The organism is Nonomuraea sp. NPDC050328, from assembly GCF_044459405.1.
Taxonomy (GTDB): Bacteria; Actinomycetota; Actinomycetes; order Streptosporangiales; family Streptosporangiaceae; genus Nonomuraea.
In genome coordinates, this window is record NZ_JBITIW010000010.1 from 225,184 (window position 1) to 282,854 (window position 57,671).

Annotated in this window: 45 protein-coding genes and 1 tRNA gene (1 of these 46 running past the window's edge); 21 read left to right on the plus strand and 25 right to left on the minus strand. The window is 71.5% G+C overall.

Translation table 11 applies throughout. The features are described from left to right. The first annotated feature begins 44 nt into the window (after window positions 1-44). Window positions 45-118 (plus strand) — tRNA-Ala (locus tag ACIBG7_RS32990). A gap of 76 nt (window positions 119-194) precedes the next feature. Here the strand turns inward: ACIBG7_RS32990 and ACIBG7_RS32995 are convergent. The 8 genes from ACIBG7_RS32995 to ACIBG7_RS33030 all read right to left on the minus strand — a co-directional run bounded on the left by ACIBG7_RS32995 (window position 195) and on the right by ACIBG7_RS33030 (window position 8,352). Further along, window positions 195-797, minus strand: a complete 603-nt coding sequence (locus ACIBG7_RS32995; RefSeq protein ID WP_397338719.1) for a ribonuclease E inhibitor RraB — start codon at window positions 795-797, stop codon at window positions 195-197. A gap of 429 nt (window positions 798-1,226) precedes the next feature. After that, complete coding sequence (locus ACIBG7_RS33000) at window positions 1,227-1,970, minus strand: D-alanyl-D-alanine carboxypeptidase family protein (protein WP_397338720.1); 744 nt, start codon at window positions 1,968-1,970, stop codon at window positions 1,227-1,229. A gap of 196 nt (window positions 1,971-2,166) precedes the next feature. Then, the gene (locus tag ACIBG7_RS33005; RefSeq protein WP_357923062.1) at window positions 2,167-3,366 is read right to left on the minus strand and encodes a HAMP domain-containing sensor histidine kinase; all 1,200 of its coding nucleotides are present in this window, start codon (window positions 3,364-3,366) and stop codon (window positions 2,167-2,169) included. Next, window positions 3,363-4,052: a two-component system response regulator CseB gene (gene cseB / locus ACIBG7_RS33010; protein WP_357923065.1), complete on the minus strand. Its 690-nt coding sequence runs from the start codon at window positions 4,050-4,052 to the stop codon at window positions 3,363-3,365. The genes ACIBG7_RS33005 and cseB overlap by 4 nt, the downstream gene beginning before the upstream one ends. Before the next feature lie 14 nt (window positions 4,053-4,066). Beyond that, the gene (locus ACIBG7_RS33015) at window positions 4,067-5,242 is read right to left on the minus strand and encodes an ABC transporter permease (protein WP_397338721.1); all 1,176 of its coding nucleotides are present in this window, start codon (window positions 5,240-5,242) and stop codon (window positions 4,067-4,069) included. Window positions 5,243-5,244: 2 nt separating this feature from the next. Beyond that, window positions 5,245-5,919, minus strand: a complete 675-nt coding sequence (locus tag ACIBG7_RS33020) for an ABC transporter ATP-binding protein (RefSeq protein ID WP_357923070.1) — start codon at window positions 5,917-5,919, stop codon at window positions 5,245-5,247. Next, window positions 5,912-7,573, minus strand: a complete 1,662-nt coding sequence (locus ACIBG7_RS33025) for a peptidoglycan-binding domain-containing protein (protein WP_357923073.1) — start codon at window positions 7,571-7,573, stop codon at window positions 5,912-5,914. The genes ACIBG7_RS33020 and ACIBG7_RS33025 overlap by 8 nt, the downstream gene beginning before the upstream one ends. Beyond that, entirely contained in the window at window positions 7,570-8,352 is a 783-nt protein-coding gene (locus ACIBG7_RS33030) for a hypothetical protein (protein ID WP_397338722.1), read from the minus strand. The genes ACIBG7_RS33025 and ACIBG7_RS33030 overlap by 4 nt, the downstream gene beginning before the upstream one ends. Before the next feature lie 629 nt (window positions 8,353-8,981). On the opposite strand from ACIBG7_RS33030, the gene ACIBG7_RS33035 reads away from it, so the two are divergent. The 3 genes from ACIBG7_RS33035 to ACIBG7_RS33045 all read left to right on the plus strand — a co-directional run bounded on the left by ACIBG7_RS33035 (window position 8,982) and on the right by ACIBG7_RS33045 (window position 11,031). After that, complete coding sequence (locus tag ACIBG7_RS33035; protein ID WP_357923082.1) at window positions 8,982-9,746, plus strand: GyrI-like domain-containing protein; 765 nt, start codon at window positions 8,982-8,984, stop codon at window positions 9,744-9,746. A 112-nt stretch (window positions 9,747-9,858) separates the two neighbouring features. Next, window positions 9,859-10,497, plus strand: coding sequence for a DUF6461 domain-containing protein (locus tag ACIBG7_RS33040; RefSeq protein ID WP_397338723.1), 639 nt, complete (start codon window positions 9,859-9,861; stop codon window positions 10,495-10,497). A gap of 27 nt (window positions 10,498-10,524) precedes the next feature. Continuing rightward, window positions 10,525-11,031, plus strand: coding sequence for an NUDIX hydrolase (locus tag ACIBG7_RS33045; protein ID WP_397338724.1), 507 nt, complete (start codon window positions 10,525-10,527; stop codon window positions 11,029-11,031). A gap of 52 nt (window positions 11,032-11,083) precedes the next feature. On the opposite strand, the gene ACIBG7_RS33050 is transcribed toward ACIBG7_RS33045, so the two are convergent. The 3 genes from ACIBG7_RS33050 to ACIBG7_RS33060 all read right to left on the minus strand — a co-directional run bounded on the left by ACIBG7_RS33050 (window position 11,084) and on the right by ACIBG7_RS33060 (window position 18,245). Next, window positions 11,084-11,785 carry a hypothetical protein gene (locus ACIBG7_RS33050; protein ID WP_397338726.1) on the minus strand — a complete coding sequence of 234 codons (702 nt, stop codon included), beginning with the start codon at window positions 11,783-11,785 and terminating at the stop codon, window positions 11,084-11,086. Between the two features lie 95 nt (window positions 11,786-11,880). Continuing rightward, window positions 11,881-14,985 (minus strand): hypothetical protein, encoded by a 3,105-nt coding sequence (locus ACIBG7_RS33055; RefSeq protein WP_397338727.1) that lies wholly within the window; start codon window positions 14,983-14,985, stop codon window positions 11,881-11,883. Between the two features lie 161 nt (window positions 14,986-15,146). Beyond that, window positions 15,147-18,245 carry a BTAD domain-containing putative transcriptional regulator gene (locus tag ACIBG7_RS33060; RefSeq protein ID WP_397338728.1) on the minus strand — a complete coding sequence of 1,033 codons (3,099 nt, stop codon included), beginning with the start codon at window positions 18,243-18,245 and terminating at the stop codon, window positions 15,147-15,149. A 130-nt stretch (window positions 18,246-18,375) separates the two neighbouring features. Between ACIBG7_RS33060 and ACIBG7_RS33065 the strand changes: the two genes are divergently transcribed. Continuing rightward, complete coding sequence (locus ACIBG7_RS33065; RefSeq protein ID WP_397338730.1) at window positions 18,376-19,521, plus strand: serine hydrolase domain-containing protein; 1,146 nt, start codon at window positions 18,376-18,378, stop codon at window positions 19,519-19,521. 50 nt (window positions 19,522-19,571) lie between these two features. Here ACIBG7_RS33065 and ACIBG7_RS33070 read toward each other — a convergent pair whose 3' ends face one another. Next, window positions 19,572-20,405 (minus strand): NAD(P)H-binding protein, encoded by an 834-nt coding sequence (locus ACIBG7_RS33070; protein ID WP_357923099.1) that lies wholly within the window; start codon window positions 20,403-20,405, stop codon window positions 19,572-19,574. A 79-nt stretch (window positions 20,406-20,484) separates the two neighbouring features. Between ACIBG7_RS33070 and ACIBG7_RS33075 the strand changes: the two genes are divergently transcribed. Beyond that, window positions 20,485-21,072: a TetR/AcrR family transcriptional regulator gene (locus tag ACIBG7_RS33075; protein ID WP_357923101.1), complete on the plus strand. Its 588-nt coding sequence runs from the start codon at window positions 20,485-20,487 to the stop codon at window positions 21,070-21,072. A 12-nt stretch (window positions 21,073-21,084) separates the two neighbouring features. Continuing rightward, the gene (locus ACIBG7_RS33080) at window positions 21,085-21,570 is read left to right on the plus strand and encodes an NUDIX hydrolase (protein ID WP_397338731.1); all 486 of its coding nucleotides are present in this window, start codon (window positions 21,085-21,087) and stop codon (window positions 21,568-21,570) included. A gap of 24 nt (window positions 21,571-21,594) precedes the next feature. Here ACIBG7_RS33080 and ACIBG7_RS33085 read toward each other — a convergent pair whose 3' ends face one another. Together ACIBG7_RS33085 and ACIBG7_RS33090 are read right to left on the minus strand one after the other, a co-directional pair. Further along, entirely contained in the window at window positions 21,595-22,296 is a 702-nt protein-coding gene (locus ACIBG7_RS33085) for a YitT family protein (protein WP_397338732.1), read from the minus strand. 40 nt (window positions 22,297-22,336) lie between these two features. Beyond that, window positions 22,337-24,067, minus strand: coding sequence for an amidohydrolase family protein (locus tag ACIBG7_RS33090; protein ID WP_397338733.1), 1,731 nt, complete (start codon window positions 24,065-24,067; stop codon window positions 22,337-22,339). A 173-nt stretch (window positions 24,068-24,240) separates the two neighbouring features. Here ACIBG7_RS33090 and ACIBG7_RS33095 point away from each other — a divergent pair, with 173 nt between their 5' ends. The 3 genes from ACIBG7_RS33095 (at window position 24,241) to ACIBG7_RS33105 (ending at window position 28,353) form a co-directional block, all read left to right on the plus strand. Continuing rightward, entirely contained in the window at window positions 24,241-25,143 is a 903-nt protein-coding gene (locus ACIBG7_RS33095) for a LysR substrate-binding domain-containing protein (RefSeq protein WP_357923112.1), read from the plus strand. A gap of 326 nt (window positions 25,144-25,469) precedes the next feature. Beyond that, window positions 25,470-26,717: an MFS transporter gene (locus ACIBG7_RS33100; protein ID WP_397338734.1), complete on the plus strand. Its 1,248-nt coding sequence runs from the start codon at window positions 25,470-25,472 to the stop codon at window positions 26,715-26,717. 61 nt (window positions 26,718-26,778) lie between these two features. After that, window positions 26,779-28,353, plus strand: coding sequence for a methyltransferase (locus tag ACIBG7_RS33105; RefSeq protein WP_397338735.1), 1,575 nt, complete (start codon window positions 26,779-26,781; stop codon window positions 28,351-28,353). On the opposite strand, the gene ACIBG7_RS33110 is transcribed toward ACIBG7_RS33105, so the two are convergent. Genes ACIBG7_RS33110 through ACIBG7_RS33130 form a run of 5 tightly spaced genes read right to left on the minus strand, consistent with a single transcriptional unit; the run spans window position 28,326 to window position 31,900 of the window. Further along, on the minus strand, window positions 28,326-29,177 hold the full coding sequence (locus ACIBG7_RS33110) for a MerR family transcriptional regulator (RefSeq protein WP_397338736.1): 852 nt from the start codon (window positions 29,175-29,177) through the stop codon (window positions 28,326-28,328). The two genes, ACIBG7_RS33105 and ACIBG7_RS33110, sit on opposite strands and share 28 nt — an antisense overlap. 5 nt (window positions 29,178-29,182) lie before the next feature. Next, the gene (locus ACIBG7_RS33115; protein ID WP_357923124.1) at window positions 29,183-29,542 is read right to left on the minus strand and encodes a cupin domain-containing protein; all 360 of its coding nucleotides are present in this window, start codon (window positions 29,540-29,542) and stop codon (window positions 29,183-29,185) included. Window positions 29,543-29,587: 45 nt separating this feature from the next. After that, window positions 29,588-30,232 carry a response regulator gene (locus ACIBG7_RS33120; RefSeq protein WP_397338737.1) on the minus strand — a complete coding sequence of 215 codons (645 nt, stop codon included), beginning with the start codon at window positions 30,230-30,232 and terminating at the stop codon, window positions 29,588-29,590. Next, entirely contained in the window at window positions 30,223-31,308 is a 1,086-nt protein-coding gene (locus tag ACIBG7_RS33125; RefSeq protein WP_357923128.1) for a histidine kinase, read from the minus strand. Before ACIBG7_RS33125 ends, ACIBG7_RS33120 begins: the two co-directional genes overlap by 10 nt. Further along, window positions 31,289-31,900 carry a DedA family protein gene (locus ACIBG7_RS33130; RefSeq protein WP_357923130.1) on the minus strand — a complete coding sequence of 204 codons (612 nt, stop codon included), beginning with the start codon at window positions 31,898-31,900 and terminating at the stop codon, window positions 31,289-31,291. The genes ACIBG7_RS33125 and ACIBG7_RS33130 overlap by 20 nt, the downstream gene beginning before the upstream one ends. Window positions 31,901-32,014: 114 nt before the next feature. Here ACIBG7_RS33130 and ACIBG7_RS33135 point away from each other — a divergent pair, with 114 nt between their 5' ends. Beyond that, the gene (locus tag ACIBG7_RS33135) at window positions 32,015-32,902 is read left to right on the plus strand and encodes a hypothetical protein (RefSeq protein ID WP_397338738.1); all 888 of its coding nucleotides are present in this window, start codon (window positions 32,015-32,017) and stop codon (window positions 32,900-32,902) included. Here the strand turns inward: ACIBG7_RS33135 and ACIBG7_RS33140 are convergent. Beyond that, a complete protein-coding gene (locus tag ACIBG7_RS33140; protein ID WP_397338739.1) occupies window positions 32,899-33,819 on the minus strand; it encodes a hypothetical protein in 921 nt (306 codons plus the stop codon). The two genes, ACIBG7_RS33135 and ACIBG7_RS33140, sit on opposite strands and share 4 nt — an antisense overlap. A 113-nt stretch (window positions 33,820-33,932) precedes the next feature. Next, window positions 33,933-35,519, minus strand: coding sequence for a phospholipid carrier-dependent glycosyltransferase (locus ACIBG7_RS33145; protein WP_357923137.1), 1,587 nt, complete (start codon window positions 35,517-35,519; stop codon window positions 33,933-33,935). 59 nt (window positions 35,520-35,578) lie between these two features. Between ACIBG7_RS33145 and rsmI the strand changes: the two genes are divergently transcribed. Together rsmI and ACIBG7_RS33155 are read left to right on the plus strand one after the other, a co-directional pair. Next, a complete protein-coding gene (gene rsmI, locus ACIBG7_RS33150) occupies window positions 35,579-36,421 on the plus strand; it encodes a 16S rRNA (cytidine(1402)-2'-O)-methyltransferase (protein WP_397338740.1) in 843 nt (280 codons plus the stop codon). Between the two features lie 9 nt (window positions 36,422-36,430). Next, window positions 36,431-37,981: a dolichyl-phosphate-mannose--protein mannosyltransferase gene (locus ACIBG7_RS33155; protein WP_397338741.1), complete on the plus strand. Its 1,551-nt coding sequence runs from the start codon at window positions 36,431-36,433 to the stop codon at window positions 37,979-37,981. Here the strand turns inward: ACIBG7_RS33155 and ACIBG7_RS33160 are convergent. After that, entirely contained in the window at window positions 37,917-39,428 is a 1,512-nt protein-coding gene (locus ACIBG7_RS33160) for a hypothetical protein (protein ID WP_397338742.1), read from the minus strand. The genes ACIBG7_RS33155 and ACIBG7_RS33160 overlap by 65 nt on opposite strands. Window positions 39,429-39,530: 102 nt before the next feature. Here ACIBG7_RS33160 and ACIBG7_RS33165 point away from each other — a divergent pair, with 102 nt between their 5' ends. Further along, complete coding sequence (locus tag ACIBG7_RS33165) at window positions 39,531-40,754, plus strand: glycosyltransferase (RefSeq protein WP_357923145.1); 1,224 nt, start codon at window positions 39,531-39,533, stop codon at window positions 40,752-40,754. Between the two features lie 4 nt (window positions 40,755-40,758). On the opposite strand, the gene ACIBG7_RS33170 is transcribed toward ACIBG7_RS33165, so the two are convergent. After that, a complete protein-coding gene (locus ACIBG7_RS33170) occupies window positions 40,759-44,337 on the minus strand; it encodes a protein kinase (RefSeq protein WP_397338743.1) in 3,579 nt (1,192 codons plus the stop codon). 209 nt (window positions 44,338-44,546) lie between these two features. Between ACIBG7_RS33170 and ACIBG7_RS33175 the strand changes: the two genes are divergently transcribed. The 4 genes from ACIBG7_RS33175 to ACIBG7_RS33190 all read left to right on the plus strand — a co-directional run bounded on the left by ACIBG7_RS33175 (window position 44,547) and on the right by ACIBG7_RS33190 (window position 49,713). Next, on the plus strand, window positions 44,547-46,310 hold the full coding sequence (locus tag ACIBG7_RS33175; protein ID WP_397338744.1) for a hypothetical protein: 1,764 nt from the start codon (window positions 44,547-44,549) through the stop codon (window positions 46,308-46,310). A gap of 94 nt (window positions 46,311-46,404) precedes the next feature. Beyond that, entirely contained in the window at window positions 46,405-47,949 is a 1,545-nt protein-coding gene (metG, locus tag ACIBG7_RS33180; protein ID WP_397338745.1) for a methionine--tRNA ligase, read from the plus strand. A 2-nt stretch (window positions 47,950-47,951) separates the two neighbouring features. Next, window positions 47,952-48,764 (plus strand): TatD family hydrolase, encoded by an 813-nt coding sequence (locus tag ACIBG7_RS33185; RefSeq protein ID WP_397338746.1) that lies wholly within the window; start codon window positions 47,952-47,954, stop codon window positions 48,762-48,764. 58 nt (window positions 48,765-48,822) lie between these two features. Next, the gene (locus ACIBG7_RS33190; protein WP_357923155.1) at window positions 48,823-49,713 is read left to right on the plus strand and encodes a ubiquitin-like domain-containing protein; all 891 of its coding nucleotides are present in this window, start codon (window positions 48,823-48,825) and stop codon (window positions 49,711-49,713) included. A gap of 79 nt (window positions 49,714-49,792) precedes the next feature. On the opposite strand, the gene ACIBG7_RS33195 is transcribed toward ACIBG7_RS33190, so the two are convergent. Together ACIBG7_RS33195 and ACIBG7_RS33200 are read right to left on the minus strand one after the other, a co-directional pair. Then, window positions 49,793-50,986: a hypothetical protein gene (locus ACIBG7_RS33195; RefSeq protein ID WP_397338747.1), complete on the minus strand. Its 1,194-nt coding sequence runs from the start codon at window positions 50,984-50,986 to the stop codon at window positions 49,793-49,795. Window positions 50,987-51,080: 94 nt separating this feature from the next. Continuing rightward, the gene (locus ACIBG7_RS33200; protein ID WP_397338748.1) at window positions 51,081-53,132 is read right to left on the minus strand and encodes a protein kinase; all 2,052 of its coding nucleotides are present in this window, start codon (window positions 53,130-53,132) and stop codon (window positions 51,081-51,083) included. A 66-nt stretch (window positions 53,133-53,198) separates the two neighbouring features. Between ACIBG7_RS33200 and rsmA the strand changes: the two genes are divergently transcribed. The 3 genes from rsmA to ACIBG7_RS33215 all read left to right on the plus strand — a co-directional run. Further along, window positions 53,199-54,041, plus strand: coding sequence for a 16S rRNA (adenine(1518)-N(6)/adenine(1519)-N(6))-dimethyltransferase RsmA (rsmA, locus tag ACIBG7_RS33205; RefSeq protein ID WP_357923157.1), 843 nt, complete (start codon window positions 53,199-53,201; stop codon window positions 54,039-54,041). Window positions 54,042-55,040: 999 nt separating this feature from the next. Further along, the gene (locus ACIBG7_RS33210) at window positions 55,041-56,540 is read left to right on the plus strand and encodes an NlpC/P60 family protein (protein ID WP_397338819.1); all 1,500 of its coding nucleotides are present in this window, start codon (window positions 55,041-55,043) and stop codon (window positions 56,538-56,540) included. Window positions 56,541-56,964: 424 nt separating this feature from the next. Continuing rightward, window positions 56,965-57,671, plus strand: partial view of a 4-(cytidine 5'-diphospho)-2-C-methyl-D-erythritol kinase gene (locus tag ACIBG7_RS33215; RefSeq protein WP_397338749.1) — the 5' portion only. The gene runs 202 nt beyond the window's last position; the window shows 707 of its 909 coding nt (coding positions 1-707); the start codon lies at window positions 56,965-56,967; its stop codon lies off the right edge, out of view.

Here is a 57,671-nt window from a genome sequence, read left to right on the forward strand (position 1 = left end):
TGGCGCGAGGACCCTTGGAAGTTTGCTAATCTGGTCGAGTCCTTGGGGATGTAGCGCAGTCCGGTAGCGCACTTCGTTCGCATCGAAGGGGTCAGGGGTTCAAATCCCCTCATCTCCACCCAAGCCAGAGGCCGCTTCCGAGAGATCGGAAGCGGCCTTCTGCGTTGCTGGGTGACCCACCGAGTGACTACGCCTCACGGGGTGGCAGCGGCTCCCCAGCCGTCGTACTCGGCGTGATACCGAGCCGCCAGGTCATCGAACAGGTTGCCCGTCTCCCGCACGAAGTCGGGCGAGATCACCGCGGTCGTTTCACAGGTCACCGGCCAGCTGTCCGGATGCTCCGGGGAGGGCTTCCCGATCTCGGGACGCAAGCCATAGCCGGCGCCGTGGGCCTCCTTCGCGATGCTCTGAGCGGCATCGAGGGTCGGAGCGTGCAAGTAGAAGTCCACATGACGAGGCTGCTCAAGATCAGCTCCTGCTTTGGTGAGCTGATGCATCACCATCAGGTCCTTGTACTTGATTCCAAGCTCTGGTGACCGCTCTTCCGGATCGACTTGCTCACGCTTCTTTCTCCGGAACGGCCACATGCGACATCCTTCGTATTTTTGTTCGGATTGGCGATCATAATCAGTCCGGAAAAGCTGGTCCAGAGCCTCAGCTCCTTCCAAGAGCATCGGGCGGAGCTGCTTCCGGCAGACGGTCTCGGCAACCGAGGTGCTGCGGTGGCCGACCAGGCGGGAGATGCTCTCCAGCAGGACGCCGAAATTCGACAGCAGCGGGACGAAGCTGTGCCGCATCTCCCGGGGCGTCCACTCCATGGCGTTCTGTCAGGCTTAGGCCGGTTCCCCGCACCGCTTCGGCATGGCCAGCGTGCGCCGGGACTTACGGGTCTTGGTCACTGCCTTCCCGGACCGAGCGCCAGCGGCTTCTGCCTGGGCGAGAGTGAGTGACTTGGACGGGGCGCCCCTTCTTCCCCTAGGGAGATCTCGCAGAGCAGCACCACGTTCCGCATCACCTTTGTCACGAGCCTGGGCGCGGGAGACGGCCCGGCCGACGGTCCCGAGCCTGCCCGGGAAGCCGATCTGGTCGGCCAAACGGGTCAGGCGAGCGGTGTCAGGAGCGGCACCCGGACCGCCTGCCGTTGTCGCCGCATCATCCCCGGAGCCTCCCGATCACGTCCGCTGGACGCTGCCGTCGGGCGGCATGCCGTGGCTGACCGCACGTCTCTACGGGAGGGGTGCGGCGGAGACGGTGAGCCACCGTTCCACGGCGGCGCTCATCTTCGCGCCCGCCTCCAGCGCCGCGGCCTTGGCGGCGGTCGGGTTGGTGTTCGCGACCTGTCCGAGGATCACCCCGAGCACCAGGTGGCCGCGTACGCGGGAGGCCCACATGAGGTTGCCGCCCGCGGCGGTGCCCGAGCCGGTCTTGATGCCGATGACGCCGTGCTTGTGCAGCAGGGTGTTGGTGTTGGGCAGCCGTCGCCCGGAGCCGGGCACGGCCGTGTCGGCCTGGGACACGACCTCGCGGAAGACCGGGTCGCGCATGGCCTCCTTGGCCAGCTTGAGCTGATCGGCCGCGGTGCTGACGGTGCTGTCCTCGTTGCCGCTGGCACCGGTGTACGTGGTGGCGGCCATGCCCAGGCGGCGGGCGGCGGCGTTCATCCGCTCGACGAAGCGCTCCTCAGAACCGGAGTCCCAGCGGGCCAGGAGTCGGGCCACGTTGTTGCCCGAGGGCACCATCATCAGCTCAAGCAGCCGGCGAAGCCGTACGCGCTCCCCTGCTCTGACCGGGGCGGTGGACTCCTGCGGCACGTAGGACTCGTCCTCGGCCGTACGGTCCACGGTGATGAGCGGGCCGCCGTCGCCGGGCCGGAGCGGATGGCGGCGCAGGATCACGTAGGCGGTCATGACCTTGGTCACGCTGGCGATGGGCAGCGGGTCGGTGCCGCCACTGGCGCCCAGGCTGCCCACACCTTCCACTTCGACGGCGGCCTGGCCCTCGGCCGGCTACGGCAAGGGGACGGCGCCGGAGACGGGCGGCACGGTTCCACAGCTCGTCAGCAGCAGGAGCAGAAGGGACACGAAGGAACGTCGCATGCCGACCACGGTGGGCCACCCGCGTGTCCGTACGGCCGTGGGCGGATCTCCGCAGGGGCTTGGCCGTGTATCAGTCGGGCATCAGGCTGACGGTGACGCGCGCGCCGCCGTCGGCAGGGTTGTCGAACCGCAGGTTCGCCCCGATGACGCGGGCGTGGCCGAGCACGATGGTCAGGCCGAGCCCGTGCCCGCGGCCCCGCTCGCTGCGTCCGGTGTGGAAGCGCTGCGCCTGCCCCTTGTTCAGGGTGGTGAGCAGGTCGGGCGGGAAACCCGGGCCGTGATCGCGGATGACGATCTGGCGGGATCGCACGGCGACCGTCACCGGGGCCGCGCCGTGTGCGCGAGCGTTGAGGAGCAGGTTGGCGACGATGCGCTCCAGGCGGCGCGGGTCGGTGACGGCTGTGGTGTCGCGCTGGTCGCCGACGAGGTCCAGGTCAGCGGGTACGTCGACCCGGCGCAGCGACTCGCGCACCAGGTCGGCCAGCGGCACCGGCTGCCGGTCCGGTTGTTCGCCGGTGGCGTCCAGGCGGGAGATCTCGAGCAGATCGTCGACCAGGCCGCGCAGCACGCCGATCCGCTCGCGGACCATGTCGGTGGCCTGCCCGTCGGGCAGCAGCTGGCCGGCGGTCAGCAGCCCCATCAGCGGAGTGCGCAGATCGTGCGCGACGTCGGCCGTGAAGCGCTGCTCGGCCAGCAGCCGCTGCTGGAGGCTGGCGGCCATGGAGTTGAGCCCGGCGCCGATCTCGGCGATCTCGTCCCTGCCGCCCGCGTCGGTGCGCGCGGACAGGTCGCCGTCGGCGATCTCCCGGGCGGTACGGGCCATGCGCCGGAGCCGCCGGTTGGGGAGCTCGGCCGCCAGCACCGACAGCGGGATCACTCCCGCCAGGGCGAGCAGGCCGGCTTTGACCATGTTGCGGTCGAGTGCGTACAGGCCGCGCAGCTCCCCTCCCATCGAGATCTGGGCGATCACCGCCTGGCGTCCGTCGCTCCCGTACGGCTGAGCCGCCCACATCCACGGCTCGTCCCGGTAGTCGACCCCGTACCAGGTCACCGGACGGCCGGGATGCAGCCGGGCAGCCAGTTCGTCGGGAAGCTGCTCGACGGCGACCGGGTCAGCGAGAGTCAGCGCCTCCAGAGCCCGGGCTTCGCCGATGCCCAGCTCACGCTCCCAGGTCGCCCGGTGGACCAGGAGCCCCACCACGGCCGCGACGACGGTGGCGGCGAGCGTGACGAGGGCGGCGATCTTCCAGCGTAGAGAGGCCGGATTCATGTGGTGTTCAGCCGGTAGCCGAAGCCGCGGACCGTCTCGATGCGCTCGGCTCCGACCTTCTTGCGCAGTCGCTGCACGCACAGGTCGACCACGCGGCTGTCGCCGTCCCATCCGTAGTCCCACACCGTGCGCAGCAGCGTCGCCCGTTCCAGGACGATGCCCGGGTGGGCGGCGAACTCCAGCAGCAGCCGCAACTCGGTCGGGCTCAGGTCAAGGCGCTGCCCGGCTCGGCGTACCTCCAGCGAACCGGTGTCGACGCTCAGCTCGCCGAAGGTGAGCGTGGCGTCGGCCTGCCCGGTCGCGGGCGAAGGTTGCGGCTGGGCGATGGTGGCCCGGCGCAGCAGCGAGCGGATCCTGGCCACCAGCACCGGTAGGTCGACCGGTTTGACCACGTAGTCGTCGGCGCCGCCCTCCAGCCCGGCGACGATGTCCAGGCCGTCGCCTCGGGCGGACATCATGAGGATCGGCACCTGGCTGGTTTCCCTGATCTTGCGGCACAGGCTGATGCCGTCCAGGCTGGGCAGCATCACATCCAGCAGCAGGAGGTCGTGGCCGCCTGCCTGGGCGGCTTCCAGGCCGCTCAGCCCGTCGTCGGCGGTGGTCACGCGGTAGCCGTAGCGCTCCAGGGCCATGCTGACCGACGTGCGGATCACCGCGTCGTCCTCGACGAGCAGGAGTGATGTCATGAAATGCACGATATCTACCTCAATGCCGTGACTGGTTCCATACGAGCGGCACGCAGGGCCGGGTACAGCCCCGCGAGCAGCCCGACGAGGGCGCCGGCGACAGGGGCCATGGCGGCCAGCTGTACGTCCAGGACCGGAGTCCACTGCTTGGCGGCGCACACCGCGACGATCACGAGGATGCCTCCTGAAGCCCCGATGACGCCGCCGGTCATTCCGGTGAGGGTGGACTCCAGCAGGAACTGCGCCGCGATATGACGGCGGGCCGCGCCGAGGGCGCGGCGCAGGCCGATCTCGGCGATACGCTCCATGACGGTCACTAGCGTGACGTTGGCGATGCCCACCGCGCCGACGACCAGGGAGACCAGCCCGAGAATGAGGAAGAGCGCGTTGACGTCGCCTTCCACCGCGTCACGTGCCCGCGTGGGGCTGGGCGGCGAGATGACCTGGAGCAGGGCCTCGTTGCCCGGGCTGAGCGCGACCGGCGCCTGCTCGGCGATCAGTTCCGCGGCGCCGAGGCCGGTGTTGACCAGAACCCGGGTCACGGTGCTCAGGCCGTAGCGCTTGCCGACGGCCGGCGGCAGCAGCACCGCGCCCGCGAGGCTCTTCTCACGTTTCAGGTCGCCGAGCACCCCGATGACGGTGTACGCCTGGGTGCCGATGAAGACGGCCGGGGCCCGGTCCAGCCGGGTGATGCCCAGCAGCCTGGCCGCGTGCTGGCCCAGCACGACGACCTTGTCCCCTCGGGCGACGTGCCCGGCGTCGAAGTAGCGACCCTCGATCATCCGGCCTTTGACCGCGGCGGGCAGGCCGGGGTCGCTGGCCAGTACGGTCAGCGTCTGGTCGACGACCCTGGTCGGGTCCACGATGTCGTTGGAGCGGACGCTGAGATTGGCGCTCTGTTCCGCCTCGGCGAGCGCGGCGGCGGAGGCCACCCCGCGCAGCCGGGTCACCCTGCCGACGTCGGCCCAGTCGACCAGAGGGAATGCGTGCTTCGGGACTTCGATCGTGACGAAGGTGGCAACCAGTTCGTCGAAGCGGCCGACGATCTGGTTGCCCGCCGTCGCGGCGACGCCGAGCGTGACCACGAGCGTGGTGATGCCCAGCACGGTGCCCAGAGTGGTCAACGCCGAGCGCACCGGGCGGGCGAGCAGGCCCGCCACGGCCTCGTTCAGCAGATCGCGAGGGTGCACCTCTACTCCTCCGTCAGGACGCCGTCGGTGATGCGCACCCGGCGCATGGCCCGGTCGCTCACCTCGTTCTCGTGAGTGATGACCACGATGGTCATCCCCTGGGCACGCAGCTCGTCGAACAGGTCGAGCACGGCGTCGGTGTTCTTGCTGTCGAGGTTGCCGGTGGGCTCGTCGCACAGCAGCAGGGACGGCTCGCCCATGAGGGCGCGGGCGATGGCGGCGCGTTGCCGCTCACCGCCCGACAGCCGGCCGGGCAGGAAGTCCACCCGATGCGACAGCCGTACCCGCTCCAGAGCACGCATCGCGCGCTCCCGCCGCCCCCCGCGCCGGGCCGCGCCGTAGACCTCGGCGAGCATGACGTTCTCCAGGACGCTGCGGTGCGGCAGCAGATGGAAGGACTGGAAGACGAAGCCGATACGGCTGCCGCGGATCGTGGTCCGCGCGTTGTCCTTCATGGAGACGGTCTCGAGGCCGTCGAGCCGGTAGCTGCCGCTGGTCGGCCGGTCGAGCAGGCCGAGGGTGTTGAGCAGGGTGGATTTCCCGGATCCGGAAGGACCGACGATGGCCATGTAGTCGGCTTTCTCCACGCGCAGGTTGACCGCCGAGAGCGCCTGAACGGGAGGATCGGCGGGAAACTCCTTGGTCAGGTCGTGGAGCAGGATGACCGGCTCAGACACTGTTGATCACCACCTTGTCGCCCGGCTCGAGGTCGCCGGTCACCTCCACGGCTCCGTCGGCGGACAGACCGGTGCGGATCTCGACCTCCCTGGTCTGATCGGGCGCGATCTCCACCAGCACCCTGGCCTTGCCGTCCGCGGCGGTGACGACCGCCGCGGCGGGAACCACGAGCACCTCCTGGCCGGTGGCTCCGATGGTGACCCGGACCGTGACCGGCGCGCCGGCGAGCTTCTTGAGGCCCTTCATCGAAGCAGGAGTGATCATCACCGGCGTGGCGCCCTGCTTGTCGCGTCCGCCGAAGGAGGTCACCGTGCCGGGGATGGTCGTGCCCGCCTCCGTCTCGATGCTCGCCTTCAGGCCGGTCTTCAGCCGCTCGGCCTCGGCCACGTCCACCGAACCGGCGACCACGAAGGTGGAGGCGGTCACCGTGGCGACCGACCGGTCCACCACTTCGCCCGCCTTGACGGTCGGCTTGTGCAGGCGGGCGGGCAACTTGGGCAGGAAGACGATCTCTCCCGCCGGGACGGTGGTGCCATAGGTCCTGGAGAACTCGGCCAGCAGCGCTCGGGCCGCGGCCAGATCACTCTGGGCGTTGGCCACCTTCAGCTTGGCAGGAGAGAGCTGCAGCGCCTGCTTGAGCGCCTGCTCGGCGGTGACGACGGCCTCGCGTGCCACCCGTACGTTCTTGGACAGCTCGGCCAGCCGCGTGGCCCGCGCGGTCGCCGCTTCCTCCCGCACGCGCTCCAGCGCCGACCTGGCGGCGGCCAGATCCGCTTCCGCGTTGGCGACCCGGAGTTCGAGCAGGCGGGTGTCGGGAGACGGGCCGGCGGACGGACTAGCGCTGGGAGTCGGCGTGGCGATGGCCTTGTCGAGGTCCTGCTGGGCCGACAGCAGCTTCTCCTCGGCTGCCCGGATGGCGGCTTCCGCCGCCTCGACCTTGGCTTCCTCGTCGATGGTGTGCGCGTTGCTCAGCGCTCGCTCGGCCTCCCGCAGATCCTGCCTGGCGTTGGCGAGCCTGACCTTCAGCGGGAGCACGTCCCGGCCATGCTCCAGGAGCTTGCTCTCGGTCGCGAGCACTTCCTGCGCGGTCCGTACGGCCCGGCGCAGGTCATCACGCTTCTGCCGCAGTTCCAGGGTGGGCTGCTGCGCCTCGTAGCCCCGCTTGGCGTAGAAGCGCGACACCGCCGCGATGGTCGCCTGGTCGAACACGCCGGTGGCGGGCGCGCGCAGCGCCTTCTGCAACTGCTTGACATCGTCCCCCTTGACGCCGGGGACCAGACTGCGGTGCATCGGCACCGTGCCGGAGAAGACGAACACCGGACGCCCGTTCACCTCCATCAGCAAGGAGCCCTCCGTGAGGGTGCCCTGCCGGGGAGCGCGCGTGGCGCGCTGAGCAGTCTCGCTGCCGCCGACCACGCCGGCCAGCGACACCGGGTACGGCGAGCCGTACTCCAGAGCGCCGCTGACCACCACGGTGGCCACCAGCTTGCGCCGCTCGACCGCGGCGGTGACCAGCGACGGCTTGGGCGGCTTGCGGGCGGCCGCCTCGTCGGCGGGGGAACGCAGCATCGTGCCCACTCCCCAGCCGGTCCCCGCGATCACCAGGACCGCGGCCAGGACGAGCAGCAGCTTGCCGCGAGGGGTGCGGATCACTGTGCTTCGAACCCGTACTTCACCCTGGCCGCGTTGTTGAGCCGCTTCGCCAGGGGAACGAGGGCGGCGTAGAAGTCCTTGCCGCACTCCAGGTCGACCAGCGCCGACTTGATCTCCTTGACGAGGTACGGCCTGGCCGCCTCCGCCGTGACCTCGCCCGCCTCCCGTAGCTTCTCGAGCTGCTTGCTCCACACCTCCACGCCGCGACCGCCCAGCGCCAGCGGCCTCGCGGACGCCACCCGCTCGCCCTTGGACTTCAGGCACTCGGCGAAGGGCGCGGCGAGCTCCAGGAGCTTGGGATCGCCGTCGAGCGCCTTGTCGATGTTCTCGATCTCCTTGCTCATCTGGTCCTGGTAGTCGGCCAGCGAGGTGACCTTCAGGCCGTTCACCCGGCGGAGGGCGTCGACCCTGCACTCGTTCATGGTCTTGAGATAGGCGTCCCGCTTGGCGCCCTGGAGAGCGTCGATCGTCGCCTTGTTCGGGTCCTGCGCCCCCTTCTCCGGCGGCTTGGGATAGACGATGGCGGAGAAGACGCCGAAGCCCTCCTTGCCGCGGATGGCCTTCATTGCCTCGTAGTCAGCGGGGTCGGCATCGGACTGCTTGGGGCGGCTGACCGAGGGGGTGTAGAGGAAGCCCTTCTGCTTCATGCAGGTGGCGATGACGGCCTCCCGCTCGCGTACCTTGTCCACCGTGGCGTCGCCGTCCGCCGTGGGGGCAGGCGATGCCCCGCAGCCGGTCAGCACCGCCAGGCCGAGCAGACCGCACATCAACACACGCATGAAGGATTCCTTTCCGTGGGGATCACGCCGTGGCTACTTTGGAGCCCCATTCCGTCCGGCCCACGTCGAGCGGGTATCCGCGCGTGCTCGGCCGTGCATCCGCCGTGCATCAACGCCTCGCTCAGCGCTGGCGCTCGCCATCGCCTGGTCCTGGATGTCGGGTCGGCGGGGGTGGGCGCCGTGGATTTTGGTCCCGCTCGTCCTGGTGCTGGGCATCCTGCTGCTTGTCAAGGCCGATGCGCCCCTTCGCGTGCGCTTCGCCCTGTCGGAGCCGAGCCTGGAACGCCACGCCCGGTCGGTGCACGATGACTATGACGCGAGCAATGGTGGGGTCTGCCCTTCGTGGACGAGGTGGAGAAGATTTCGGGCGGAGCAAGGGTTCGTGGTCACGGACGTCACGGTGGAGTGGAAGAGCTACGGCTTCGCCCCTCTGCCGGATCGGGCACCCGACCCGGCAGAGGGAAGGTATGAGCACTTCACGGGCCCCTGGTACATCTGGTCTGACGGCCCCTGAACCTCACGGCACCTGACGGTGCCGAGCAATCAGTTGAGGAAGCGATCCCCAGCAGGCGGGATACGCCTTGCGCCCCTGGACTCCCCCCACGGGAGCAGGGTCCATCCTTGGATTCGTGCACCACAACGACCTGCTGACGATCGGCGCGTTCGCGCGGCTCTCGCGCCTGAGTGTCAAGCAACTGCGCCATTACGCCGACCTGGGGCTGCTGGAGCCCGCCCATGTCGATGCCGGCACCGGCTATCGCTACTACCTGCCCGGTCAGGCCCGCGACGCGCTCACCATCGGGTTGCTGCGTTCGCTGGATGTGCCGTTGGCGGCCATTGGGCGGGTGCTGGCCGGTGCGGAGGGTGTGTTGGACGAGGTGGAGCGGGAACTGCAGGCCGAGCTTGAACGGCGGAGCCGTACTCTGGCGACCTTGCGCCGGGTGATGGCAGATGGGCTTCCGTATACGCAGGTTCGGTTGGTGCGGGAGAAGCCGTTGCGCGTACGGCTGGCGCGTGAGGTGGCCGCCGGGCCGGACGACATCGGGCGGGCCACCAGCCTCGCCATCGCGCGGTTGATGCCGGTAGGGCCGGCGGCGCAGTTGATCGGACTGTTTCCGCTGGATCTGTCGGAAGCCTTCGAGGTCACTGCGGCCGTCGTCATCGATGGCGGGGCCGGTGACGAGGTGTTGCCTGGGGGGACTTTGGCTGCCGCCACGCATGTCGGGCCCTATGACCAGATCAATCTGACCGCCCACACGCTGCTGACCTGGTGTGCCGACCATGGGCACCAGCCTGCGGGGCCGATCCGCGAGGTGTATGTGTCCGATCCGGCCACCACCGCGCCCGACCAGCTTGTCACTCACCTGATGATCCTTCTGGAGGAGGGATCGTGACCGTCACCGCAGCCCTCTGCGGCGTCGCGGGCACCATGGCGTGCGTGCAGGACGATCCTGCGTCAGCCGGTACAGCCGGCAGCAGGTGACGTGTGAAAGGAGGGAGTGCGCGGTGAGCACAGGGCAGCCATCGACCGCCGACCTGCGCGAGCACTACCGCGGACTCATCAACACCCGCGGGCTGGACGTGGCGATGTGCTGGACCGTGATCGTCCCCGAGGCCGGAACGGAACTCAGCCTCGACCAGGTCGCAGCCCGCCTCAGCGGTGGCACCGCTCATCGCGTCCACAACGCCATGCGTTTCGGTGAGCTGTGGGATCTGCTGTACGCGGGGGAGTACCCCGTGCTGATCGACTGGTTCGATTCGGCCGCGGTCGTCATCGAATACGACTACCTCGGCTCCAGTTCCGCTGTCCTGAAGCGTCTCAGCCACCGGGCTCGCGTCTACAGCGCCTGGTGGAACGTCAACCGCCACAACCGGCTGAGCTTCGCCGTCGACGGGGAGTGCGTCCTGATGATCGACGCCCTGTTTCCCGGCCGTCCGCAGCACTACCCGGGCATCGGTCAATGGCCGGAGCTCGAGACGATGACCGACTTCTTCGTCGAGTTCGAGGAACGCGGCGACGACTATGACTGGAGAGCCGCCTGGCTCGCGCTCATCGAGCAGACCACGGGAGTCCGGTTGAGCGCCGAGTGGCTCGACCAGGCGCACCCGTGCGTGACAGTGAACCCGACCGACGCCACCCGCTGACCCGGCACCCCACAACGGGACACCCACATGACATCCATCGCCCCCGCCCGTGACGGAGAGCGGATGGTGACGCATTCCAACGGTCAGGACTGGGTGGTGTCCTGGCATCCCGTCGATGACCCGCCCGAAGGGGAACCGCATGGAGCCGCGGGCGTCTGCGTGACAGCCGGCGGGGAGATGGTGCTGATCAGTCATGACGGCGAGCACTGGGGGTTCCCGGCCGGACGGCCTGAAGGGGCGGAGAGCGTCGAGGAGACCCTGCGGCGGGAGATGCTGGAAGAAGCGTGCGTCACCGTCGTCGGGAGCCGACTGCTGGGGTATTCGCGCAGCGAGTGCGTGCGCGGGCATGAGCTGGGTCTGGTGCTCGTCCGGTCGTACTGGCGGGCGGAGGTCCGGGTGCTGGAGTGGAGGCCGGAGTTCGAGGTCCAGCACAGGCGGCTGGTTCCGGAGGGCGAGGCGGAGGAACACGTCCGCGATCCTGACCAGGCTGCGACGCGGATCTCTTTTCGTGCTCTGGAAGAAGCGGCGGCGTGAGGGGGATGGCCACGGTCAGAGGCCGGGAGAACGGCCTCTGACCGTGGTGGGGCTAGGCGACCTTGGGGTCGGGGGCCTTCCAGGTGTTGCAGGAGCCCGGCTTCCCGCTCTTGTACCCCTGCTCAAGCCAGTAAAGGCGGTTGGTGCTCGTGCCGCTGTACTTGTTCTTCAGGAAGCTCTCCCAGAACAGCTTGCCCTTGGCGGTGGGCCGCCAGTCCTTCACCACCCGGCGCAGCGCCTTCGCCGAGACGCCCATGAAGCAGTCGAGCTGCAGGTAGTAGCGCCGGTTCTGCTGGTTCATCTCGGCTTCGTCAGCGCTGTTCTGCAGCGCCCACCAGGCCTGGCCGATGCCGGTCTGGCCGGCCACGACGCCGCTCCAGGTCCTGGTGATGGAGGTGAACACCGCCACGTCGCTCTTCGCCTTGATCCAGTCGCCGGCCAGGCGGACGTGGAGCTCGGTCTGGCAGATCTCGGAGAAGGAGGCGTCGATGTCGAGGCCGGTGGAGCAGGACTGCTTGTCGTCGGCCTCCTTGAAGGTCACCTGGACCTGCCTGAAGTCCTTGATCGCAGGCTTCCAGGCCTTGTTCAGGCAGCCGACCAGGTCGGTGATGTACTTCTTGGTCGAGGAGGCGCTCGTGCCCTTGGTCAGCGCGCAGCGGACGCCGGCCGGCTTGGCCTTGTAGAGGTCGTTGTGGGTGAGTTCGGGGGCGCCGGTGATCGGCTCGGCGTGGGCGGCTCCGGGAAAAAGCATCATTCCGGAACAAAGCGCCATTCCGGTCAGAGCGCCAGCTAGGGGGCGAAGAATCACCTTGTGGATCATAGGGGGTTGCCGTCCATCGCCAACAGCCGTCACGACGCGCCCCCGATGAGCTGGGCGTGCAGCCGCCGGCACTCGTGGGCGAAGCGGGTGGTACGGCGGCTGCCCGCGTGCTGCGCGATCACCGGGAGCTCGCCGCGCGCATCGGTCCACAGTGCGACGTCGGCCGCGAGGGCGACGAGCTCGCTGTGGGTGACGGTGGCGCGCTGCCCGGGGCCGGGCAGAAGGGCGGGCAGCAGGGTGCCCAGGATGCGCCACACCGCGTGATGCCCGCCCGCCTCGGCGAGCTGGGTCAGGGCGGTGATGGCGGGACGGACCTCCAGCCAGGTACGGCGGAGCATCAGCGCGATCTGGCGCCCCATCGCCTCGGCGGGCAGGTCGTCCGCGGCGGCCAGGGTCAGGATCAGCGGGATGGCGCCCGGCAGGCCGGCGACGAGCTGGAAGGCGAGGATGGCCGCCGTCGCCTCGCCCAGCGGCCCCCGCGTGAGCGGCAGGGAGGCGATCTCGGCCGGCCCCACCGAATGGCCCCAGCCGCCCCGCAGCAGGTACGGCAGGCAGTTGACGGACAGGACCTCGCGATGCGAGGGCAGCGTGCCGGACCACCTGCTGAACGAGTCCCCGTAGTCGTCGACCGGCCAGTCGTACGGCTCGCGCAGCAGTACCTCGTCGATCAGCGGGTGCCCGGTCGGCGTCGTCACCCGCAGGACCGGCTTCAGCCGTACTGAGGTGAAGTGCTCCGGCTCCCCGTCACCGAACTCGACCATGGTCGCGCCTTCCATGTGCCGCCAGACGAGGCCGCACTCGGGGTCGGCCAGGCCGTCCCCGGCGAGCCAGCGGGCGGCCGAGCGGGCCCCCGCCGAGTCGATCTTGGCGGCGCGGTCCGCGGCGGCCGGGTGGCTGCCTCGGGGCAGCCGCAGCAGGGCCTGCGCCAGGTCGGCGGGCAGCGGTTCGACGCCGGCGGCGGCGCAGGTCTCCAGCCGGTCGACCAGCACGTCGGGTTCGAGATGGCCGCTCAGCCAGCTCGGCGTGGCCAGCAGGACGGGCGGCAGGGCGTCGTTCCTGAGCGCGTCGAGGAGTTCGGCGTAGCGGTGCAACTGGAAGTCGTGCAGCGGGGTGACGCTGTTGGGACGGGGGAGCTGGTTGCGCCGCCGCCACTCCTCGTGCTCGGGCAGCGGCTCGTGCATGAAGGATCGCAGCCGGGCCGGGACGAAGATGACGGTCACCTCCACCAGCGGCTCGTCGGGCTCCGGCGGCGGGAGCGGCTTCCCGGCGCGCATCGCGGCGATCCGGAGGGGATCCACGCCGAGCTCGGCCATGCGGTCGAAGGCCCGGTCGAGGATGAAGTCCGGCATGGCCTCGTCGGAGTCGTCGTACAAGGCGTCGGGCGGCATGCCCTGCGGGCCGTACAGGTGGATCCTGCCGTCGGCGAACGGGATCTGCCGGTCGCCTTCGGTCGCCACCGCCGCGCCGGGGCCGTCGTCGCTGGTCCAGGTGAGGAAGATGGCGCGCATCGGGGCGTCGTCGTCGAGGTAGCGGCCGGGCCGGTAGGAGCTGCTGATCATGAACCTCATCCCCGTTTCCGGGTCCGGCTCCTGACCACGGGTGAGCCTCCTGACCCGCAGGGTGTGGTTGGGGCGGTCCCAGAACTTCTCCGGCTCGAATGGCGGGAGTTCGCGGACGCTCCCGGGAGTCACCAGCTCGGCGGCGAGCGCCGCGCGCCACTGGGCGGGCTCGGTGCGTGCCTGGTCCGACGCCCAGTGTGCCGGTCCGCCCTCGATCTGCGGGGCGAAGGCGGCCCGGCCGGCGGCGCCTCCGGCGACGAAGGCGGCCAGCCAGCCCTCTTCCCTGACCCACGTCGTCTCGTGGTTGGCGGCCAGCGACGGTTCCGGGAAGGGCCGCAGCTCCGGCAGGGCGGGGAGCGGCGGCAGCTCCTTGCGTGCCGGCAGGTCCTCGACGGGAACCTCGCCGCCGAACCGGGCGGCCAGCTTGGCGGCGAGGTCGGCGGGCAGGTGGCCGGCGCCGTCGAGGATGGTGCCGGCGTCCCCGGCGAACAGGCCGGCGTGCTTCAAGGTCAGCTCGACCGCGCGGGTGCGCACGTCGAAGGACTTGTGGGTGTACGCGGTGACCAGGGCGGTCACGAAGTCGCCGGCGGTCTCGGGCGTGGCGCGGAGTGCCTGGCCGAGCCAGCGCAGGCCGAGCGCGGCGAGCTTGGCCTCCTCGCGGAAGGTCAGCGCGTCCACCGCCTCGACCAGGTCGGCGTGGTCGAGCGGAAGCGCCTTGCGCACCTGCTCGGCGGCCAGCTCGGCGACCGTGCCCGGGGCGGACGGCAGCAGCCGCAGGTAGTCACGCAGGCGGGGAGCCGACTCGGCGGGGGACGGGTCGAGGAGGGTGTGGAGCCGGACGAAGAACCGGAGGTCCTGGGCGTCGCCGCCACGCAGGAAGCGGCTCACGCAGCCGTCGAGCGCCTGCTGCCTGGGCAGGTCGCGGGCCGCGGTGGCGAGCCAGCGGCTGGGCAGCGGGTCGAGCCGCTCCTCACGCAGGGCGCGGCCGGCGCCCTCGGCCTCGAAGACGCGCGGCAGCAGGACAGGAGCCAGCGGGTCCTTGACCACGATCGGCTCGCTGAGCCAGGCGGCCACCAGCGGGTCGTGCTCGGGCGGCGTCGCGCCGGAGGTCCGCAGCAACGCGAGGGCGATGGGCGCGATGCGGTCGGCGGGACGCCGGATCCGCTGGGCCAGCCGTACCGCGACATCGTGCCGCCAGGCCGGAGGCCGGGCGGCGGCCACCCGGCAGACGCGGGCGAGGTTGGGGGTGTCGGCCCAGCGGCGGTTGACGTCGCGGCTGGTCATCCAGGCCACCGCGGCCGCGGGCCCGGTGATGAGGCCGACCCCGGCCAGCAGCAGCGCGGGGGCCAGCTTGTCGAGCATCTCGCCGACCTCCCACGAGGCCAGGAACTCGGCCTCGTCGGGATCTTCGGCGCGAACCTGCTCGGTGCGGAGCCGGCGTAAGCCCTTGACCAGGCCGGGCAGCAGGCCACTCAGGTCGGCGCGCTCCTCCTCGGTGAGGGCGACCAGCATGGTGGTCAGGCGGGCGGTCTCACCGGCGGCGATCAGCTCGCAGATCTCGGTCCAGCGGGTCATCGGGAGCCCTCCACGGCGGGCCGGGCCGCGAGCGGGAGGGCTGCCTGGGTCGCCGGGCCGAGAGGGCCGGCGACGTGGGGGGAAGGCGCGTGGGACCGGTGCGCCTGCGTCGCTGAAGTCATGGCCCGGGACACTAGATCACCGCACCGACAAACCGAGGGCTACGGCAGGCGCAGCTCGGCCAGGTGCTCGGCGGCCGCCTGCGGGCTCAGGGCGGCGCCGCGCCGGTAGGCGGTGTCGTAGCCGGGACGGCCGAGCCGGTCGGCGAGCGTCGCCGCGAGGGCGCGCAGCTCGGTGTCGCCGTGGTCGAAGGAGCCGCGGAGGGCCTGGCTGAGGCCGAGCGCGGTGGCCGCGCCGGCCGCATCGCCTTCGAGGAACAGCAGCCTGGCCAGCAGTTGCGCGGCCAAGGGGGCGTCCATGATCGATTGGGCGGCCTGGACGACGTGGGGCAGGAGGGCTCGGGCGCGCGCGGTGTCCCCGGCGGCGAGCAGGTTGGCCACCCGCGCGGCCGGCAGCCGGGGGTCGAGGGCCTCCGCGGACGGGGTCAGCTTGCGCAGGAGCGCCTCCATCCGGTCGAGCTCGTGGTCGGCGCGTGCGACCTCTCCGGAGCGGCGGTGCAGTTCGGCCAGGACGCCGAGCACCTCGATCTCCAGCGCAGGCTGGCCGCGCCGCCAGGCCGCGCGCTCGGCGGTGTCGAGGTCGCGTCCGGCGCCGGTCAGGTCGCCGGCGCGCATGCGCTCGACCGCGAGCCCGAGCCGGGTGGAGACCTCGTCCTGCGAGCCGAGGCCGGTGGCGAGGGCGAGGCTCCGCTCGTAGGCGGTGATCGCCCTGGCGTGGTCACCGGCGACGGCGTGCCGCTGGGCCAGGCCGTACAGCGCCTTGGCGGTCCACCACCGATCGCCGACCTCCTCGAACAGGCGCAGCGCCGTGGTCATCGCGTCTTCCCGCTCGCGGTACCGCATGGCCTCGATCATGTGGGTGCAGGCGATCGCCCAGCGGTCCGAGCCGCCGCGGACGCGGGCGATCTCCTGGTCGAGCAGGTCGTCGAGCCCGATCATCGCGGCCATCACCACGACGGTCGTCAGCAGCATCGGATAGCGGCGCAGCGCACCGGTGCGCACGCAGTCGTCGACGACCGCGCGCAGCCGTCCGGGGTCGGTGAGCGGGCGGCCCTCGGCGCCCAGCAGGTGCAGGGCGGTGAACGCGGCCCGGGCCTCCGGGGGCAGCGCGTCGCCGAACGCGGCGACCTTGGCCAGGTAGTCCTCGGCGCGGGCGTCGTAGCGGAGCATGACCCAGTACCAGTACAGCGGGCCCAGGAGCCGGGCGGAGGTGGCGGCGTCGCCGCTGTCGACGGCCGTCTGCAGGGCGAACATCAGGTTGTCGTACTCGGCCTGGAACAGCCGCAGCGACTCCGCCTGCCGGTCCGAGCGCAGCAGCGGCTCGTGCTCCTCGGCCAGGTCGGCGAAGTAACGCATGAGCTCGCGCCGGACCGCGTCGGTCTCGCCTGCCAGCCGGAGCTTGTCGGCCGCGTGCGCGCGGATGCTCTCCAGCATCCGGTAGGCGTCGCCCGTCCGCTCCACGATGGACTTGTCGACCAGGGAGTCCAGGAGGTAGATGTCGCCGCAGACGGCCTCGATCGCGTCGAGACCGGTCCGCGCGGGAAAGACCGACATCCGGGCGGCCAGCGTGCGCTCCTGGTCGGTGAGCAGGTCCCAGCTCCATTCGATCACCGCGTGGAGGGTCTGCTGGCGGGGCTGGGCGGTCCTGTTGCCGGTGCTGAGCAGCCGGAAGCGGTCGTCCAGCCGCCGGGCGATCCGCTCGGCGCTCATGGTCCGCAGCCGGGCCGCGGCCAGCTCCAGGGCCAGCGGCAGGCCGTCCAGCCGGCGCACGATGTCCACGACCGGGGTCACGGTCGTCGCGTCCAGGACGAAACCGGGCTGTACGGCTGCCGCCCGATCGAGGAACAGCCGCACCGCCGAGGCCCGATCCGCCTCCGCGGGCGTCGCGGGCAGGTCGAGGGGGCCCAGGCGGCACAACGTCTCGCCCATGACCTCGAGCGGCTCGCGGCTCGTGGCCAGGATCTTCAGGTACGGCAGGCGTTCCAGCAACCGGCCGGCGAGCTCCGCGACCGCGCCCGAGATCTGCTCGCAGTTGTCCAGCACCAGCACGCCCTCGCCCCCGGCGAGCAGGGCGACCATCCGCTCCAGCGGCGGTCCGGCCGGCTGGGCGTCGGTCATGCTGAGCGTGCCCAGCACCGCCGCCACCAGCTCGTCCGCGGTGTGTGCGGCGGCCAGGGAGACGAGCCACACGCGGCCGCGCTGGTGGGCCCGGTGCCGGCTCGCCGCCTGCACCGCCAGGCGGGTCTTGCCCACCCCGCCGGGGCCCACGACGGTGAGCAGCCGGGAGCTCTCCAGCGCTCCGGCGAGCAGCCGCAGCTCGTCCTGCCGGCCGACGAAGCTGGTCAGCGGGGCCGGCAGCCGCCCTTGGGCCGCCTCCGGCCGGGCCTGCTCCGGTTCGGGGGCGTCCAGTTCGCCGCGGAGCACGGCGAGGTGCGTCTTGCGCAGGTCCTCGGAGGGGTCGACGCCCAGCTCCTCGGCGAGCGTCGCGCGGACCTGCTCGAACACGGCCAGCGCGTCCGACTGTCGCCCGGCCGCGTGCAGGGCCCGCATGCGCAGCCCGGCCAGCCGTTCCCGCATCGGGTGGTCGGAGGCCGCCGCCTCCACGTCGGCGAGGATCTCGCCGTGGCGGCCCAGCCGGAGCTCGGCCTCGAAGCGGTCTTCGAGGGCGCCGAGGCGGAGCTCGTCCAGGCGGGCGCCTGCCGTACCGGCGAAGGGCAGGTCGCGGACGTCGGCCAGCGCCTCGCCCTTCCAGAGCGCCAGCGCCTCCTCCAGCAGGGCGGCGGCGCGCGGCAGCTCGCCCGCGCCCAGCTCGTGCCGGCCCCGCTTCGCCAGCTCCTCGAAGCGGAGCGCGTTGACCTGCTCGGCGCGGACGTCGAGGCGGTAGCCGCCGGGCATCCGCTCCACCACGCCCGCCTCGCCCAGGGTCTTGCGCAGCCGGTGCACCAGCGCGTGCAACGCGTTGACGCTGTCGCCGGACGCGCGCTCGCCCCACAGGGCCTCCATCAGCGCGTCGACGGACACCCCTTCGCCACCGGCCAGCGCGAGCCTGGCCAGCAGCGCGCGAACCCTGGCGCCGCCGAGCTCGATCGGCGCGCCGTCGTCGGCATGCGCCCGCACCGGTCCCAGCAGCTCGATCCGCATGCCTGCCAGGCTACCGATCAAGCCCTCGCTTACGGCCGGACGGTGTCCCGGGAAGCGGGATATAAGCCGCCTGTCAGAGCTGCCGGACATCGTTGAGGACATCAGCAGAAACGCCCAGAAAGGCAGCTAGATGGCAGCGAACGAGAACGTGCAGCAGGTGCTCGACCAGACCGTGGCGCAGCTCGGCATCCCGGGCATCGTCGCCGAGGTCCGGGACGGCGACCGCACCTGGTTCGGCACCGCCGGCGTGGCCGACCTCGAAACCCGGGCGCCGCGCCGGCCGGGCGAGTACTTCCACGCCGGCAGCAGCGGCAAGGCCTTCACCGCCGCCGTGATGTTGTCCCTGGAGGCCGAGGGCCTGGTGAGCCTCGACGACACGGTGAACGCCCACCTGCCCGGCGTGCTGGACGTCAACGGCTACGCCGGCGACAAGATCAATATCAGGCACCTGCTCAGCAACACCAGCGGCCTGTTCGCCACCGGCATCGCGCCGGAGGTCAGCCACCGCTACGCCACCCGCGCCGGGTTCGCCGAGCACCGCTTCGACCGATTCACCCTGGACGAGCTGCTGCGGGTGGCGGTGTCCCAGCCGCCGGTCGGCGCGCCCGGCGAACGGTTCGAGTACTCCAACGGCGGCTTCTACATCGCCGGGGCGATCATCGAGAAGGTCACCGGCAACAGCTACGCCGAGGAGGTCGACCGCCGGGTCGTCCGGCCGCTCGGCCTCACGCACACCCGCGTGCGCCCCGACGAGGAGACCGGCCTGCCCGAGCCGCACGCCCGCGGCTACTCCACGCTGTTCTTCAAGGACGGGGCCGACCCCTCGACGATCACCCCGGCGAACTGGGAGTCGCTGATGGAGGAGCCCGGTCTGCCGCCGCTGGATGTCACCGAGTACAACTCCTCCCTGGGCTACTCGGCCGGCAACGTCGTCTCCACCACCGGCGACATGATCCGCTTCTTCCAGGCCATGACCACCGGCAGCCTGCTGCCGCCCGCGCAGCACCGGGAGCTGTGGACCACCGTCTCGACCGAGGGCGGCTACTGGATGCCGCACTCCCGCTACGGCCTGGGGATGTTCGAGCTCGACCAGCGGGCGACCGGCGGCGTGACGCTGCGCGGCGTCGGCGGCAGCGTCTGGGGCTCCTACTGCTTCGTGGTCGGCACCCCGGACGGCCGGCACGCCGTGGCGGTCCACACCAACACCGAGTGGAAGTCCTGGGACCCGATGTTCCAGATCATCGAAGCGGAGTTCGGCGTCACCATCAGCGGGTGATGACCGCTCCAGCGCCCGGCCGCACCCGCGCGGCCGGGCGAGCCGCCCGTTCAGGCGAAGACGGCGGCGTTGCGCCGGGCCCACGCGGCGAAGGGGGCGGGGGCGCGGCCGAGGATGCGCTCGACGTCGGGGCTGACGGTCTGCTCGCGCAGGGTCGGGGTGCCCAGGATGTCGAGGGTCGTGTCGGCGACGGGGGCCGGCATGAAGGCGAGCATCTGGGCGCGGGCCTCCTCGCGGGTCTGGCCGGTGAAGGTGATCGGCGCGCCGATGGCGTCCGCGATGGCTTCGGCCCGCTGGCGCGGGGTGATCGGGGCGGGGCCGGTCAGCTCGTAGACGGCCTTGCTGTGGCCGTCCCGGGTGAGGACGGCGGCCGCCACGGCCGCGATGTCGTCGGGGTCGATCACCGGCAAGCTGACCTCGCCGAAGGGCGCGGCCACGGTACGGCCCGCCTTGATCGAGGCCACCCAGGCGTAGGCGTTGGAGGCGAAGCCGCCCGGGCGCAGCACGGTCCAGTCGGCTCCGGAGTCCATGACGGCCTGCTCGTAGGCGGCGAAGGCCCGGCCGTGCGAGAGCGAGTCGGGCCGGGTGGCCACGCCCTGCGAGGACAGCAGGACGATCTTGCCGTAGCCCGCGAACGGGGCGATGACCTCGGCGGGGTCGCCGGCCATCATCAGGTCGCCGCCGACCAGCAGGAAGACCGCGTCCGCGGTGGCAGGCAGGTCGGCGGACGGCTGGGCGAGGTCGGCGGCGACGGCGCGGACGCCGGGCGGGACGTCGGCCTGGGAGATGCGGCGCGACACGGCCGTCACCTCGTGGCCCTGCTCGGCCAGCAGGCGGACCAGCGTGCGGCCGACGTTTCCGGTGGCACCGGTGACAACGATCATGGAAAGCTCCTGCCAGTTGTTAGTTAGTTGGCTGACTGAGAAGAACCGTAGCACGGATCCGAGCCGTATAGTTAGTCAGGTGACTGACTTGAAGAAGCCGGGCCGCGGAGGAGCGGCCGGGGCGAAGCGCAGGCGGCTCATGGAAGCCGCGGCCGACGTCGTCCACCGGCAGGGCGTCGAGCGCACCACCATCGCCGACATCGCGCGCGCGGCCGAGGTCCCGGTGGGCAACGTGTACTACTACTTCAAGACCAAGGACGAGCTCGTCGCCGCCGCGCTGGCCGAGCACGAGCGGCAACTGGACCTGCTCGTCGAGCGGCTGGACCAGCTCGCCGATCCCCGGGAGCGGCTGAGGAGGCTGATCGAGGGCTGGGTGGGCCAGGCCGGCCTCGCCGCCCGGTACGGGTGCCCCACCGGCACCCTCGCCGTCGAGCTGGACAAGCGGGACGAGGGCGGCTTGGACCAGGAGGCCGGACGGGTCATCCGGCGCCTGCTCACCTGGGTGGAGACGCAGTTCCGCGAGCTCGGCCAGGCTGATCCCGAAGGGCTGGCGCTGACCCTGGTGGGCGCCTACCAGGGCATGTCCCTGCTGGCCAGCGCCCTGCGCGACCCGGCGGTCATGGAACGGGAGGGCGCGCGGCTGCTCGCCTGGATCGACGGTCTCTGAAGGAGCATCCGGGTGCGCATCAGGCGAGGAGCGCGGGCGGTCGTCCTGGATCCGGAGGACCGGCTGCTCATGCTGCGGGTCCGGAACGACGGCGTGATCGAGGTCCCCGGCGCGCCCACGCCGGCGACGTTCTGGATCCTGCCCGGCGGCGGGGTCGAGGCCGGGGAGAGCTTCATCGAGGCGGCGCGCCGGGAGGTGCTGGAGGAGACCGGGCTGACCGGGCTCGACTGGGGATCGTGCCTGTGGGTCCGGGAACTGGAGGCGCGCTGGGCCGGGGAGGTCTACCGGGCGCAGGAGCGGTTCTTCCTCGCCAGGGCGGGCGCCACGAGGGGGCCCGTGCGGCTGGAAGCGGAGGCGAGCGGATATCGGTGGTGGTCGGTGGCTGAGCTGGGGGCGGCGGAGGGGGTGGAGACCTTCTATCCGCCGGGGCTGGCCGGGCTGCTGGGTGAGGTGGTGGACGGGCGACTGCCGCGCGAACCTGTGGTGTTGACCAGGTAGGTCGCGCGGCAGAAGCCGGGGGAGCTAGGTGAGGCTGGGGCCGAGGTCGTCGGCGGGCTTGCGGGAGCCGTACTTCTTGAACAGGAAGAAGTAGAGCTTGACGTACTGGCCGACGAGGATGCCGTTGATGATGGTCCCCTCGCGGATGAAGTGCGGGGCGCTGAGGAACAGCAGCCCGATCGCCGCCGAGATCACCAGCAGGGTGCAGTCGAAGCCGGTCTTGATGTTCCCCCACTTCCACCCGGTCCGCTTGAAGATCGTGTTCACGAACATGTCCACCGGCATGAGGACCAGGTTCGCGCGGATCATCAGGAACAGGCCGAACGCCAGGGTCGCGTCCGCGAAGACCAGGAGCGCGAACTTCGCCGCATAGGCGTCGAGCGCGATCCAGCTCGTCAGCATCAGGTTCAGGTCGAGGAAGGCGGCCAGGGCGAAGGCGGGCACCAGGGACAGGAAGTTCCTGAGCTTGAAGTCCTTCGGCATGGCCAGGTAGGTCAGCGCCAGCATGATCAGTTCGAGGATGAAGTTGAACGTCCCCTGGCTGATCCCCGGCAGCACCAGGGTCATGGTCCGGGTGAGGCTGCTCTGCGGGGAGATGCCGATGCCGGCGCTGATGGCCAGGCTGACGCCGAGCGTCAGCACGTAGATGCCGGCGACGTAGGTGATCCAGCGCCGGACCAGACTTCCGGTGTCGACGACGCCGGCGTCCTGTTCATGCTTGAGCACGGTGATTCCCTTGCGGTGTGGGGGTGGGGGGTGAACCGGCTCAGCGCATGAAGCCGAAGCGGTCCAGGGAGATGAACAGCGTCAGGAGCTTGTTGACGACGGGTTCTCCCTCGTTGTGGTGGCCCAGCTCGGCGAGCGCGGCGTCGATCGTCCGGGTGGCGTCGACCAGCTCGGACAGTGGCATGTCAGCCATGACACCGTAGATGTCCAGCGGGAGTTCCGCCTTCACCTGCCGGTCCTCGGTGACGATGCAGCCGCCGACGAAGGTGTCGAGCTGCTTGAGGTTGCCGCACATCTCGGCGCTGTCGGCGCCGACGACCACGAAGTACGCCGAAGGAGCCGGCCAGAACGTGGAGACCGCGCCGCGCTCGATCGACACGCCCTTGAACAGGCCGTTGACGACGTGCCGCTCGGCCGAGCCGTCCCGGTAGCGCTGCACGACCGAGATGCGGTTCAGGGTGACCCCGTCCAGGACGGGGACGACCACGCCGTTCTCGAACGGCACCCAGACCTCCTGGGCGAACTTCAGGTGACCGCGCCCGTAGACGTCGAACAGCAGGACCTTCGCCCGGCTGCCGTCGGCCGAGACCTCCAGCGGGGTCAGGTCGAGCTCGCCCGGGGTGAGGTCGGCGAGGCCGGGCCGTGGCTCCTTGACCATGCCGGAGTAGTCGAGGTCGACCGGCTTGAGCAGCGTGCGGTCCTTGGCGACCAGCTCGCCGCCCTTGAAGACGTAACGCGGGTTGATCTTCGACAGGCTGTCGGTCAGCACGATGTCGGCGTAGCGGCCCGGGGCCAGCGAGCCGAAGTCGTGGTCCATGCCGAAGGAGCGGGCGGCGTAGAGCGTGCCCATCTTGATGGCCTGGATCGGGTTGAGCCCCATCTCGACGGCCAGCGAGATGACCCAGTCGATGTGCCCCCGCTTCAGGACCCGGTCGACGGAGATGTTGTCCGCGCAGAGCTGGAAGTTCTCCGCCGGCCAGCTGCGCTTCACCAGGGCGCGCAGCATGGTCTTGATCACCTCGGGGCTGCCCACCCCGAACTTGATCTGCGTGTGGAAGCCGTGCCGCAGGCTCTTCTCGATGTCCGCCTCGTTCCAGACATCGTGGTTGTTGTGCGCGCCGATGGCCGGCATGTAGTTCAGGAGCATGTCGGGCAGCGCCGTCACGCCCCAGTGGCTGTTGACGTAGCCGCCGTTGGCGCGGCCCAGGGCCGACTTGCGGAAGTCGTCGTCGTTGCCGGTCATGTAGGACAGGTGGGCCAGCTCGCCGAGGCCGATCACCGGCTCCATCTGCAGCATAGCCTCGGTGACCTCGACCGAGGTCTTCTTGCCGGGGGCGAAGGCGTAGACGCGGTAGGGCAGCTTGTCGTAGTCCTTGAACAAGGCCTTGGCCGCCTCGACGGCCTCGTCTCCGGCCGCGCTGGCGAAGTCGAGGGTCTCGGCGAAGATGGTGGTCGTCCCGCTCGGCACGATCGCCTCGCCGAAGGCCGCCGGGTGGGCGAGCTGGGCGTCGAAGTGCAGGTGGGCGTCGATCAGGCCGGGGATGGCGTACAGGCCCTCGCCGTCGAAGACCTCGCGCACCCGCACCACCGACTCGTCCGGGTCCAGGGCGATGATGCGCTCGTCGTAGACGAGGATCGAGCCTTGGAAGACCGTCTCGCTGTGCACGTCCAAGATGCTGAGATTCCGGAGCAGCAGATCGGCTTCGCGCTCGCCCTGGAGAATGTCGAAGACCGTCCGGACATGCTGGTAATGACCCGAAAAATCAGCCATGGGAATTCCTCACTGCTCTTTGGCATAAAAAATCGTGACGCCGAACGAGATGATCTAGAAGTCGGCCCTCGTTCACTCTGGTGATATGAAATGGCATGCCACCGTTGCTGACAAGCAGCGGTTTTCGCACGGACTGTACTCTTTTTGTGCACACGTCCGGCCAGGGAGGCCCCATGCTCCACTCACGCCTGCTGCACTACCTCGACGAGGTGGCACGCTCGGGGTCCATCCGGGCGGCGGGGGCGAGGCTGCACGTCGCGCCGTCGGCGATCAACCGGCAGATCCTGCTGCTGGAGGAGGAACTGGGCGAGGCCCTGTTCGAGCGGCTGCCGCGCGGGATGCGGCCCACGCCGGCCGGTGAGGTGCTGCTCGCGCACGTGCGCCGGACCATGCAGGAGTACCGCGAGGCCGTGGCCGACATCCGCGACCTGCAGTCGCTGCCCAGCGGCGAGGTGGTGATCGCCACGATGACCGGCCTGGCCAGCGGCGTCGTCTCCGCCGCGACGGCGAACTTCCACGCCAGGCATCCGGAGGTGCGCATCTCCATCCGGGTGATGTCCACGCACGACATCCTGCGGGCGGTGGCCGACAGCGAGGCCGACGTCGGGCTCGGCTTCAACATCCCGGCCTCGCCGCAACTGGAGGTCTGCTGGCGGCTGGACACCCGGCTCGGCGCGGTCATCTCGCCGAAGCACCCGCTGGCCCGGATGGAATCCATTCCACTCGCGCACTGCGCGGATTATCCGCTGATTTTCGCCGACCGCTCGATGGTCATTCACGGCATAATCGCCGACACCTTCGCCGAGGCCGGTATCGCGGTCGAACCCGCCTTCCACACCAATTCCATCGAGACGATGAAACGGCTCGCCGCCGCGGGGGAGGCCATCGCCTTTCTCAGCCGGTTCGACATCGCCGAGGAGCACCACCACGGCAGCCTCGCCTTCCGCCCGGTGCGCGACCGCGGCTTCAGCCGGAACGTGCTCTCCCTGGTGCGCCGGGAGAAGCACGGGCACGGCCTGGCCGGGCTGCTGTTCGCCGAGGAGATCGTGGCGACCCTGGAGACGGTGGCGGCCTGACCGGCCCTCCGGCCAGCCCGACATCGACGTCTCCGACGGCCTCACCAGCCGAAAGGCGGGAATCCGAGCCCTTCGACGGGGTCCCTAGACTTTCGTCCCATGCTTTCTGTCACACCCGTCTGGCAGGCTGACAGAGTCCGGTCGGCGTTCTGACCGGTCGCCGGCCGGTCGCCGGCGTCCGGTGCCAGGTCCGCTGCTTCCGGACGGCGAGGTCTCCCTCGTCCGCGCCGCCCTTCCGAGCTCGTCCACCGGCGGCCGCAGGACCTCCGCGAAGGCCCGGGATCCGCTCGACCGCGTGCTGAAAGACGTGCAGAAAGATGGGAATGATGACCGAGACGACCGCCTGGCGGCGCAATGTCGCCCTGTTCCTGACCGGCCAGACCGTGTCCCTGTTCGGCTCCATGATCGTGCAGTACGCGGTCATGTGGTGGATCACCTTGGAGACCAAGTCCGGCGTGGCGGTGGCGCTCTACGCGGTCGCCGCGTTCCTCCCGCAGGGGCTGGTGTCGCTGTTCGGCGGGGTGCTGGCCGACCGGATGAACCGGCGCGTGCTGGTGATGATCGCCGACGGCGGTATCGCCGCCGCCACGCTGGTGCTCGCGGTGCTGATGGCCAACGGGATCACCGATCTGTGGATCATCCTGCTCGCGGTGGCGGTGCGGTCGGTCGGCGCCGGGGTGCAGACGCCTGCCGTACAGGCGATGATCCCGCAGATCGTGCCCAGCGACCAGTTGATGCGGGTGAACGGGATCTTCCAGACGATCCAGTCGGCCATGGCGTTGCTCGCGCCCGCGGCGGCCGGGGCGATCTTCGCCGCCTTCGGCATCGTGCCGGTGTTCTTCCTCGACGTGGTGACCGCGGTCCTCGGGATCGGGCTGCTGGCGCTGGTGGCCGTGCCGACGCTGGAGAGCATCGCGCAGTCCACCGCGACCTACCGGGAGGACCTGGTCGAGGGCATGCGCTACATCCGCAGCCACGCGGTCGTGCGCTGGCTGCTGGTGGTGTACGCGGTGATCTTCCTGCTCACCGTGGCGCCCTCGTTCGTCACGCCGCTGATGATCACGCGGACCTTCGGCTCGGACAAGTGGATGCTGGCGGTCCTGGAGATCGCCTTCAGCCTGGGCATGATGCTCGGCGGGTTCCTGATGTCCACGCTGCTGGCCAAGCGGGGCAAGGTCGGGCTGATCCTGTTCTCCGTCTACGGGTTCGGGGTGGTGACCGTCGCGCTCGGGCTGAGCGGGAACCTGTGGGTCTTCTACGGGTTCATGTTCGTGCTCGGCCTGCTGGTGCCGCCGTTCGCGACGCCGTTCATGACGCTGATCCAGGAGACCGTCGAGCCCGGGATGCAGGGCCGCGTGTTCAGCTACGTCGGCATCGTGATGGCTCTGGCCACCCCGGTCGGCATGATGGTCTTCGGGCCGCTGGCCGACGTGGTCAGCGTGCAGACCCTGCTGATCGCGGCGGGGCTGGCGGCCATCGCGGTGATCGCGATCGCCACCCGGCTGCCGTCCGGCCGCGCCACGCTGGAGGTCGCCCGCACCCCCGCCCCGGACCCCGAGGCGTCGGTGCACTGAGGGCGCGGATAGCCACTTAGCGGATTCAATCAACTACGCCGAGTGCTGTTAGCCTGACCGCGTGGATCAGGGGAATGTGCTGTCGGCGGAGATCAAGGTCGGCGCGCTGGGGGAGTCCGACACGCTGCGGGTCAGCAGGATGGCGCGGATCGCCCGCGAAGGCCGCCAAGGACCGTACGGCCTGCGGTTCGACCACGCGGGCCTGCTCGTCTTCCCGGACTCGGTCGAGGCGGCGCTCGACGACCTCCCGGTGCTCAGAACGGTGCCCAGCGTCGTCGTCAGGGAGCGGCTGACCACGCGCTACGGGCTCGACGGCCTCGACGTGACGATCGCGCACGTCGAGGTCGGGCACGGGCGCACGCTGGAGCTGTTCCTCGCCGCCGGCTGTTCCGAGCGGATCGCCGACGACGAGCGCTTCCACGAGCGCGAGACGCACCTGGCCTTCGAGACGCCGCCTGCGACGCTCGGCGTCCTGGAGGCCCTGCGCGCCGACGGTCACCGGCCCGACGGCGGCGGCTACAACCCGGCCGAGGGCCGCAGCGTCTTCTACTTCCGCCCCGAGCCGGGGGCCGACCGGCTGGAGATCGTGACCGCCGGTCACGCCGGCGCCCACCTGGCCCGCCACCTCACCGGCGAGCAGCACGACGAGCGGCGGCGGATGCTCGACCTGCTCACCGGGGCCTGGGCCACCCAGGCCCTGCGCACCGCCGCCGAGCTCGGCCTCGCCGACGAACTGCTCGGCCGCCGCCGCACCACCGGCGAGCTCGCCGCCGCCCTCGGCTGCCCCGCCGACCGGCTGGCCAGGCTGCTGCGCTACCTCGAACAGCTCGGCGTCGTCACCCGGACCGGCGAACTGGTCTCGCTCACCCCGCTCGGCGCGACGCTGGCCCGCGACTCCGACTCCTCGCTGCACGGGGTCGCGCTGCTGTACGGCGGGCTGTTCTACTGGAGCTTCGGCGAGCTGCCCGACACGGTCAGGACCGCCAGGAGCGGGTTCGAGCTGGCCTACGGCAACGCGCCTTTCGCCCACCTGGAGCACAACGCCTCCGACGCCGCGGTCTTCCAGCGCGCGATGGCCGACCAGTGCCGCGACGTCTTCGACGCGCTCGCCGAGCGCCTCGACCTGACCGGCGTCGAGACGGTCACCGACCTCGGCGGCGGCTCGGGCGCGCTCCTCGGCCGCCTGCTCGACGCCGCCCCGCACACCACCGGCGTGCTGTTCGACACCCCCGCCACCGTCGCCGCCGCGCGCGAGGAGCTCACCAGCCGGTACGGCAAGCGGATCACCACCGTCGGCGGCGACCTGTTCACCCACGTCCCCGGCGGCGACCTGCTCGTCCTGTCCCGCATCCTGCACGACTGGGACGACGCCGCGTGCGCCACCGTCCTGGCACGCTGCCGCGAGGCCGTCCGGCCGGGCGCCCGGCTCGCGGTCGTCGAGCGCCTCCTGCCCGACCACCCCGCCCAGCCGTCGCTCGCCCCGGCCTGGGACGTGCACATGATGGTCAACAACCTCGGCGGCCGGGAGCGCACCCTGGCCGAGTACCGCGACCTGCTCGGCTCGGCCGGTTTCACCCTGACGGCGACCACCGGCCTGCCGCTGGACGTCTACCTGCTGGAAGCCGTCGCCGAGTAGCGGGCGAGCGCCCAGGCCAGCGCCGGGGCCAGGGGCTCGGGGGCCGGCCAGCCGTTGATGATCGCCAGCAGTTCGAGGTAGCGGTCCCGGTCCGGATCGAGCACGGTCTCCAGCCGGTCGAGGTCGACCTCCGGCAACGGCACGGCGGCCGCCTCGGGAGATCTCGGGTCGAGCCCCGCCGCGAGCGCCGGAGCGACGGCCCGGCGCACGAGCGCGGCCGGGTCGGGCCGCGGCGGCGAGGTCGGCGGGACCGCGTAGGGCGCGACGGCCGACCGGAGCCGGTCGCGGAAGCCGGGGTCGGTGGCGAGCAGGGCCAGTTCGATCCACGCCTCCACCTGCTCGGGCGACGGGTCGTCCGGCAGCACCGGGGTCATCGTGGTCCGGACGCCTTCCGGCACGCCGTCGAGGGCGTGGTCGAGGAAGGCGGCGATCAGGGCCCGGCGTTCGTCGCCGGCCATGGTGGCGAGCCGATGGGTCATGTCCATCTCCTCCGGAGCGGTTCCGTGCCGGGCCACGCGGGTCAGGATCGCCTGCCGTACGCGGAGGGCCTGGATCTGGACGGCCAGCGCTTCGGCGTGGAGCGCGGCGACCTCGGTGAGGGAGACCTGGCGGGTGACGATCCGGTGGATCGTCGCCAGGTCGAGTCCGAGGTCGCGCAGCGTGCGGACCAGTTCCAGGCGGTCGAGGGCGGCGGCGTCGTAGAGCCGGTGGCCGGCGGCGGTGCGGGTGGTGGGCGGGACCAGGCCGCGGTCGGCGTAGAACCGGACGGTCTTGACGCTGAGCCCGGCGCGCCGGGCCAGCTCGCCGATCGGCAGGAGGTCCATGCCGGTCAGCCTGGCAGCTCCCCCTGCTGGAGCTGCAAGTCGGCGGGGATGCCGCTGTAGGCGGGGCCGAAGAAGACCAGCACGACCAGGTCCTCGGTGACGTCGTGGAAGCGGTGGGCCTCGCGGGCCGGGACGAACAGGGCGGTGCCCGGCTCGACCGCGACGGTCTGGTCGCCGGAGGTGAACGAGCCCCGGCCACGGGTGACGATGTAGATCTCGTCCTCGTTGTGCGGCGACTGCGGGTCGGCGGCCCCGGCCGGGATCGAGTAGGTGCCGAAGCTGAGCGCGGGCACCTGGAGGTGCTCCACGAAGTTGGCGGACCCGTCCGCCGCCGGCTCGAAACGGCCGCTGTCGATGATCTCCATGAGCGGTGATTGTCGCAGGTGGCCGGGGACGAGGATGAGCCGGGCTCAGGAGCCGAGGTAGCGGAGCACCGCCAGCACGCGCCGGCTGTAGCCCGAGGTGTGCGAGAGCTCCAGCTTGTCGAAGAGCGCGTTGACGTGCTTCTCCACCGCGCTCTGCGAGACGTGCAGCGACTGCGCGATGGAGGCGTTGGTCAGCCCCTGCGCCATTCGCTCCAGCACCTCGCGCTCGCGGGCGGTGAGCTGGGCGAGCGGGTCGGCGTGGCTGGTGCGGGCCAGGAGCTGGCGGACCACCTCGGGGTCGAAGGCCGCGCCGCCGGCGCCCACGCGCTCCAGGGCGTCGAGGAAGTCGCCGACCTGGGCCACCCGGTCCTTGAGCAGGTAGCCGACGCCTTCGACGTCGGAGCTCATCAGCTCGGTGGCGTACTTCTTCTCCACGTACTGCGAGAGCACCAGGACCTTCACCCGGGGCCAGCGCTTCCTGATCTCCAGCGCCGCGCGCAGGCCCTCGTCGGTGTGCGTGGGCGGCATCCGCACGTCCACCACCACCACGTCGGGCTGTTCGCCGGCGACCGCCTCCAGCAACGCGTCGCCGTCGCCCACGGCGGCGAGCACGTCGTGACCCTCCTCAGCGAGCAGCCGCACGAGACCTTCCCGGAGCAGCGTCGAGTCCTCGGCCAGCATCACGCGCACGGGAGCTCCGCCAGGATCGTCGTCGGCCCGCCGGGCGGGCTGGTCACGGTGAAGCGGCCGTCCAGGGCCGCGACGCGGCGGGCGAGGCCGGACAGGCCGCCGCTGGTGGCGTCGGCGCCGCCGATGCCGTCGTCCTCGATGCGCACGACGACCATTGTGGCGTCCTGGTGGATCTCGACGGTCACCTGGGAGGCCCGCGAGTGCTTGTCGGCGTTGGTGACCGCCTCGCTGACCACGAAGTAGGCCACGGTCTCGACCGCCGCGGGCGGACGGGCGGGCAGCTCGCACCGCACCTTGACCGGCAGGCCGGCCCGCTCGGCCACCCCGGCCAGCGCGTCGGCCAGGCCGAGGGAGTCGAGCCCGGACGGGTAGACCCGCCAGGCCACCTCGCGCAGCTCGACGAGGGCCTGCTGGGCCTGCTCGTGGACCTGCTCCAGCAGCTCGGTGCGCCCGCGCCGGGCCCGGCCGGCCAGCATCGACAGGGCGACCAGCCGCTGCTGGAGGCCGTCGTGCAGGTCGCGCTCGATGCGGCGGCGTTCGGAGTCGACGGCGGCCAGGACGCCGGCCCGGCTCTCGGTCAGCTCGGTGATCCGCCGCCGCAACGCCGCCACCGGGTCGGGGGCCAGCAGGTGCGCGGCCAGCCGCCGGTCCAGCACGTCCACGCCGACCAGACCGGACAAAGCGAGGAAGAGCAGCACCAGCCCGAACACCGCGAGGTAGAGCACCAGGGGCACGCTCGGCAGCATCCCGTCCACCGCCTGGCCCCGGGGCCAGGACCAGGCGAAGACCGCGGCGGCTCCCGTGCCGTAGGCCAGCAGGAAGAGCACCACCCCGCCCAGCAGCCCGACGGGGATGCGGGCGGCCAGGTAGCGCAGCTCGTTGCCGTCGATCGGGTCGAGGGCCAGGCCCAGCCGGCGCAGCTCCAGCAGGGTCAGCCGCCGGGCCGCCGCGCGTACGGCAGGCCGCCCGGCGAAGGGCAGGGCGGCCGGCACGAAGAGCAGCCCGGCCAGCGCGCTGCCGGCGCCGAGCAACACCGTGCCGGGCAGCCGCAGCGCCCTACGCCGCGTGCCGGCCACGTCGCCGCTCGCTCAGCCGGACGCCGAGGAAGACCAGCACGGCCAGGGCCACGACGGCGATCACCACGTTCGTTCCGAATCCGACATAGGTCTCCACGATGGCCCAATTCTCCCCCAGCAGGTATCCGGCCATGACGAAGAGGGTGTTCCAGATCAGGCTCCCGGCCGTGGTCAGCAGTGTGAAACTGGCCAGCGGCATCCGCTCGACACCGGCCGGCACGGAGATCAGGCTGCGGAAGATCGGGATCATCCGCCCGAAGAACACCGTCTTGCGGCCGTGCCGGCCGAACCACGCCTCGGTCCGCTCGATGTCGGAGAGCTTGAGCAAGGGCAGCCGGGCGGCGAGGGCCAGGGTGCGCTCGCGACCCAGCAACGCGCCCACCCAGTAGAGCGCCAGCGCGCCGATGACCGAGCCCGCCGTGGTCCACGCCAGCACGCTCGGCAGGTCCATCTCACCGCGGGCGGCGGTGAAGCCGGCCAGGGGGAGGATGACCTCGCTCGGCAGCGGGGGAAAGAGGTTCTCCAGCGCGATCGCGAGCCCGGCTCCCGGGGCGCCGAGGGATTCCATCAGGGAGATCAGCCATTCCGTCATGACCGCAAACCTAGGAAAAAGCGGGTTGCGTCCACCATGAGGCAGGCGGCCGTCTTCAGGGTGTGGAAAACCACAGGGTGCGAACCGGCCGGGCGCCGCCCGCGTCTACGAGGTATGCGGAGATTACCGGTCGTCCTGCTCCTGCTGGTGGCCGCGTGCGGCACGTCCCCCGCGCCGACGACCGCCGACGACTTCCACGCCCGCGCCCGGGAGATCGCCGAACGCTGGCAGGCCGCACCGGAACGCGAGGCCTGGACGGACGGCTTCGTGCCCCTGGCGAAACTGACCATCGACCCGCCCTCGCGCGGGATGCCGAAGTGGACCGGGGTCAGCGAGCTGAACGCCGTCTGGGAGCTGGCCACCGAGCTGCCCGCCGCGCGGCCGGAACCGGGGACTCTGACCTGGCCGGACGGTTCGGAGCTGAGCCTGCCGCTGGTCACGGCGGAGACCGCCTACCGGGCGATGAGCCGCCCGCGCGACTTCGCCGACGAGGAGTGCCCGGCCAAGGGCTGCCGGCCGTTGCGGGTCACCGCCGCGAGCCTGGGGTGGGCGCCCTTCCCGACCAGCCGGGGCGAGGCCCGGGTGCCGGTCTGGGAGTTCGCCGTGGCGGGCCTGCCGCAGCCGTTCCGGCGCGTCGCCGTGGACCCGGCCGCGATGGGCGGCCCGCCCCAGCAACGCAAGGGCGAGTGGCAGGAGGTCTTCACCTACCGGGCGGACGGCACCAGCCTGAGGCTGACCTTCGGGTACGGCTCCTGTGACACCACGCACGGCGGCCGGGCCTACGAGACGCCGCAGGTGGTGGTCGTGGACGCCGACGTGCGGCCCAAGCCCGACGTGCGGGTCTGCAACGCGATGCTGCACCACGCCGAGACCGACGTCCGCCTGCGCGAGCCGCTGGGCACGCGGGTGGTGCTCGACGCCGCCAGCGGCCTGCCGCTCCTGCCGGAGGCCGAGATGCACCTCGCCACCGGCTTCAAGCACTGGGACCCGCGCGGGAGCTAGCCGGGCGTGACGTACTTGCGGGGCCGCAGCGCGTGCGTCCGCAGGGCGGCGAGCGCGACGAGCTGCCCGGTCGGCGTCAGCCGTACGCCGTCGTGCTCGGTGGCGGCCAGCGCCAGCGAGAGCAGCCGGTCGGGCACGTCGGAGCCGGTCCCGCTGATCAGGACGACCCGCTCGTGCAGGGCGGCGGCCGGCCAGGCCGAGCCGTCGGCCAGCAGCAGCAGCGCGATCTCGTCCGCCTCGCTGGTGATCAGCCGCCGGGCCACCGGCTCCAGCGACGGGTCGAGCGGCACCGGCGCGTGCAGCCGCACCTCGAAGGGCTGGGCCAGCTCGCGGCGCGCCTCGCCGCGGCCCAGCACCCAGCGGTTGAGCCGCTCGCCGTGCACCCGGTTGAGCCAGCTGTCGCCGCCCAGGTCGGCGCGCGGCCGGGTGAGCCACTCGCGGGTCAGCTCGACGCGATCCACCCGCGAGCCGGACTGCAGCGCCAGCTCCAGGGCCGCAGAGCAGGCCACGTGCGCGCCCATCTCCTCGGGCCCCATGATCGTGCTCCAGCGCAGCTCCGGCACGTCCGGCGGCAGCACCCCGGTCGCCTCCAGGGCCTCCTGGTAGGCGGCGGTGCCGGCGTCCTCCCCGTCACGGGCGTAGACGCGCAGCACCCGCTGGGTGACCGGCGAGGCGCACAGCTCCGCGTAGCGCTCCATGCCGCCGAGCTCCAGCAGCCGGCCGAGGGCACGGGCCAGCCGGGCCCGGTCGCCGTCGACCTTGAGCGGCAGCGTGAACCAGAGGAACTCGCAGACGTCGAGCTGGGTCACCGACTCCAGAGGCTCACCGCCGGTGAGCCACTCCACGGCGGTCCTGGCCTCGTCGGCCATGGCGGGATCCATCCGCATGAGGAGCGCGGCCACGTCCGGTGCAGGCATGCCTCGAAGTCTGCCGTATCGACCCCGGCCCTGACGATGACCGAAACCGGTGCGTATCTGCTCTTGCACAGCGACTACCCTACGAAATCACGAATTAGCGACCGGTAACGGGGTCAGATCCACCGCTTCTCGAAGAGCATCCGGGACTTCCACTCGACGTACGGCAGGACCTCGGCGGACAGGATCGGGTAGAGCCACCAGAAGTTGATCAGTGCCAGCAGCGCGAACGACCCCACTGCCGCAGCTCCCACTGTACGGCGTGTCTGCGTCGCCCACGAGGGACCGATCAGCAGACCCGCGCACAACGTGATCGCCAGCACCATGAAGGGCACCATCGGGATCGCGTAGAACAGGAACATCGTCCTGTTGTCCTTGAAGGCGAAGTAGAACCACGGCAGCCACGCCACCGCGTAGCCGAGCAGCACCGCGCCCGCCCGCCAGTCGCGCGAGGAGACGTACCAGGCGATCAGCGCCACGAGGGCGGCCAGCGCGCCGTACCAGATGACCGGGGTGCCGACCCCGAGCACCGCCTCCGAGCAGTCCTTGACCCCGCAGGCGTTCTGCTTGCCCTCGTAGTAGAAGGCCACCGGCCGCAGCAGCAGCGGCCACGACCACGGCTCCGACTGGTAGGGGTGGCTGCTGGTGAGCTGCGCGTGGAAGCCGAGGACCTCGAAGTGGTACTTGACCAGCGAGCGGAAGGAGTCGAAGACGAAGAAGAGCGGCCCGGACGAGGTGGCCTGCTCCCAGTTGCGGCCCCAGCCACGGGGCGAGGCGAACCAGCCGGTCCAGCTCGCCAGGTAGACCAGCGAGGGCGCGACCACCCCGGCCAGCAGCCCGGTCGGCAGGTCCAGCCGGAAGGCCCCGGCGTAGGGCCGGCGCAGCCCGATCGCCCGGCGGGCGCCCGCGTCCCACATCCACGACATCAGGAACAGGACGAAGAAGAAGATGCCCGACCACTTCACCGCGCACGCCGCGCCCAGGCAGAGCCCCGCGGCCAGCCGCCACGGGCGCAGGCCGAGGTAGGGGCCCTCGTCGCTGAGCGGCGAGGACTCGTACCAGTCGACCAGCCGCTCGCGCGCCTTGTCCCGGTCGACCACCAGGCAGGCGAACCCGGCCAGCACGAAGAGCATCAGGAAGATGTCCAGCAGCGCGGTGCGGGAGAGCACGAAGTGCAGGCCGTCCAGGGCGAGCAGGAGGCCGGCGAAGCAGCCCAGCAGCGTCGAGCGGGTCATCCGGCGGGCCAGCCGCGCAATGATCAGGATCGACAGCGTGCCGACGACCGCGGCCGAGACGCGCCAGCCGAAGGTGTTCATGCCGAACAGCCACTCGCCCAGGCCGATCATCCACTTGCCGAGCGGCGGGTGCACCACGTACGAGGCGCACTTGTCGATCGCCTCGCACTTCTCGAAGATGTCGGTGTTGCCGGCCAGCAGGGCCTTGTCGGCGTCCTTGATGAAGGTCCGCTCGACCAGCCAGGTGACCAGCGAGAAGGCGTCCTTGGCGTAGTAGGTCTCGTCGAAGACGACGGTCTTGGGGTGCGCCAGGTTCACGAAGCGCAGCACGCCGCCGAAGATCATGACGAGGATCGGGCCCAGCCAGCCCCAGAGCCGGTCGCCCGGCATGGCGGGGACCAGGCGCTCGCGCACCGACCTGGTGCGGGCGCCGGGTTCTTTAAGCGCTGGGAAATCGGTCACCGCCATTCGGCCATCGTAAGGGCTCAAGCGGGTGCTTCCTTAAGAAACACGGCCACAATGGTCAAGTGACTGAACACGGCAGGCTGGTGCTGGCGGGGGCTCCGATCGGGCAGGCGGGCGACGCCTCGCCCCGGTTGAGGGAGGTCCTGGCCGGCGCGGACGTGGTGGCGGCGGAGGACACCAGGCGGTTGCGCCGCCTGGCCGCCGACCTGGAGGTGGAGATCTCCGGGCGGGTCGTCTCCTACTACGACCAGAACGAGGCCGCCCGGGCCGTCGAACTGCTCGACGCGCTCAAGAACGGCCGGACCGTGGTGATCATCACCGACGCCGGCATGCCCGGCGTGTCGGACCCCGGCTACCGGCTGACCAGCCTCGCCGTCGAGGCGGGCATCCCGGTCACCGCGCTGCCCGGCCCCTCCGCGGTCACGACCGCCCTGGCGATCTCGGGCCTGCCCTCCGACCGCTTCTGCTTCGAGGGCTTCCCGCCGCGCAAGAGCGGCGAGCGCGCCCGCCGGCTGGCCGAGCTGGCCGCCGAACAGCGCACCATGGTCTTCTTCGAGGCCCCGCACCGGCTGGCCGACGCGCTGGAGGCCATGGCCGAGGCCTTCGGCCCCGACCGCCGCGCCGCCGTCTGCCGCGAGCTGACCAAGACCTACGAGGAGGTACGGCGCGGCGGCCTCGCCGAGCTGGCCGCGTGGGCGGCCGAGGGCGTCAAGGGCGAGATCACCGTCGTCGTCGCCGGTCACGTGAAGGTCCAGGGCTCGATCGAGGAGGCCGTCGCCGAGGTGGACCGGCGCGTGGCCGCCGGCGAGCAGAGCAAGCACGCCGTGGCCGAGGTCGCCAAGGAAGCGGGACTTCCCAAACGCGAGCTGTACGACGCGGTTCACAGGAGACTTCGCGCCACGTAGGGTCCCCTCATGTCCACGTATCACCGGTTAGTGCCCCGGATGCAGGAGAGCGGGCTGTGGGGGTGGCTGGGACCGGCGTTCGTGGCACTGCTGGGCGGGGTGCTGCGCTTCCTCAACCTCGGGCACCCCCGGGCGGTGGTCTTCGACGAGACCTACTACGCCAAGGACGCCTACGCGCTGCTGCGGTTCGGCGCGGAGCGGGAGACGCTGGGCGACGACAAGAACCCGATCGCCGACCGGATGCTGATCGCCGGCGACCTGAACATCTGGGAGCGCTGCCCGCCCGCTCCCGACTGCGCCTCCTACGTCGCCCACCCGCCGCTCGGCAAGTGGATGATCGCCGTGGGCGAGTGGATCTTCGGCATGAACCCCTACGGCTGGCGCGTCGCCGCGGCGCTCGCCGGCACGCTCATGATCTTCATCCTGGCGCGGCTGGCCCGCCGGATGACCCGCTCGACGCTGCTGGGCTGCTTCGCCGGCCTCCTGCTCGCCCTCGACGGGCTGCACTTCGTCATGTCGCGGATCGCGCTGCTCGACATCTTCCTGGCCTTCTGGGTGCTGGCCGGGTTCGCCTGCCTGGTGGTCGACCGGGACAAGGCGCGGGGCCGGCTGGCGGAGTGGCACGAACGTTCGGCGGCCACCCTGGAGGGGCCGTGGCTGGGCCTGCGGCCCTGGCGGCTGGCGGCCGGGGCGTGCCTGGGCGCGGCGTGCGCGGTGAAGTGGTCGGGGATCTTCTTCCTGCTGGCCTTCGCGCTGCTGTCGTTCCTGTGGGACATGGGCGCCCGGCGGGCGGTCGGGCTGCGCAAGCCGTACATCGGGGCGATCAACCGGGACCTGCCCACCGCCCTGGGGGCGATGGCGCTCGCGCCGGCGCTGGTCTTCATGGCCACCTGGACCGGCTGGTTCGTGACCGACAAGGGCTGGGGTCGCAACTGGGACCAGGCCACCTCCTCCGGCCCGCTCTTCTTCGCCTTCGACTCCTTCCGCTCCTGGCTCGGCTACCAGACGCAGTTGCTGAGCTGGCACTCCACCCTCGCCCAGCCGCACACCTACATGTCGGAGCCGTGGCAGTGGCCGCTGCTGCAGCGGCCCATCTCCTTCTACTGGCAGGGCAAGATCGACTGCGGCGGCCAGGAGTGCGTGCAGCACGTGCTGGCGGTCGGCACCCCGGCGCTGTGGTTCGCCGCCGCCCTGGCCATGCTCGGGATGGTGGCGTGGTACGTCGCCGGGCGCGACTGGCGGGCGGGCTCGGTGGTGCTGGCCTACGCGGCCGGGTGGGCGCCGTGGGTGTACTACGCGCTGGCCCACAACCGGACGATGTACTTCTTCTACATGGTGCCGCTGGTGCCGTTCATGATCCTGGCCCTCACCCTGGTCGCCGGGCTCGTGCTGGGCCGGGCCGACGCCTCACCGCTCCGCCGGGCGGTGGGCGCGGCCTCGGTGGGCGCCTACGCTCTCGTCGTGCTGATCAACTTCTGGTGGCTGTCGCCCGTGCTCAGCGGCCAGACGGTGCTGCATCCGGACTGGTGGGCGCGGATGCTGCTGCGGACCTGGGCCTGAGCGTGATCGCCGCCGCGATGCAGGCCAGCGGTACGGCAGGCAGCACGTAGCGGTAGTCGAACTCGGCGGTCGCCGCGGGCGCGAGCAGCAGCCCGACCGCGCCCAGCCACGGCAGCAGCACCGGCCCGCCGAGCCGCCGCCAGCGCGCGACCAGCCCGTAGAGCCCGACCAGCAGGATCGCGCCCAGCAGCGTGCCACGCAGGTAGAAGACGTCCTGGTAGCCGGCCATGATGTTGGCCCACGGCTGGCGCACGTTCGTCTCGGGCGGCCCCTGCTCGTAGCGGAAGGCGTCGGCCCCCGCGTTGCCGCCGCCGTAGGTCGACCAGGTGGGCAGCCGCTCGTAGCCGTCCGGCCGGAACTCGTACTGCGAGTACGTCTTGGGCTCGGGGAACTCGGTGCGCTGCCAGGCGAACGAGCGCATGAAGTCGGTGAACACCACGCTCAGGTAGTCGCCCGGCTGCGCGAGGATGGCCCGCTTGGCGAAGCGCCCGGCCGCGTCGTTGCGCTCCCGGTCGAACTTCTTGCTGCCCTGCCGGTGCAGCACCTCGCCGGAGACGCCGACCTTGTTCTCGCCGCGTCCCATGCCCCACAGGTACCACTGGGCGTGGCCCTTGCGGCCAGGCGCGTCGAGGCAGAGCAGCGCCATGTCGAGCTCTTGCGGGATCTTGAGGTCCATCTGGCGGCAGTCGGCGAAGGAGGCCGTGCGCATGTAGAGGATGAGCCCGTCGCTGTAGGTCATCGCGAACGTGCCGTTGGCCGCGGCGAACCAGCTCATGTAGCCGCCGACCGGCAGCGCGCAGGCGATCACCATCGCCACGATCGGCTTCCAGCCCACCCGCTTGATCAGCATGTAGACCACGACCAGCCCGAGCACCGCCAGGCCGATGGACCGGGTGAGCGCCGCCAGCGCCAGCAGCGCCCCGACCACCGCGCCGACCCGCCAGGTCAGCTCGCGCTTCCACAGCACCAGCGCCACGACTCCGGTCACCACCAGGGTGAACATGGAGTCGGACATGACGAGCTGCTCCATCTGGATCTGGTAGGCGTCCAGCAGCACCGGGGCCGCCGCCAGCGTGGCCGCCCAGCCGGGCACCCCGAAGCGGCGCTTCAGCAGCGCGTAGACGATGACCGCGGTGGCCAGGCCCATCAGGTGCTGGAGGAAGACCACGAGGGTGAAGCTGCTGAACGGCTTCAGCAACGCCAGCCACAGCCCGTACATGCTCGGCCGGATGACGTCGGGCCGGGGGTGCATCGCCACCGAGACGTACTGGTAGGTGTCGTTGAACCACATCGCCGGGCCGTACCCGAGCATGGTGACGGCCCGCAGCACCGCGCCGACGGCGAAGACTGCGGCGAAGATCCGATTCCGGCCCAGCACCCGGCGCGCTCTCGCGCCGAGGCCGGAGGCGGAGGAGTCCGAGGTGGAAAGCTCCGCGACACTCACCATGCCCTCAAGGATGCCAGGCGTTTTCCGGACTTGACCCGAGCATTGGTGGGCAGAGGGCATGATGGTTCACTGGCCTGTGTCGTGACTGAAGGGTTCTCTGTCGTGGAATTGACCGTGGTCATGCCCTGCCTCAATGAGGCGGAGACCATCGAAGTCTGTATTCGCAAGGCTTTGGCCTGCATGGAAGAGCACGGCATCGAGGGCGAGGTGCTGATCGCCGACAACGGCAGCACCGACGGCTCGCAGCAGCTCGCCCGTGACGCCGGGGCCCGGGTGGTCCACGTCGAGGAGAAGGGGTACGGCAACGCCCTGATGGGCGGCATCCGTGCGGCCCGCGGCAAGTACGTCATCATGGGCGACGCCGACGACTCCTATGACTTCACCGCCCTGCTGCCCTTCGTGGAGCAGTTGCGCGAGGGCGCCGACCTGGTGATGGGCAACCGCTTCAAGGGCGGCATCGCCCCGGGCGCGATGCCTCCGCTCCACCGCTACCTCGGCAACCCGGTGCTGTCCTTCATCGGCCGGCTGTTCTTCCCCAGCGCCATCGGCGACTTCCACTGCGGCCTGCGGGGCTTCCGCCGCGACTCCATCCTCAAGCTGGGGCTGCAGACCGGCGGCATGGAGTTCGCCTCCGAGATGGTGGTCAAGTCGACGCTGCAGGGTCTCGACGTGCGTGAGGTGCCCACGACCCTCTCGCCCGACGGCCGCTCCCGCCCGCCGCACCTGCGCTCGTGGCGTGACGGCTGGCGGCACCTGCGCTTCCTCATGCTGTACAGCCCCAAGTGGCTGTTCTTCATCCCCGGCGTGGTGCTGATGGTGATCGGCCTGGTCGCCGGCACCGCGCTGACCTTCGGCCCGGTGCGCATCGGCGAGCTCGCCTTCGACGTCGACACCCTGGTCGGGGCCTCGGCGATGGTGGTCATCGGCTTCCAGGCGGCGCTGTTCGGCGTCTTCACCAAGGTCTACGCGGCCGAGGAGGGCTTCCTGCCCGAGTCGCCGCGCATCCGCAAGCTGGTCAGCATCGTCACGCTGGAGAAGGGCCTGGTCATCGGCGGCCTGCTGGCCCTGGCCGGCCTCGTCGGCCTGGTGATGTCGCTGGTGCACTGGCAGGTGCGCAGCTTCGGCCAGCTCGACCCGCGCGAGTCGCTCCGCATCGTCGTGCCGGCGGCCACCGCGCTGATCATGAGCTTCCAGACCATCTTCGCCGCGCTCTTCGTCAGTATCCTCGGCATCCGCCGGACCCGCGAGTCGTCGCTGGACGTGGCGGCCAAGGCCGCCGAGGAGGCCGCCGAGGCGGTCACCCGCGGCGACCAGGTCACCCGGTAGCGGTTCAGCAGGTCCTTCGGTAGGCCACGTCGGGGATCAGCTCCGACCATTCGGCGGCGGTGAGTCCGCGTCCGGCCCGGGCGCAGACCACCGCCTCCGCTGTGTCCGGGACCAGGTTGGTGCTCACCACGCCGCCGTCGGCCGAGACGGTGTGCAGCAGGGTGTCGTCGGCGCTGAACGCGACCGCGCGCACCTCGTGGCCGTGGTCGAGGACGGGCAGGCCCACCGGCCGGTGGGTGCGCGCGTCCCAGAGCCGGACCTGCCCGTCGGCGCCCGCGGTGGCGATCAGCTTGCCGTCGTGGGAGTAGGTGGCGGCCAGCACCGCGTTGGTGTGGCCGACCAGGGGCGGATAGAGCGGCCTGGTGGTGACCGCGTCCCACACCCAGGCGCGGGCGTCGATCTCCGGGCCGATCTGGCTGGCGCACGAGCAGTCGTTCTCGCCGCGCTGGACGAGCTGCTTGCCGTCCGGGCTCCACGCCAGGGCCTCGCTGCTGTGCTCCTTGGCGAACGGCTCGGCGGGCGGCCGGCCGCCGCCGGGCTGCCACAGCCAGGTGAGCGAGGAGTGGCTGAGCGCCAGCGTGCGCCCGTCGGGGCTCCAGGCCAGTGCGGTGATGAGGCTCTCGCCGGGCGAGGCGACCGCGCCGGTGCGCACCAGCCGGCGCACGTCCCACACCGCCACCTCCCGGTCCTCGGAGGCGATGGTCAGGGACCGGCCGTCAGGGGTGAAGGCGAGCGCGTAGACGTTCTGCGGGTGGTCCACGTCGTTCGCGCGCAGCGTGATGGTGCCGATCGTGCGGCCCGAGGGCACCTCCAGGAGCACGACGGAGTTGAGCGTGCGGGGCAGGGCGAGGGTCTTGCCGTCGGGGGAGAAGGCCATCGCCGGGACGACCACGGCGGTGCTCTGCATGGTCTCCCACCACAGCGGCCACGGCCCGGCCGCGCTGCCCAGCAAGGCGCGGCTCTCGCGGTCCCAGAAGCGCAGGGTCTGCTTGTGCAGCGTCGCGACGACCTTCGTGTCCGGGCTGAGCGACACGCCCGCCGCGGGCCGCCGGTCGTCGCCGAGGAAGCGCGGCGCGGTGTGCGCGCCGACGTCCACGACCCGGACCGAGCCGTCCAGGCCGTGGATGCTCAGCACGCCCTCCCGGCTGAGGCCCAGGCCGTTCACCCCGAAGCCGGGCGTGGTGAAGCGGGCCACCTCGGTCATGGTGGCCGTCGCCCACACCTGGACCATCCACCCGTTCGCCGACACCAGCAGCCGGCCGTCCGGGCTGAAGACGGCGTACTGGGTCAGGTCGCCCTCGCCGGAGCCCCTGGCCACCTCGCCGTAGCGCGGCTTCGCGCCGGGGTCGTCGAGGGACTGCAGGGCGACGCGCTGGTAGACGCCGTAGGTCAGCAGGCGGCCGTCGGGGCTGACGGCCACCGCGCCGGGGGACTCGGGGCCGCCGCGCTTGCCGTACGGCACGCGCATGCGCAGCGTGGCCGAGGCGCCGAGGTCGTAGACGTCGAAGCCCTTGCCGGTGTCGACGACCGCGAGCCGTCCCGCCGGGTCCACGGCGATGCCGCCCGAGGAGGCGACCGGCAGGCCGGGCACCGGGGCCAGATCGGGCAGCCGCAGGAGCCGGCGCGAGTCGGTGGGCCGGTCGAGGGCGACGACCAGGTCGGGGGCCGGGGTGACCTCGTGGTCGGCGGTGAGGCCGGCACGCAGCTTCCTGCCCGAGGCGGCCTCCCAGAGCGCCTCGGCGGCGATCACGTAGCGGCCGTCGGCGGTGAAGACCGGGTCGTAGCGCTCGTCCACCGCCTGGCGCAGGGTGCTGACCAGTTCGCCGCCGGGCAGCCGCCGCGTTTCGAGGTCGCGGCCCTTGGCGACCAGGGCGAGCTTGGCCGGGGGGTCGTAGCGCACCGCGCCGTCCAGTGCGAGCACGTCGAGTTCGCGCTGCTGCTGCGAGCCCAGCAGGGCCGATCGGGTCTCGTCGGTCCGGGCGATGCGGTGGGCGGCGACGCTGAGGCGCAGCGCGGTGCGCGGGTCGGACTGGCGGAGCTCGGCGACCCGGGCGGTGAGGCTGTTGGCGACGGCGATGTCGCGCCGGTGGTCGGCGTTGGCCCGCTCGGCTCTGGCGGTGGCCAGCGAGCGCTCCGACTGGCGGCGCAGGAGCTCGGCCAGGCCGCCGAGGGTCACCGAGAGCACCAGCAGCATGGTCAGGCCGATGACGGCCAGGCGGCGGAAGCGGACCCGGCGGCGGGCGTGGGTGATGCTGGCGTTGAGGAAGGACCGTTCGCGGGCGGTCAGCTCGACGTGCTTGCGGCCGGTGGCGGCCCACTCGGTCGCGCGTTCCAGGGAGCTGCCGCCCAGCAAGTCGCCGTCGCGCCGGCCGCCCGTCTCCCACGCGTGCGCCGCCGTACGGATCTGCTGGAGGCTCTCCAGGCCCGGGCGGTCGTCGGCGAGCCACTGGCGCAGCCGCGGCCAGGCGTGCGGGAGGGCGGCGTTGGCGAGGGTGAGCCGGTCCTGGAGCCGCAGGAGCAGGCCCGCCTCGACGAAACGGGCGGCGATCGTGGGGGAGGCGTCGATCTCGCCGGGTTCGACGGCGTGCAGGTCGTCGCCGCTCGCGCCGATCATCCGCAGCAGCAGGCGGGGCACGGCGGCCTGGTCGGCCGGGTCGAGCTGGTTGTAGGTGGCCTCGGCCAGCTCGCCGAGCTCGGCTCTGGGAGCGGCCAGGCGGTGCGGGGCGTGCACCGCGGCGGCGGCGTGGCTGCCGTGGGCGAGCAACGAGCCGTTGACCCGGGACGGGCCGGTCGCGGCTCCCGCGCCGAGCAGGCCGAGCAGCAGGTCGCGGGCGCTCGGCCGGGCCGCCGGGTCCTTGGCCAGGGCGGCGGCCACCAGGTCGCGCAGCGGCTCGGGCAGGGGCCGCAGGTCGGGCTCGGCGTTGAGCACCTGGTGCGCGATGGCCGCCACGTTGGCGCCGCCGAAGGCCGGCCGCCCGGTCGCGGCGAAGACGACGACCGCGCCCCAGGAGAAGACGTCGGCGGCCGGGCCGGCCTTGGTGCCGTGGAAGAGCTCAGGGGCCATGTAGGCGGGGGTGCCGATCAGGCCGCTCTCGGCGGTGAGCGAGCCCTCGACGATGCGGGCGATGCCGAAGTCGATCACTCGGGGCCCGTCCGGGCCGAGCAGCACGTTCTCCGGCTTGAGGTCGCGGTGCACGACGCCCGCCTCGTGGATGGCGGCCACCGCGGTGGCCACGCCGGTGGCCAGCCGGTGCAGGTCGTCGGCCCGGTACGGCCCGGCCGCCTCGACGGCCGCCTTGAGGCTCGGACCGTCGACGAACTCGCTGGCGATGTACGGGCGCTCGCCGGCCACGTCGAAGGCGAGGATGCGCGCGGTGCAGAACGAGGAGACGCGTTGCGCCGCGGTCACCTCCTTGCCCAGCGGGCGGGCGATGCCGTCGGCGCGCAGGACCTTCAGGGCGACGCGCCCGCCCTGCGGGTCGTAGGCCTCGTAGACGACGCCCTGGCCGCCGGAGCCGAGCCGGCCGGCGAGTGCGTAGGAGCCGATGCGGAGGGGGTCGCCGGGGGCGAGCGCACCAGTCATGCCCAGTGAGATGCGGGAAGGGGCGCGAAAGTTCCGGCGGCCACGGGGATGGCGCTGACCTGCAGTAATGATCGAATGGGCGATTTGTCCATAAAGAGAAGTTAATGATTAGATGTCCGCATTGGCTCCCCTTTGCGCGCTCTTTGCGGAGGGATGCGGCCGCCTCCCCCTTTCTCTTCCTTCCCTTCTTCCTTCCTCCGGAGGACCTCGTGCGCAAGCGCGCCCTCGTTTCCCTGTTCGCCGCGGCTGCTGCCACCAGTGGCGTCATCACCGCCCCGGCCGCCGCCGTCGCCCCCGTCTTCGCCGAGGTCCAGGGCCCCAGCATCGACGACCTGCGCGCCGAGCTGCGTGCCGCCACCAAGGCCGCCGACGCGGCCGAGACGGCCTACCTGGCCGTCGCGGCCAAGGCCAACGACGCCGAACTGGCCGCCATCCGCGCCGAGGACGCCGTCGCCGCGGCCAAGGCCAAGCTGGACGCGCTGGCCGGCGTGGCCTCCAGCGTCGAGTACGAGAAGGCGGTCGCCGCCGTCGCCGCCGCCAAGGTCGAGGCCACCAAGGCCGCAGAGGAGGCCGAGCGGCTCGCCAAGGCCGCCGCCGGCTCCGCCGAGGCCGCCGAGCGCGCCACCGGCGCGGTGGCCGACGCCGAGAAGGCGCTGGCCGAGGCCAAGGAGGCCCTGCCCGGCCTCGCCGCGGCCGCCGCCGAGGCCCGCGACGCGATCGCCCCGCTCAAGTCCGCCTACGACCAGGCGCAGAACTCCTTCGTGACCGCCGGCCGCGAGCACGTCCAGGCCGTCGCCCGTCTGGAAGCGGCGCGGCAGGCGCTGGCCGCGCTCGGCCCGGACGCCACCGAGGCCGAGCGCGCGGCCGCCGAGGAGGAGGTCCGGCTCGCCGGAGCCGAGGCCGACCGTCTCGCCGCCCTGCGGGCCGAGGCGCTCGCCGCCCGCAACGAGGCCAAGGCCGCCTACGAGTCCGCCGTCACCAAGGCCGAGCGGGCCGAGGCCGACCTGCGCGAGGCCGAGCGCCGCCGCGACGAGGCCGCCGACCGGCTCCCTGGCCTGCGCGCCGAGGCCGAGCGGCTGACCGCCGCCGCCGGGCAGGACGAGAGCGCCGCCCGGGCCGCCGCCACCGCCAAGACCGCCGCCGACGCCGCGCTCGCCACGGCCCAGCAGGCCCTCGACGCGCTGGAGAGCGCCGAGTCCACCCGGGAGTACCGCGAGGCCAAGGCCGAGCACGTCCGGCTGACCGAGGCGGCCAAGGACGCCCGCGCGCAGGCCGACCAGCTCGCCGGCGAGGCCGCCCGGCTCAAGGAGATCTGGGACAACGCCGAGAAGCGCGTGAAGGCCGCCCAGGCCGCGCTCGACGCCGCGCTCTTCCCGGTCGCGATCTCCGGCATCACCGTCTCCACGAGCGGCGTCCGCTACCCGGGCCGCCAGGTCCCCGTGTTCGTCACCGTCTACACCAAGAGCGACGCCGACCAGGCGGTCGTGAGCTGCCCCGGCTTCACCGTGGCCCTCGAAGAGACCGTCAGCGGCGTCTTCGACTCCGGCTTCCACCTGGAGCCGGGCGACCCCAGCCGGGCGACCTGCAGCGTCAAGGTGTCCAACACCCACGGCATCAGCGCCACCGGCACCTTCTCCTACGCCGCGCGCAGCCACACCAAGTTCGGCTCGCTCAACGCCTCGCCCGAGCCGGTGCGCAAGGGCCGCAAGCTCACCGTGACCGGCAGCCTGCTGGCCACCAACGCGGCCGGCACCGGGTACGGCCACCTGAACGGCGCCCGGGTGAACATCCTGTTCAAGCCGGTCGGCAAGACCACCTGGACCACCATGGCCACCGTCACCACCTCCGGCAAGGGCGTCTTCGCCCGCTCCTTCACCGCCTCGAAGGACGGCAACTGGAAGGCCGTCTACGCCGGTGCGACCGGGTACGTCGCCGCCGGCAGCGCCGCCGACTACGTCGACGTGCGCCGCTAGCCGGCCTCCGGCCCGCCGTACCCGAAGCCGATCGGGTACGGCGGGCCGTACCGTAGCGGGCGTGCGGCTGAGGAGGCACCGATAGGATTTCCCCATGGCCGCCTACTACGTCACGACGCCGATCTACTACGTCAACGACGCCCCGCACCTGGGCCACGCGTACACGACCGTGGCGGGTGACGTGCTGACCCGCTGGCACCGCCAGCGCGGCGAGGACGTGTGGTTCCTGACCGGCACCGACGAGCACGGCCAGAAGATCATGCGCACCGCCGACGCGAACGGCGTCACCCCGCAGGAGTGGGCCGACAAGCTGGTGGCCGAGGCCTGGCGCCCCCTGTGGGAGCACCTGGAGATCGCCAACGACGACTTCATCCGCACCACCGAGCCGCGGCACACCCAGCGCGTGCAGGAGTTCGTCCAGGACCTCTACGACAAGGGCGAGATCTACAAGGGCAGCTACACCGGCCCCTACTGCGTGGGCTGCGAGGAGTTCAAGTCGCCCGGCGAGCTGCTCGAAGGCGACCTGTGCCCGATCCACAAGCGCCCGGTGGAGTGGCTGGAGGAGGACAACTACTTCTTCAAGCTCTCCGAGTACGGCCCGCGCCTGCTGGAGTTCTACGAGAACAACCCGACCTTCATCCAGCCGGCCTCCGCCCGCAACGAGGTCGTGCAGTTCGTGAAGTCGGGCCTCCAGGACCTGTCGATCTCCCGCTCCAGCTTCGACTGGGGCATCCCGATCCCGTGGGACGGCAAGCACGTCATCTACGTGTGGGTCGACGCGCTGCTCAACTACGCCACCGCCGTCGGCTACGGCTCCGACCAGGAGAAGTTCGACCGCGTCTGGCCGGCCGACGTGCACCTGGTGGGCAAGGACATCCTGCGCTTCCACGCGGTGATCTGGCCCGCGATGCTCATGGCCCAGGGCCTGCCGCTGCCCGGCCGCGTCTTCGCCAACGGCTGGCTGATGGTCGGCGGCGAGAAGATGAGCAAGTCCAACCTGACCGGTATCTCGCCGCGCCAGCTCACCGAGCACTTCGGCGTCGACGCCTACCGCTACTACTTCCTGCGCGCGATCCCGTTCGGCCAGGACGGCTCGTTCTCGTGGGAGGACTTCTCCGCCCGCTACACCTCCGAGCTGGCCAACGACTTCGGCAACCTGGCCTCCCGGGTGGCGGCGATGGTGGGCAAGTACTTCGACGGCAAGCTGCCCGCCCCGGCCGCCGAGACGCCGGAGATCTCCGGCGCGCTGGCCACCGCGGTCACCAACGCCGACCGGGCGATCGGCGACGACCTCGACTTCGCCGGCGGCCTGGCGCACATCTTCGACTTCGTCCGCAAGGTCAACCTCTACCTCTCCGAGCAGGAGCCGTGGAAGGTGGCCAAGGACGACTCGCCCGAGGGGCGGGCCAAGCTGGCGACCATCCTCTACACCGCCGCCGAGGCGCTGCGCGGCGTCGCCGTGCTGCTCAACCCGGTGATGCCGGCGACGGCCGAGAAGTTGTGGGTCTCGCTCGGCGCCGAGGAGCACCTCGGGCCGCTCGCCGAGCAGCGGATCGCCGAGGCGGGCACGTGGGGCCGGCTGCCCGAGGGCGCGACCGTGACGAAGGGGGAGATCCTCTTCCCGCGCCTGGAGAGCTGAGCATGTTCGACTCCCACTGCCATCTCGACATCATGGTCGGCAACCGGCAGGCCTCCTCGGGCGACCCGGTCGCCCAGGCCGCGCAGGCCGCCGCCGCGACGGTGGAGAGCATCGTGGCCGACGCCCAGGCGGCGGGGGTGGCCCGGCTGGTCACGATCGGCTACGACCTGCCGTCCTCGCGATGGAACGCCGACGTGGCCGAGGTGCACCGCGACGTCTACGCCGGGGTGGCCATCCACCCCAACGAGGCGTTCGCCGCGACGCCCGAGGTGCTGACCGAGATCGAGGAACTGGCGCGGCTGCCCAAGGTCAGGGCGGTGGGGGAGACCGGGCTCGACTACTACCGCGACTGGGCGTCCAAGGACGACCAGCACGCGAGCTTCCGGGCGCACATCGAGATCGCCAAGCGGACGGGCAAGGCGCTGGTCATCCACGACCGGGACGCGCATGACGACGTGCTGGCGGTGTTGAAGGCGGAACAGCCCCCCGAGGTCGTGATTTTTCATAGTTACTCGGGTGATGCGGACATGGCACGGCAGTGTGCCGAGGCCGGATATTTCATGTCTTTCTCCGGGCCGGTGACCTACAAGAACGCCGGATCACTCCGGGAGGCCGCCGCGGTGGCGCCCCTGGAGCTGATCCTCGTCGAGACCGACTCGCCGTACCTCCCGCCCGTCCCGTATCGGGGCAAACCCAACACTCCCGCCTACCTCCCGTTGATCGCGAGCTGCTTGGCCGAGGTCAAGGGCACCTCAGTCGAGGAGCTCGGCGAGGCGGTCAACACCAACGGGATCACCGCCTTCGGTAGCTGGTAGGCATCTTTCGGTGAACCGGTTGTGACGCTGGGTGAGCGAGCCCTAGCGTTCTCGCCCTATGAGCGGAACGAGACGCAAGCCGCGCGCCCGTAGCCCCTGGCTGGGGCCCTGGGCTCTGCTGTCGTACGGCGCGGCGGCCCTGCTGGTCACCGCCGGGACGACCGCCCTCAGCATGGGCAAGGAGATCCAGCTCGTCGTCGACGAGCGGGTCACCGCCATGCGCACCTCCGCCGGGACGGTCTTCGAACTGCTCGACGAGGCCGACATCTCGGTGGGGCCGCACGACTACGTCAGCGCCGCGCGGCAGGGCGAGCTCGAGGACGGGGCCCGCATCGAGATCCGGCGTGCCCGGCGAGTCGAGGTGGTGGTGGACGGCGAACCGGTCACCGGGCACGTCACCGCCGACGACGTGGGCGGCGCGCTGGAGCAACTGGACATCGGGCCCGGCCGGGTGTCGGCGCCCCGGACCAGCACGCTGCCGGTCTCCGGGCTGACCGTGTTCACCGAGCGCAAGGTGGAGCTGGTCAAGGGGGAGAACCGGAGCGTCATGTACACGACCGGGGCCTCGGTGCGGGAGGTGCTGAAGGAGAAGGGGGTCCGGCTCGGGCCCGGCGACCGGGTCACGCCCGCGCTGGACAGCTTCCCGAAGCAGGGGACGGTCATCCGGGTGATGCCCGTCGCGCCGGTGCCGCCGTCGGTGGCCCGGCTGAACTGGGCGGCGCTGGCGGAGTGCGAGTCGAAGGGGAACCCGCAGGCGGTCAACAGCGCGGGCGGGTACTACGGGCTTTACCAGTTCAGCCTGCCGATGTGGCGGGCCGTGGGCGGGACGCGGACGCCCATCGCCTGGCCGGAGGCCGAGCAGACCTACCGGGCGCAACTGCTGTACCAGCGGGTGGCCGGGCGGTGGCAGGGGCAGTGGCCCAACTGTGGCGGCCGGCTGTTCAGCTGAGCTCGCTGCGGTGTGTCGCCCGGCCCGGTGATGAGGTCGGCTTCGGTTGGGGGCAGGTGAAGTCGGCTTTTGGTCAGGGTCAGCCGAGGGCGGCGCCGAAGTCGGCTCCGGTGTCCGGCTGGATCGTCTCCCGCACGTCCGAGTTGCGCCCGAGCACCGCGACCGCCCCGTACGGCCCGCGATCCGGCAGCCCGACCACCAGCCGGTTCCCGCTGAAGGAGACCGCGGCGCCCATCCGCCCCTCCGGCTCGGCCGGGCTGAGCGTCCGGTCGTTCTTGCCCGGCCCCACCACGCGGACCTCGCCCGTCCCCGGCACCCCGATCGCCAGCCGCCCGTCCGGTGACGCGGCCAGCGAGACCGCCCTGGGCTGGCGCAACTGGCTGGTCTGCTTCAGGTCGGCCCCGTAGAAGCGGATCACCCCCTCCTCGGGCGCGCTCACCGCCAGCCCGGCCTCGTCCGAGTACGCCAGCGCATAGCCGAACCGCGCGCCCGGGGGCAGGTCGGGCGCCTCCCACTTGGTGGCCGTGATCCGCTCGGCCAGCACGTCGTGGATCACCGACACCGAGCCGGTGTCGGCCTGGCCCTCGTCCACCTGCCGGCCCGCGCCGTCGTTGTTCTCGTACGGCACGCCGATCACCAGGCTGTTGTCCTTGGCGAAGGTCAGGGCCCAGCCGTACTGGTCGCCTGTCTCGCCGTTGCCGGGCACCTCGGGGGGCTCCTGGCTCAGCCTTCGCAGGGCGTCGACCTTGCCGGTGTACACCGCGCCCTGGTCCTTGGCGCTCGCCTCGTCCTCGTACGGCGCGCCGATGGCCACCAGGTCGCCCTTGGCGGCCAGGGACCAGCCGAAGTGCGCGTCGGGCTGGGGGGAGGTGGCCACCAGGCGGCTCGGGGGGTCGGTGGCTCCGCCGTACAGGACGTAGACCGCGCCCGCGTCCCGTACACCGTCGACGTCCGCGTACGGGGCGCCGACCAGGACGTCGGCGCAGCCGTCACCGTTGAGGCTGGCCAGCCGGACCGTCCAGCCGTAGCCGTCGCCCTCGGCCAGCTCGGGGGCGGGCAGGGCGACCGCCTTGCCGGCCGACAGCAGGTAGGCCGCGCCCGGGCCGGCGAACGGGTCCCCGACCACCGCATCCTCGACCCCGTCCCCGTCGTGGTCGTCCACGGTGGTGGTGTCACACGCGGCACCCCGCTGGGCCGCCTGGGCGGACGCGGGGTGGAACGGGGGCAGCGCGAGCAGCAGCATGGCCGCGACGATCACGGTGGAGCGGGTCATGGGCGCACCTCGATCATGGTTCGGCCGGTCAGCAGGCGCACCCCGATCATGGTTTGGCCGGTCAGCAGGCACACCCCGATCATGGTTCGGCCGGTCACAGGCGCACCTCGATCTGCCGGCTGCCGTCCGGCGTGGTCGCGGACAGTCTGGCGGCCTTACGGTACGGCGCGAGGTCGAAAACGAACACCCCGTCCAGCCGGCCTCCCGGAACGATCGTCGCCGGCAACTCCACCGAAACCGGCTCATGTCCCGCTTCCTGGTCATCAATCAGGCTGACCGTGGGGTTGCCCAGCGGCCTGGCCGTCCCACTCGGATTGATCAACGTCCACCTGACCACGCAGAGCTGGCCGTTGCTGGACGTGACCTCCTCATAGCTGGTTAGCCCACACTCCGCCCGCCCGGTGACGATGAGCTGCAACGCATCGACCTCATCGCCGAGCGCGTAACGCCGCCCGACATCACTGCTCCGAACAACCTGCCCGGGCGTCGACACACCGGTCGAGGCCCTGGGCGTTGTCGTGGTGGTCGGCTTCGTCGCCGTGATCAGGATCGCCCCCGTGACCGCCAGCGCCGCCAACGCGGCCCCCGCCGCGATCAACCACCGCGCACTCAGCGACTTCGCGGCCGGCTCGGCGGGACTGGTGTGATCCTCCTCGGACGGCACCCTGGTGCCCTCCACCCCCGCCCCCGCCTGCCACGGCACCACCTGCGGCGCCCACTCCCCAGGCTGCGACCCGCGCTCCGCCTGCGGCGCCCAGCCGCCGGGCTGCGACCCCCGCTCCACCTGCGGCGCCCAGTCCCCCGGCTGGGACCCTTGCCCCGGCTCCACCTGCGGCGCCCAACCCCCCGGCTGGGACCCTTGCCTCGGCTCCACCTGCTGAGGCCCGCTTCCCTGGTGTCGGGTTCCGGGCGCCTGCTCCCCTTCTCCCTGGTAGACCCCCCGCCCAGCCGCAGAGTCCCGCTCGGCCGGCCGCTCCCCGGGCCGCGACCCCTCCTTGGACCCGCCTGGGACTCCCTCATCCAGCTCGGCGTCCACAGCCCCCGCACCACCCGCCAGCGGCCCGGCCACCTCCTGGAACTCCTGCTCCAACGCCGCCCGCTCGGCCCGCTCCCGCTCCCGCCGTTCCTGCCGCCGCCGAAGCACCCCACCCTTACGCGGCCGCTCCGCCTCCCCGGCCGACCCGGAGGCAGCCGAATCGGGCCCTTCCACCACGTTCTGCGGCGGCTGCCACGACTGATGCAACATCTCCGTCGCGATCACCGTAGGCGGATCGGCAGCCACCTCCCGCCGCACCGGCCCCCCGCCCCCCACCAGCGCAAGCACCAACTCCTGCGCCGTAGGCCGCTCCCCAGGCTCCTGCCCGGTCGCCTGCCGTACGAGCTCATTGAGCGGAGCCGGAAGCGCCCCCAGATCAGGCTCGGTGTTCAACACCCGAGTGGCCAGGGTGATCACATCCCCCCGACCATACGGATGCCGCCCGTTCCCGGCATAAGCCACCACACACCCCCAAGCGAACACATCCGCCGCAGGCGTGATCGGTAACCCCCGTACCTGCTCAGGAGCCCACCAACCCGGACTCCCCAGCAACTCCCCGGACAAGGTGAACCCGGTCTCCCGATCCAACGCCCGGGCGATCCCGAAGTCGATCACCCGAGGCCCGGAGAGCGAAAGGATGACATTCGCCGGTTTGAGATCCCGATGCACCAGCCCGGCGTTGTGGATCGCCGCCAGCGCCGCCGCCACCCCCAGCGCCACCCCGTGCAGCGTCCCCGCGTCCAGTTGCCCGAACCGGGCGATCTGCTCCGACAGCGGGGTGCCCGCGATGTACTCCGTGACCATGTACGGCCGGCCGTCGTCGGCGTTGCCGTTGTCGAGCACCTCGGCCGTGCAGAACGACGCCACCCGGCGTGCGTTCTCCACCTCCGCGTGGAAGCGCGCGGCGAAACCCTGCTGGTTCGCGTACTCCGCTTTGACCACCTTCACCGCGACAAGTCGCCCCACGGGAGCCCTTGCCAGGTACACCGTGCCCATGCCGCCTTCGCCCAGCCGGCCGAGCAGGCGATACGGCCCGATCTCCCGCCGATCCGTCGGCCGGAGCGGCGCGGCACCCGTTGGATCCATCGGGGAAGTCCCTTCGTCGTCCACAACCACCCTCCCCTCGGCCATCGCAGGTAGTTCGGTGCGGGAGACTGGATGGATGAGGGGAACAGTATGAGTCTGCTCGGTCCCGTGGAAATACGTAATTTGGCGCAGAGGCTGGATCTTCGTCCCACGAAGCGGCTGGGTCAAAACTTCGTGATCGACGGCGGCACGGTGCGCAAGATCGTCCGTACCGCCGAGCTCGCGGAGTCCGACGTCGTGCTCGAGGTCGGGCCGGGCCTCGGCTCGCTCACGCTAGCGCTGCTCGACGAGGTCTCGCGAGTCGTCGCCGTCGAGATCGACCCGGTGCTCGCGCGGCAACTCCCGATCACCGTCGCCGACCGTGGCCTGAGCGACCGGCTCACCGTCGTCGAGGCCGACGCCATGCGCGTCCACGCCGACGACCTCGCCGGCCACCAGCCCACCGCGCTCGTGGCCAACCTGCCGTACAACGTCGCCGTGCCCGTCGTCCTCCACCTCCTCGCGGAGCTCCCCTCCCTCCGCAAGGGCCTGGTCATGGTTCAGGCCGAGGTCGCCGACCGCCTCGCCGCCCGTCCCGGCTCCAAGGTGTACGGCGTGCCGTCCGTCAAGGCCGCCTGGTACGCCGACGTCCGCCGCGCCGGCCCCGTCGGCCGTACCGTCTTCTGGCCCGTCCCCAACGTCGACTCCGGCCTGGTCTCCATGGTCCGCCGTGACCCGCCCACCACCACGGCCACCCGTGCGGAGGTCTTCGCCGCCATCGACGCCGCCTTCGCCCAGCGCCGCAAGACCCTCCGCGCCGCCCTCTCCACCTGGGCCGGCACCGCCGCCCGCGCCGAACAGGCCCTCCGCGCCGCCGGCGTCGACCCTTCCCTGCGCGGCGAACAACTCGAGGTCACCGACTTCGCCCGCATCGCCGAACACAAACCCACCTAACCCCGGCCACCCCACCCCCTCCCAGTCCCTTCCCGGGAGACTCCCAGGCCCCTTCCCAGGCCCGCCTCCACCCCCGGGTCCGCCTCCACCCCCCTCAGGGCCGCCTCCCCCCCGGGTCCGCCTCCACCCCCCGGGTCCGCCTCCACCCCCCGGGACCGCCTCCACCCCCCGGGACCGCCTCACCCTCCGGGGACGGGGGCGTCAACGCCCGATCTCCCAGGCTGTCGCCACCCATCGCGGGCCCCCCTCCGCAGTGCTCACCCTCGCCCCCTCCCCATCCACAATCCCGCCGTCCACCGGCCGCCGCCACCCACGATCCGCCCGCCACCCGATGCCCAGCCCGGTCACCACCCGCCAGCCGCCGCCCGCCGCCCGCCGCCGTAGCCCAGCCCGGTCACCATCCGTCACCCGGTGACAACCGCTGCCGCCGCCCGCCGCCGTAGCCCAGCACTGGCCACTGGCAACCGAAGCCCCAAACCGTGTCGCCCCCGGTCACCCGGAGCTCGGTGTCGCCGCCAACCACCCAGTCCGCCCCATGTGGCGCCACGGATGGCGGCCGGATGCCCGTCCTAAGCCCGCTCGGTTGTCCATGCCCCAGGCACACTCCCACGCCTGAACCCGGCCTTCCTCGCTGCTCGTAGCGACAGCCCCACCCCAGCCACACCCCCGCCTCCCGAGCGCCAGAGCTGCCTCCTGAGCACCAGAGCTGCCTCCTGAGCACCAAAGCTGCCTCCCGAGCACCAGAGCTGTCTCCTGAGCGGCAACGCCGTCTCCCCAATGCGGCCACCCATCGCAAAGCCCGGCGAGCTGTCTCCCGGACCGAGCGCGGTCACGAGCGATATCCACAGCCCCCGCCCCACCGCCACCCTCATCCACAGAACGCCGTTCACCGCTGCGGCCCCGCCCGCCCCCCATCACATCCTGGCCTCCTCAATTCGCTCTCACTTTCGAGGAGACCTAATGCCCGCCTTCCCAGCCCTCCTGACCATCAGCGGAGGCATGCTCGCCACCCTCACCGCCCTCCCCACCCCACCAGCGACCGCAGCCCCCTCCCAGCCAACGCCGTGCCAGGGCACAGTCACCCTCCCCAGCGCCTACGCCCCCCTCTTCGACGACCCCACCCCCACCCCCGTCGCCCACGTAAAGATCCCTCTCACCCTCCCTCCCGCCGCCTGCCACCCCGCCTACGCCGCAGCCCTATCCAAAGCCGGCATAACCCTCACCTCCACCCCACCCAAACCGACACCCCCGCACTCCGCCCCACCCTTCGACCCCACCCAATCGCCGTCGACCCGCACAAGCCCCTCCTCACCCCTAGCCGACCTCGCCTCGGCCCCGACTGGTTCCCTCTCGGCCTCAAGGGATGACTTGTCGACCCCAAAAAGCCCCTCCACCGCCCCTGCGGAACCACCCTCCACCGCCCCCGGGGAACCGCCCTCAGCCCCTAAGAACCCACCCACCACCCGCAGCCAGCCACCCGCCAACCACGCCGCCCACCCCAACAACAGAGCCGATGCGCTCACAACCCACCCGTCTACCCCCTCAACCTCGCCCCGGCGAGCCGTCCAGTGGACCCACACCCAAGCCCACCCCCCGACCTGGCCCGCCTGGCTAGCCCGCTGGACCACCAACCACGCCTGGCCCACCCCGCCCCTTCCCTCCAGCCCCCGAGGTTCCGACCGGTGGGTCACCGATTGGCCGGGCGCGGATCGCCCGGCCTTCTACCAGCCGGACGTCGATTGGCCCGGCTCGGACCGCCCAGGCTTCGACCGATGGGATGTCGACTGGCCCAACCTCGATCGACCCGGTGCGGGTCTGCCGGACCTGGACCGACCCGGACCGGAGCGCCCGAATCCCAAGCGCCCGACCCCAGGCCGCCCGACCCCCGGCCACCCGAACCCGGAGCGCCCGACCCCAGGCCGCTCGACCCCCGAGCGCCCGAACCCCGACCACCCGAACCCCGACCACCCGAACCCCGACCACCCGAACCCGGGCCGCCCCAGCTTCGACCACCCGAACCCCGACCGCCCAGTTCCCAAGCGCCCCACCCCTCACCGCCCCGCCAAGCCCCCCGCACCTCCACGCCTCTCAAAGGGCGACCGAGCAGCCTCCGCCGCTCTCACCAAGCTCGGCATCCCCTTCTCCTGGGGCGGCGGCTCCTCCACCGGCGCCACCCGCGGTATAGGCCGAGGCGCCAGAACGGTCGGCTTCGACTGCAGCGGCCTCACCCTCTACGCCTGGTCCAAAGCCGGCGTGAAGCTGGGCCACTACACCGGCACCCAGTTCCGCCAAGGCCGCCGTGTCTCCATCCGCGACCTCCGCAAGGGCGACCTCGTCTTCTTCGGCGGCGGCCAGGGCGACCCCACCCACGTCGGCCTCTACCTGGGCGGCGGCGTCATGGTCCACGCCCCCAGGACCGGCGACTACGTGAAGAAGACCCAGTTCCTCAAGTCCAGGTACTTCCGCCCCATCTACCGCGGCGCCGTCCGCCCCGGCTAACCACCGCTTCCGTTAGCCCTCGTCCGTCGTCTGGTGGCGGTCGGTCTGCCTGGCAATCCACCGGCCTGGTCGTCCGCCTGCCAGTCGTCCGCCGACCTGGTCACCCACCGATCAGGCCGGTGGAGGGCACCCCCGTACCGGCGAGAGCAGTCCGTTCCGACCCACGCCGACACCCGGCTCTTGACGTTCGGTTCCCGTAGCCCGGGCCCCGAGTCCAAGTCCAGCCCCAGGGTCCGGTCCCTCGGCGTCGGAACTGCATGGCACCGGAAGGGGCCTGGGAAAGGTAAAGAACGCTTCGCATTTAGCTCTCACGCAGGCAATCGCCGCAGTTCGGGTGGGGTTTGTTGCGGGGAATGCCTGCCGTGGGAACGGTCCCCGATACGATCAGAAGCCTTCGAATCGCTGGGATGAGAGTAGAAGAACGATGAGCTCGGTGACCGTACGGGTGCCCGCCAAGGTCAACGTCCAACTGGCCGTGGGACCGCTACGGGATGACGGCTACCACGACCTGGTGAACGTCTTCCACGCTGTCTCGCTCTTCGACGAGGTGGTCGCCAAGGAGTCCGAGGCGGTCACGGTGCGGGTCGAAGGGGACAACGTCGAGCAGGTGCCGCTGGACGACAGCAACCTGGCGATTCAGGCGGCGCGGGCGCTGGCCAAGCATGCGGGGCGGACGTACGGGGTCGAGCTGATCATTCGGAAGGCCATTCCCGTGGCGGGCGGAATGGCTGGGGGCAGTGCGGATGCGGCCGGGGCGTTGGTGGCGTGCAACGAGCTGTGGGGGTTGGGACTGCCGCGCGAGGATCTGATGGAGATCGCGGCTGATCTCGGGAGCGATGTGCCGTTCTCGCTGCTCGGAGGGACTGCGGTGGGGACGGGGCGGGGGGAGCAGTTGACTCCTGTACCGGCTCGGGGGCGGTTTCACTGGGTGTTCGCGGTGGCTGACGGGGGGTTGTCCACGGCGACGGTGTATGGGGAGTGTGATCGGCTTCGGGAGGCTACCGGGGAGAAGGTGGCCTGGCCGCAGGTGAGTGAGCCGCTGCTGGCTGCGCTGCGGGAGGGGGATGCTGCGGGGCTGGGGGCGCTTCTGGCCAATGATCTGCAGCCGGCGGCGGTGATGTTGCGGCGGTC

Coding starts and splice junctions, on each gene's coding strand:
- ACIBG7_RS33145 (WP_357923137.1), bottom strand. CDS start 35,519: ATGGCGGTGACCGATTTCCCAGCGCTTAAAGAACCCGGCGCCCGCACC.
- ACIBG7_RS33130 (WP_357923130.1), bottom strand. CDS start 31,900: ATGACGGAATGGCTGATCTCCCTGATGGAATCCCTCGGCGCCCCGGGA.
- ACIBG7_RS33115 (WP_357923124.1), bottom strand. CDS start 29,542: ATGGAGATCATCGACAGCGGCCGTTTCGAGCCGGCGGCGGACGGGTCC.
- cseB (WP_357923065.1), bottom strand. CDS start 4,052: ATGACATCACTCCTGCTCGTCGAGGACGACGCGGTGATCCGCACGTCG.
- ACIBG7_RS33135 (WP_397338738.1), top strand. CDS start 32,015: ATGCGGAGATTACCGGTCGTCCTGCTCCTGCTGGTGGCCGCGTGCGGC.
- ACIBG7_RS33185 (WP_397338746.1), top strand. CDS start 47,952: ATGTTCGACTCCCACTGCCATCTCGACATCATGGTCGGCAACCGGCAG.
- ACIBG7_RS33210 (WP_397338819.1), top strand. CDS start 55,041: ATGCTCGCCACCCTCACCGCCCTCCCCACCCCACCAGCGACCGCAGCC.
- ACIBG7_RS33060 (WP_397338728.1), bottom strand. CDS start 18,245: ATGCGGATCGAGCTGCTGGGACCGGTGCGGGCGCATGCCGACGACGGC.
- ACIBG7_RS32995 (WP_397338719.1), bottom strand. CDS start 797: ATGCGGCACAGCTTCGTCCCGCTGCTGTCGAATTTCGGCGTCCTGCTG.
- ACIBG7_RS33110 (WP_397338736.1), bottom strand. CDS start 29,177: ATGGACCTCCTGCCGATCGGCGAGCTGGCCCGGCGCGCCGGGCTCAGC.
- ACIBG7_RS33005 (WP_357923062.1), bottom strand. CDS start 3,366: ATGAATCCGGCCTCTCTACGCTGGAAGATCGCCGCCCTCGTCACGCTC.
- ACIBG7_RS33155 (WP_397338741.1), top strand. CDS start 36,431: ATGTCCACGTATCACCGGTTAGTGCCCCGGATGCAGGAGAGCGGGCTG.
- ACIBG7_RS33030 (WP_397338722.1), bottom strand. CDS start 8,352: ATGCGTGTGTTGATGTGCGGTCTGCTCGGCCTGGCGGTGCTGACCGGC.
- ACIBG7_RS33100 (WP_397338734.1), top strand. CDS start 25,470: ATGACCGAGACGACCGCCTGGCGGCGCAATGTCGCCCTGTTCCTGACC.
- ACIBG7_RS33170 (WP_397338743.1), bottom strand. CDS start 44,337: ATGACTGGTGCGCTCGCCCCCGGCGACCCCCTCCGCATCGGCTCCTAC.
- ACIBG7_RS33090 (WP_397338733.1), bottom strand. CDS start 24,067: ATGGCTGATTTTTCGGGTCATTACCAGCATGTCCGGACGGTCTTCGAC.
- ACIBG7_RS33140 (WP_397338739.1), bottom strand. CDS start 33,819: ATGCCTGCACCGGACGTGGCCGCGCTCCTCATGCGGATGGATCCCGCC.
- ACIBG7_RS33095 (WP_357923112.1), top strand. CDS start 24,241: ATGCTCCACTCACGCCTGCTGCACTACCTCGACGAGGTGGCACGCTCG.
- ACIBG7_RS33055 (WP_397338727.1), bottom strand. CDS start 14,985: ATGACCCGCTGGACCGAGATCTGCGAGCTGATCGCCGCCGGTGAGACC.
- metG (WP_397338745.1), top strand. CDS start 46,405: ATGGCCGCCTACTACGTCACGACGCCGATCTACTACGTCAACGACGCC.
- ACIBG7_RS33070 (WP_357923099.1), bottom strand. CDS start 20,405: ATGATCGTTGTCACCGGTGCCACCGGAAACGTCGGCCGCACGCTGGTC.
- ACIBG7_RS33195 (WP_397338747.1), bottom strand. CDS start 50,986: ATGACCCGCTCCACCGTGATCGTCGCGGCCATGCTGCTGCTCGCGCTG.
- ACIBG7_RS33065 (WP_397338730.1), top strand. CDS start 18,376: ATGGCAGCGAACGAGAACGTGCAGCAGGTGCTCGACCAGACCGTGGCG.
- ACIBG7_RS33045 (WP_397338724.1), top strand. CDS start 10,525: ATGACATCCATCGCCCCCGCCCGTGACGGAGAGCGGATGGTGACGCAT.
- rsmA (WP_357923157.1), top strand. CDS start 53,199: ATGAGTCTGCTCGGTCCCGTGGAAATACGTAATTTGGCGCAGAGGCTG.
- ACIBG7_RS33050 (WP_397338726.1), bottom strand. CDS start 11,785: ATGATGCTTTTTCCCGGAGCCGCCCACGCCGAGCCGATCACCGGCGCC.
- ACIBG7_RS33190 (WP_357923155.1), top strand. CDS start 48,823: ATGAGCGGAACGAGACGCAAGCCGCGCGCCCGTAGCCCCTGGCTGGGG.
- ACIBG7_RS33160 (WP_397338742.1), bottom strand. CDS start 39,428: ATGGTGAGTGTCGCGGAGCTTTCCACCTCGGACTCCTCCGCCTCCGGC.